The 57671-nt window shown below is 37.7% G+C and carries 45 protein-coding genes, 1 tRNA gene, 3 pseudogenes and 1 riboswitch (2 of these 50 only partly in view); of the genes and pseudogenes, 12 read left to right on the top strand and 37 right to left on the bottom strand.

The genetic code is table 11. From position 1 onward, the window contains the following. The 14 genes from AC27H3_RS05225 to AC27H3_RS05290 all read right to left on the bottom strand — a co-directional run. On the bottom strand, window positions 1-166 hold the beginning of the coding sequence (locus tag AC27H3_RS05225; RefSeq protein ID WP_487104304.1) for a molybdopterin-dependent oxidoreductase. 1961 nt of this gene lie to the left of the window's left edge; only the first 166 of its 2127 coding nucleotides appear in the window; its start codon is at window positions 164-166; its stop codon lies beyond the left edge, outside the window. Window positions 167-382: 216 nt separating this feature from the next. Then, the gene (locus AC27H3_RS05230) at window positions 383-1381 is read right to left on the bottom strand and encodes an NADP-dependent oxidoreductase (protein WP_487104306.1); all 999 of its coding nucleotides are present in this window, start codon (window positions 1379-1381) and stop codon (window positions 383-385) included. A 114-nt stretch (window positions 1382-1495) separates the two neighbouring features. Beyond that, a complete protein-coding gene (locus AC27H3_RS05235; protein ID WP_487104308.1) occupies window positions 1496-3154 on the bottom strand; it encodes an AMP-binding protein in 1659 nt (552 codons plus the stop codon). A gap of 72 nt (window positions 3155-3226) precedes the next feature. After that, window positions 3227-4408 (bottom strand): acetyl-CoA C-acyltransferase, encoded by a 1182-nt coding sequence (locus AC27H3_RS05240; protein ID WP_487104310.1) that lies wholly within the window; start codon window positions 4406-4408, stop codon window positions 3227-3229. Between the two features lie 97 nt (window positions 4409-4505). Beyond that, window positions 4506-5426, bottom strand: a complete 921-nt coding sequence (locus AC27H3_RS05245) for an SDR family NAD(P)-dependent oxidoreductase (RefSeq protein WP_487104312.1) — start codon at window positions 5424-5426, stop codon at window positions 4506-4508. A 77-nt stretch (window positions 5427-5503) separates the two neighbouring features. Continuing rightward, window positions 5504-5965, bottom strand: coding sequence for a MaoC family dehydratase (locus AC27H3_RS05250; RefSeq protein WP_487104314.1), 462 nt, complete (start codon window positions 5963-5965; stop codon window positions 5504-5506). A 139-nt stretch (window positions 5966-6104) separates the two neighbouring features. After that, a complete protein-coding gene (locus tag AC27H3_RS05255; protein WP_487104316.1) occupies window positions 6105-7910 on the bottom strand; it encodes an acyl-CoA dehydrogenase in 1806 nt (601 codons plus the stop codon). A 132-nt stretch (window positions 7911-8042) separates the two neighbouring features. After that, window positions 8043-8804, bottom strand: coding sequence for an SDR family NAD(P)-dependent oxidoreductase (locus tag AC27H3_RS05260; protein WP_487104318.1), 762 nt, complete (start codon window positions 8802-8804; stop codon window positions 8043-8045). Between the two features lie 121 nt (window positions 8805-8925). Continuing rightward, on the bottom strand, window positions 8926-9978 hold the full coding sequence (locus tag AC27H3_RS05265) for a phosphotransferase family protein (protein WP_487104320.1): 1053 nt from the start codon (window positions 9976-9978) through the stop codon (window positions 8926-8928). Window positions 9979-10027: 49 nt separating this feature from the next. Further along, on the bottom strand, window positions 10028-11239 hold the full coding sequence (locus AC27H3_RS05270) for an acyl-CoA dehydrogenase family protein (protein ID WP_487104322.1): 1212 nt from the start codon (window positions 11237-11239) through the stop codon (window positions 10028-10030). Between the two features lie 67 nt (window positions 11240-11306). Next, the gene (locus tag AC27H3_RS05275) at window positions 11307-12422 is read right to left on the bottom strand and encodes an NADH:flavin oxidoreductase (protein ID WP_487104324.1); all 1116 of its coding nucleotides are present in this window, start codon (window positions 12420-12422) and stop codon (window positions 11307-11309) included. A gap of 78 nt (window positions 12423-12500) precedes the next feature. Further along, window positions 12501-13268, bottom strand: coding sequence for an SDR family oxidoreductase (locus AC27H3_RS05280; protein ID WP_487104326.1), 768 nt, complete (start codon window positions 13266-13268; stop codon window positions 12501-12503). Window positions 13269-13331: 63 nt separating this feature from the next. Further along, window positions 13332-14054 carry a histidine phosphatase family protein gene (locus tag AC27H3_RS05285; protein WP_085303447.1) on the bottom strand — a complete coding sequence of 241 codons (723 nt, stop codon included), beginning with the start codon at window positions 14052-14054 and terminating at the stop codon, window positions 13332-13334. Between the two features lie 638 nt (window positions 14055-14692). Next, window positions 14693-17146, bottom strand: a complete 2454-nt coding sequence (locus AC27H3_RS05290) for a TonB-dependent receptor (protein WP_487104327.1) — start codon at window positions 17144-17146, stop codon at window positions 14693-14695. Window positions 17147-17470: 324 nt separating this feature from the next. Between AC27H3_RS05290 and AC27H3_RS05295 the strand changes: the two genes are divergently transcribed. Next, entirely contained in the window at window positions 17471-18370 is a 900-nt protein-coding gene (locus AC27H3_RS05295; RefSeq protein WP_085303443.1) for a LysR family transcriptional regulator, read from the top strand. Between the two features lie 94 nt (window positions 18371-18464). Here the strand turns inward: AC27H3_RS05295 and AC27H3_RS05300 are convergent, their stop codons facing one another. From AC27H3_RS05300 to yejK, 6 genes are all read right to left on the bottom strand, one after another. Then, a complete protein-coding gene (locus AC27H3_RS05300) occupies window positions 18465-18779 on the bottom strand; it encodes a cupin domain-containing protein (RefSeq protein ID WP_085303441.1) in 315 nt (104 codons plus the stop codon). A gap of 82 nt (window positions 18780-18861) precedes the next feature. Next, window positions 18862-19617 (bottom strand): substrate-binding periplasmic protein, encoded by a 756-nt coding sequence (locus AC27H3_RS05305; protein ID WP_487104329.1) that lies wholly within the window; start codon window positions 19615-19617, stop codon window positions 18862-18864. Window positions 19618-19662: 45 nt separating this feature from the next. After that, window positions 19663-20499 (bottom strand): M23 family metallopeptidase, encoded by an 837-nt coding sequence (locus AC27H3_RS05310; protein WP_487104331.1) that lies wholly within the window; start codon window positions 20497-20499, stop codon window positions 19663-19665. Next, window positions 20492-21373, bottom strand: coding sequence for a 6-carboxytetrahydropterin synthase (locus AC27H3_RS05315; protein ID WP_487104333.1), 882 nt, complete (start codon window positions 21371-21373; stop codon window positions 20492-20494). Before AC27H3_RS05315 ends, AC27H3_RS05310 begins: the two co-directional genes overlap by 8 nt. 13 nt (window positions 21374-21386) lie before the next feature. Next, entirely contained in the window at window positions 21387-22415 is a 1029-nt protein-coding gene (gene pyrC, locus AC27H3_RS05320) for a dihydroorotase (protein ID WP_487104335.1), read from the bottom strand. An 84-nt stretch (window positions 22416-22499) separates the two neighbouring features. Further along, window positions 22500-23618, bottom strand: a complete 1119-nt coding sequence (gene yejK, locus AC27H3_RS05325; protein ID WP_487104337.1) for a nucleoid-associated protein YejK — start codon at window positions 23616-23618, stop codon at window positions 22500-22502. 78 nt (window positions 23619-23696) lie between these two features. Here yejK and AC27H3_RS05330 point away from each other — a divergent pair, with 78 nt between their 5' ends. From AC27H3_RS05330 to AC27H3_RS05340, 3 genes are all read left to right on the top strand, one after another. Further along, entirely contained in the window at window positions 23697-23918 is a 222-nt protein-coding gene (locus AC27H3_RS05330) for a YejL family protein (protein ID WP_085303430.1), read from the top strand. A gap of 56 nt (window positions 23919-23974) precedes the next feature. After that, the gene (locus AC27H3_RS05335) at window positions 23975-25684 is read left to right on the top strand and encodes a DUF3413 domain-containing protein (RefSeq protein WP_487104339.1); all 1710 of its coding nucleotides are present in this window, start codon (window positions 23975-23977) and stop codon (window positions 25682-25684) included. 100 nt (window positions 25685-25784) lie between these two features. After that, window positions 25785-25861 (top strand) — tRNA-Pro (locus AC27H3_RS05340). A gap of 175 nt (window positions 25862-26036) precedes the next feature. On the opposite strand, the gene AC27H3_RS05345 is transcribed toward AC27H3_RS05340, so the two are convergent. The 12 genes and pseudogenes from AC27H3_RS05345 to AC27H3_RS05400 all read right to left on the bottom strand — a co-directional run bounded on the left by AC27H3_RS05345 (window position 26037) and on the right by AC27H3_RS05400 (window position 43213). Further along, entirely contained in the window at window positions 26037-27293 is a 1257-nt protein-coding gene (locus AC27H3_RS05345) for a Y-family DNA polymerase (RefSeq protein ID WP_487104340.1), read from the bottom strand. Next, on the bottom strand, window positions 27281-27694 hold the full coding sequence (locus AC27H3_RS05350; RefSeq protein WP_487104341.1) for a LexA family protein: 414 nt from the start codon (window positions 27692-27694) through the stop codon (window positions 27281-27283). Before AC27H3_RS05350 ends, AC27H3_RS05345 begins: the two co-directional genes overlap by 13 nt. Before the next feature lie 416 nt (window positions 27695-28110). Further along, window positions 28111-28449 (bottom strand): hypothetical protein, encoded by a 339-nt coding sequence (locus AC27H3_RS05355; RefSeq protein ID WP_487104343.1) that lies wholly within the window; start codon window positions 28447-28449, stop codon window positions 28111-28113. A 314-nt stretch (window positions 28450-28763) separates the two neighbouring features. Next, on the bottom strand, window positions 28764-29516 hold the full coding sequence (locus AC27H3_RS05360; protein ID WP_487104344.1) for an ankyrin repeat domain-containing protein: 753 nt from the start codon (window positions 29514-29516) through the stop codon (window positions 28764-28766). 14 nt (window positions 29517-29530) lie between these two features. Further along, window positions 29531-29935 carry a Tle-like phospholipase domain-containing protein gene (locus tag AC27H3_RS05365; RefSeq protein WP_487104346.1) on the bottom strand — a complete coding sequence of 135 codons (405 nt, stop codon included), beginning with the start codon at window positions 29933-29935 and terminating at the stop codon, window positions 29531-29533. Between the two features lie 206 nt (window positions 29936-30141). Then, window positions 30142-31116, bottom strand: a complete 975-nt coding sequence (locus tag AC27H3_RS05370) for a transposase (protein WP_487104348.1) — start codon at window positions 31114-31116, stop codon at window positions 30142-30144. Between the two features lie 113 nt (window positions 31117-31229). Further along, window positions 31230-31571, bottom strand: a pseudogene (locus AC27H3_RS05375) (transposase); the annotation flags it as partial. A gap of 92 nt (window positions 31572-31663) precedes the next feature. Next, window positions 31664-31900 (bottom strand): hypothetical protein, encoded by a 237-nt coding sequence (locus AC27H3_RS05380; protein ID WP_487104350.1) that lies wholly within the window; start codon window positions 31898-31900, stop codon window positions 31664-31666. Window positions 31901-31902: 2 nt separating this feature from the next. Next, complete coding sequence (locus tag AC27H3_RS05385) at window positions 31903-33504, bottom strand: RHS repeat domain-containing protein (protein ID WP_487104352.1); 1602 nt, start codon at window positions 33502-33504, stop codon at window positions 31903-31905. Beyond that, window positions 33501-38759: a toxin TcdB middle/N-terminal domain-containing protein gene (locus AC27H3_RS05390; RefSeq protein ID WP_487104353.1), complete on the bottom strand. Its 5259-nt coding sequence runs from the start codon at window positions 38757-38759 to the stop codon at window positions 33501-33503. Before AC27H3_RS05390 ends, AC27H3_RS05385 begins: the two co-directional genes overlap by 4 nt. 563 nt (window positions 38760-39322) lie before the next feature. After that, on the bottom strand, window positions 39323-40507 hold the full coding sequence (locus AC27H3_RS05395) for a cystathionine beta-lyase (protein ID WP_487104354.1): 1185 nt from the start codon (window positions 40505-40507) through the stop codon (window positions 39323-39325). Between the two features lie 204 nt (window positions 40508-40711). Then, a complete protein-coding gene (locus tag AC27H3_RS05400; protein ID WP_487104356.1) occupies window positions 40712-43213 on the bottom strand; it encodes a DNA polymerase II in 2502 nt (833 codons plus the stop codon). 83 nt (window positions 43214-43296) lie between these two features. Between AC27H3_RS05400 and dinG the strand changes: the two genes are divergently transcribed. Further along, the gene (gene dinG, locus AC27H3_RS05405; RefSeq protein WP_487104357.1) at window positions 43297-45411 is read left to right on the top strand and encodes an ATP-dependent DNA helicase DinG; all 2115 of its coding nucleotides are present in this window, start codon (window positions 43297-43299) and stop codon (window positions 45409-45411) included. Between the two features lie 287 nt (window positions 45412-45698). Here dinG and AC27H3_RS05410 read toward each other — a convergent pair whose 3' ends face one another. Then, window positions 45699-46070: a VOC family protein gene (locus AC27H3_RS05410; protein ID WP_487104359.1), complete on the bottom strand. Its 372-nt coding sequence runs from the start codon at window positions 46068-46070 to the stop codon at window positions 45699-45701. A 240-nt stretch (window positions 46071-46310) separates the two neighbouring features. On the opposite strand from AC27H3_RS05410, the gene AC27H3_RS05415 reads away from it, so the two are divergent. Continuing rightward, entirely contained in the window at window positions 46311-46736 is a 426-nt protein-coding gene (locus AC27H3_RS05415) for a MauE/DoxX family redox-associated membrane protein (protein ID WP_487104361.1), read from the top strand. Window positions 46737-46855: 119 nt separating this feature from the next. On the opposite strand, the gene pdsO is transcribed toward AC27H3_RS05415, so the two are convergent. Then, a complete protein-coding gene (pdsO, locus tag AC27H3_RS05420; RefSeq protein WP_487104363.1) occupies window positions 46856-47725 on the bottom strand; it encodes a sortase-associated OmpA-like protein PdsO in 870 nt (289 codons plus the stop codon). 282 nt (window positions 47726-48007) lie between these two features. Between pdsO and pdsR the strand changes: the two genes are divergently transcribed. The 4 genes and pseudogenes from pdsR to AC27H3_RS05440 all read left to right on the top strand — a co-directional run. Beyond that, a complete protein-coding gene (gene pdsR / locus AC27H3_RS05425) occupies window positions 48008-48721 on the top strand; it encodes a proteobacterial dedicated sortase system response regulator (RefSeq protein ID WP_487104365.1) in 714 nt (237 codons plus the stop codon). Window positions 48722-48727: 6 nt separating this feature from the next. Further along, window positions 48728-50977: a proteobacterial dedicated sortase system histidine kinase gene (gene pdsS / locus AC27H3_RS05430; RefSeq protein WP_487104367.1), complete on the top strand. Its 2250-nt coding sequence runs from the start codon at window positions 48728-48730 to the stop codon at window positions 50975-50977. 448 nt (window positions 50978-51425) lie between these two features. Continuing rightward, window positions 51426-52187 (top strand): annotated as a pseudogene (locus AC27H3_RS05435) (PAS domain-containing protein); the annotation flags it as partial. Between the two features lie 192 nt (window positions 52188-52379). Beyond that, window positions 52380-52724, top strand: a pseudogene (locus AC27H3_RS05440) (methyl-accepting chemotaxis protein); the annotation flags it as partial. Between the two features lie 356 nt (window positions 52725-53080). Here AC27H3_RS05440 and queE read toward each other — a convergent pair. Continuing rightward, entirely contained in the window at window positions 53081-53755 is a 675-nt protein-coding gene (gene queE / locus AC27H3_RS05445) for a 7-carboxy-7-deazaguanine synthase QueE (protein WP_487104369.1), read from the bottom strand. A gap of 70 nt (window positions 53756-53825) precedes the next feature. On the opposite strand from queE, the gene queC reads away from it, so the two are divergent. Then, window positions 53826-54482: a 7-cyano-7-deazaguanine synthase QueC gene (gene queC / locus AC27H3_RS05450; RefSeq protein ID WP_085306356.1), complete on the top strand. Its 657-nt coding sequence runs from the start codon at window positions 53826-53828 to the stop codon at window positions 54480-54482. A 111-nt stretch (window positions 54483-54593) separates the two neighbouring features. Here queC and lysC read toward each other — a convergent pair whose 3' ends face one another. Then, window positions 54594-55979, bottom strand: a complete 1386-nt coding sequence (lysC, locus tag AC27H3_RS05455; protein ID WP_487104372.1) for a lysine-sensitive aspartokinase 3 — start codon at window positions 55977-55979, stop codon at window positions 54594-54596. A gap of 246 nt (window positions 55980-56225) precedes the next feature. Further along, window positions 56226-56412, bottom strand: a riboswitch (Lysine riboswitch). A 228-nt stretch (window positions 56413-56640) separates the two neighbouring features. Here lysC and AC27H3_RS05460 point away from each other — a divergent pair. Then, the gene (locus tag AC27H3_RS05460; protein ID WP_487104374.1) at window positions 56641-57396 is read left to right on the top strand and encodes an ElyC/SanA/YdcF family protein; all 756 of its coding nucleotides are present in this window, start codon (window positions 56641-56643) and stop codon (window positions 57394-57396) included. Between the two features lie 124 nt (window positions 57397-57520). On the opposite strand, the gene AC27H3_RS05465 is transcribed toward AC27H3_RS05460, so the two are convergent. Then, on the bottom strand, window positions 57521-57671 hold the end of the coding sequence (locus tag AC27H3_RS05465; RefSeq protein ID WP_487104376.1) for a Nif3-like dinuclear metal center hexameric protein. Its footprint extends 608 nt past the window's final position; the window shows 151 of its 759 coding nt (coding positions 609-759); its start codon lies off the right edge, out of view; the stop codon is at window positions 57521-57523.

Here is a 57671-nt window from a genome sequence, read left to right on the forward strand (position 1 = left end):
AAAAATCTTGTAGTGCTATGGCTTTAGGGCAATTGTAACCTTTACTAAAAGGGTCTTCTTTATCACCTTTAATGGAAAGTATTTGTTTATCTTGGTATTTAATTTCTAAGCCACACATGGCTTCACAAATATTACAATTTCGATAATGCGTTTTTACTTCGCTCATAAATATTACCTAACTAAATAAATGAAAACCCGATGACTGTATTTTATAAAAAAGCAATTCAATTACGATAAAGTCGCTAATAACTAAACACTGAAATAAAGGCTATCGTTGAACCTAAAATCTGCAAAACGTGTTGCAAAATTTACCAAGATACAAAGATACTTTATGCGTAATTTACCGCCGGAAAGTTTAATCACCGACGGCATTCATAACAGGTTAAAGTTTTACAATTAACTTGCCTTTATTTTGTCCCGTAAAGAACAAGTTCAAGCCTGTCATAGCTGAATCTAAGCCGTTAAGTACATGAGCTCGATGCTTTATTTTACCTTGCATTACATAAGGCGTAAGTTTTTCCAGTAACGCTGGAATGTCACCAAAGTGATCAGGCATAGTAAAACCTTGAATGGTTAAACGCTTTTTGATGATTGGGATCCAGTTAGGCGCCAAATCAGGTGTTTGTTTAGCATAGTCAGAGATTAAACCACAAACGGCGACACGACCATGAGCATTCATACGATCAAATACATGATGCTGAATAGGTCCGCCAGTATTTTCAAAATATACGTCAATACCTTTTGGTGTTAACGCGGCTAATTGTTCTGCTAAGTTGTCAGATTTATAATTAACTGCACCGTCAAAACCAAGCTCATCAACTATCCATTGTGCTTTTTCTTCGCTACCCACAACACCAATAACGGTTAAACCATCTGCTTTGGCTAATTGACCAACAATTGAACCTACTGAGCCCGCAGCACCTGAAACAACAAGCGTTTCGCCCTTTTGTGGTTTACCTATACTGTACAGCCCTTGCGTTGCAGTTAGTCCAGGTAGTGCAAACACAGATAAAATAGCTTCGTCAGGCAAAGGTGCAGCAACTTTATTTAGTCCTGTACCGTCACTAAGATGATATTGAGTCCAGCCCATCATACCCATAACGCGATCACCAACTTGAAAGCCTGGGTGATTACTTTCTACAACTTCACCAATGCCAGAGCTGCGCATAACATCGCCTAAGGCTACAGGTGGAATATAACTTTCAGTGTCAGGGCTCATCCAGCCAAACATTGCAGGGTCGAGTGACATGTGATTTTGTTTAACCAAAAATTGTCCTTCGCCAACATGCGGTAATTCTTTTTCTACTACTTCAAATAGATCAGGACCAATAGGACCGCCGCTAGGACGGGCGATTAAGTTAATTGCGGTATAAGTTGTCATTATATTTCTCTTTGATATTCCAGTTTCTTCTTAGCCTAAGTAAGCGCTAAGAAGATGGCTTTAAGGTTGTAAGTTATCGTTAACTTAACATTATCTTAACGATAATCTATTGCGCTACTTTCTAAGCTCTTTGCGCAATACTTTACCCACATTGGTTTTAGGTAACTCAACCATAAACTCAACAAACTTAGGTCGTTTATAGTTTGTTAGCATTTCGTTGCAGTGATCAAATACATCTTGTTCAGTTAAGTTAGGATCCTTTTTCACGATAAATACTTTAACAGCTTCGCCAGTTGCATCGTTTTTAACGCCAATAGCCGCGGCCTCAAGTATACCGGCATGCATAACAAGCACTTCTTCGATTTCATTTGGGAAAACGTTAAATCCCGAAACGATTATCATGTCTTTTTTACGATCGACAATTCTAAAGAACCCTTCCTCGTCAACCGTAGCAATATCACCTGTAGCTAACCAACCGTCTTTTAACACTTCATCAGTGGCATCTTGGCGATTGTAGTAGCCTTTCATGACTTGTGGCCCTTTTACCCACATTTCGCCTGGTTGCCCTATAGCGACTTCTTCACCGTCATCACCAATTAAACGAACATCAGTAGATGGAGCAGGCACACCAATTGACCCATTGTAACTTTCTTGGGTATACGGGCTCATGGTAACTAATGGAGAACATTCCGTTAAGCCGTAACCTTCGAGTAAACGTGTACCGGTAACTTTCTCCCAAAGTTCAGCAACAGGACGTTGCACGGCCATGCCACCACCAAAACCAAGTTTTAAGGTACTAAAATCGAGTTTATCAAAGCCAGGTGTATGTAATAAACCATTGAATAAGGTATTTACACCGGTAATAGCGGTAAAAGGATATTTACCTAATTCTTTAACAAAACCAGGCATATCTCTTGGATTGGTGATCAATAAATTAGCGCCACCAAAAGGAATAAAACAAAGGCAGTTCGAGGTAAGTGCAAAAATATGATAAAGCGGCAATGCGGTAACCATCATTTCATTACCCACTTCGTAAACATTTTTTGTTGAGGCGTTTGATTGCTCAACATTAGCAATTAAATTTCGGTGCGTTAACATTGCCCCTTTAGAAGGTCCTGTAGTACCACCGGTATACTGTAAAAAAGCTAAATCTTCGCCAACAACATTAACAGGTGTAAAGTTTAATGCTGCGCCTTTAGCCATAGCTTGATTAAATTTAATCGCGCCAGGTAAATGGTAAGAAGGGACTTGTTTTTTTACATATTTAATGACGCTATTAACGATAGCACCTTTAACGGTACTTAAGCGGTCGCCAACACGTGTAATAATAACTTGCTGTACATCTGTTTTAGCTATAACGGTTTCAAGTACATTCGCGAAATTTTCTAAGATCAAAATAGATTTTGCACCTGAATCTTTTAATTGATGCTGCAATTCTCGCGGAGTGTACAAAGGGTTAACATTAACAACGGTTAACCCTGAAATTAATGCACCAAATAATGCAATTGGATATTGCAAAAGATTTGGGATCATAATGGCAAACTTATCGCCTTTTACTAAGCCCAAGTCTTTTTGTAAATAGGCAGCAAAAGCCGTAGCTTGCTCTAATAACTCTTGGTAAGTAATACTTGAACCCATGTTGATGAATGCAGTGTTACTACTATATTGTTTCGTATATTTAAAAAACAAATCTGCTATTGAACTATATTTATCTGGGTTTATTTCAAACTCAACACCCGACGGGTAACTCTTTTCAAGCCAAATTTTATCCATTTATTTATCCCCCAACTACTTGTTATTACGACAATGTTATTATTTTTCTGCCGCTCTATATTGCGCTAATCATTACAGTACTTCAAATAATCCTGCAGCACCTTGTCCACCACCAATACACATACTGATGACAACATATTTAACACCACGGCGTTTTCCTTCAATTAAGGCATGCATAACCATTCGCGTACCGCTCATACCATAAGGATGACCAATAGATATTGCCCCGCCATTAACGTTAAGGCGATCTTCAGGAATACCAAGTTTTTCTGCACAGTATAAAACTTGTACTGCAAAGGCTTCGTTTATTTCCCATAAACCAATATCGTCCATGGTGAGGTTATTACGCTCAAGCAACTTTGGAATGGCGAAGATTGGCCCGATGCCCATTTCATCAGGTTCACAACCTGCAACAACCATACCTCGGTATGCACCTAAAGGTTTAAGGCCACGTTCTTTGGCAAGTTCACCTTCCATCATGACCACTGCTGCTGCGCCATCAGACAACTGCGAAGCGTTACCGCCAGTAATTGAACCGTTATCTTTTACGGCTTTAAGTGCAGATAAGCCCTCGAGGTTTGTTGAAGGACGGTTACCTTCGTCTTTCGTTAAAGTAACGTCTTCTTTACTTATATCACCAGTAGCTTTATCCATAACCAGTTTCGTTGCGGTTACTGGTACAATTTCGTCATCAAACTTATTTGCTGCTTGCGCTGCTGCTGTGCGTTGTTGAGATTTTAGTGCATAGGCGTCTTGTTCTGCTCTTGAAATGTTATAGCGGTTTGCGACAACTTCAGCGGTATCAAGCATTGGCATGTAAATCGCTGGACGATATGCTTTTACACTTGGGTCAACAGCACGGTACATGTTCATTTTATCGTTTTGCACTAAACTGATTGAATCACAACCACCGGCTACCATTACTTGTGCGCCATCACAAACAATGTGGTTTGCTGCTGTAGCGATTGACATTAAACCAGAAGAACATTGTCGGTCGATTGTCATACCAGCAACTGATACGGGTAACTGTGCTGCCATGGCAACTTGACGTCCAAAGTTCATCCCTTGATTGCCTTGTGTTAAGGCAGCGCCGAAAATACAATCTTCAATTTCATTGGCGTCTATCCCTGCGCGTTCAACAGCGGCTTTTACTGCAACTGCCGCCAAAGTTGGTGCCGATAAATCATTAAATGCCCCACGATATGCTTTACCAATTGGTGTTCGAGCGACGGATACAATTACTGCTTCTCTCATGATGATTTCCTATTGATTTTTTATTGATTTTTTATTGATTTTTTATAATCTATTGATAAATATTCAGTTTAACAAAAAACAATTCAGTAACGCGTAACTACTTTTGTTGTGATTTCATAAACGCCATTGCCTTTAAAACAAACTTTTCACCTTGTTTTGCACCTGAAGGTAATTCTGCGTGCTGTGAGATATCTGTTAGCGCTTCCCAGTGCTCTCGAACAGCTTCAGGGCTTTGCTGATGTTGTGGAATAAAGCACCCTTCTGTTTCAAAAATACTCGCGCTAGAATAACCACCGGCACCGGCACATAAAATAAAACGATTGGGGGCATCGTCATCACATAGTGTTAACATACCAGCAGTAACAGCCTCTGGTGCAAATGCGCGAACAATCTCTGGTGGCATTAAATCTTCGGTCATTCGTGTACCGGCAGTGGGTGCGAGAGCGTTAATACGAATGTTATTTTTTGCGCCTTCGAGTACTAACGTATTCATCAAACCTAATACGGCCATTTTGGCTGCACCGTAATTCGATTGACCAAAGTTTCCGTACATACCACTCGACGAGGTAGTCATGACAATACGACCATAATTTTGCTCACGCATAATTTCCCATACAGCTTTCGTACAGTTTACAGAGCCCATAACATGCACATCCATGACTAATTTAAAGTCATCGAGGGTCATTTTTGAGAACGATTTATCGCGCAAAATACCAGCATTATTGATAAGGATATCAACACGACCCCACTTTTCCATGGCTTGGTTTACCATGTCTTGTACTTCATCAAAGTTGGCGACATTAGCACCATGGCTGATTGCTTCACCACCGTTTTCTTCAATTAAACGTACCACTTCTTGAGAAGCTTCTGACGAAGCGCCACTACCATCACGAGCACCGCCTAAATCATTAACAACAACTTTTGCACCACGTGCAGCAAGCGCTAATGCGTGAGAGCGCCCTAATCCATTTCCAGCGCCAGTAACAATGGCAACTTTACCTTCAAAACTGATTGACATAATACTTCCTTAAAATGTTCTTTTTCTAATCGAAACTATCAAATGAAATCTAATTAATGAAAACTAGCTAACTAAAATTATTTAACCATTTGTACTGATACCCACTCGGCAACAAGCGCTGGTGTATCACAACCTTCTATTTCCACGGTAACTTCAGTACATAAACGATACTGACCCGGCTTTTTCTCTTCGATAACCAGTGTTTTTGCGTGTGCTCTAACGCGGCTATTAACTTTAACCGGTTGTAAAAATCTAACTTTATCGAAGCCAGCATTTAAGCCCATATAAAAGCCTTCGATAATAACGCTGAAGTCTTCAGCAAAATGCGACAACATAGACAACGACAAAAATCCGTGTGCGATGGTCGAACCAAACGGTGTAGCTTTAGCCTTTTCTTCATCAACATGAATAAATTGATGATCGAGCGTACAATCTGCAAATTGATTAATTTGTGATTGAGTGATCTCGTGCCAAGGGGTTGGCTCGGCTTGAAAGCCTATGTAATCGGCTATTTGGTCTTTTTTTATTATTGTTGGCATAGTAAATCCCTATTTAGCTAAAATTGTTTTTAAATCAGTTAATAAAATCTAATTATGTTAATTAATACTCTTAAATCCTTAAAGCTTGATACTTTCAAGAGCTAAAGCCTTAAAGAACATTAGAGTGCGTCATGATCCTTTAGAACCAAGCGACTTTCATGTCATAGGTTGTGCTATCACTTTTTCTTAGAATACTCGACCACAGCGCTATTTCTGGTAGTTCAAAACGATAGAAATATTGTAATGCTTGTAGTTTCCCGTGATAAAAGTCTTCGTCAGCTTGGTGTGGCTGCTGGCTTAACGCTTTACTGGCAACTATGCCCTGCTTTAACCATAACCAACCCACAATAACGTGACCAAACAGCTCTAAATATTTAACTGAATTTGCCAGTGCTAAATCGATATGGCTGGTTTGCATAGCGGTTAATACAACTTCTGTGGTTTTCTTCAGGGTTTCAACTGCATCAGCAAGCTGCGCTGAAAATTCCGTTAAATTGCTGTGTTTTTTGGCTTGCTCGATGGTTTTGTAAATTTCATTTAAGGTCGCAGCGTAACCCGCCATTTTATTCATCGGCACTTTTCGGGTCAGTAAATCCAGTGATTGAATACCTGTTGTTCCTTCATGAATAGCGTTTAAGCGATTGTCACGATAAAACAGTTCGACAGGATGTTCATTAATATAGCCGTGTCCACCAAGTACTTGAATGGCGAAATCATTAGCTTTTGTGCCGTACTCTGATGGCCATGTTTTGATGATAGGCGTTAAAAAGTCTAATAACGTATGCGCATACTCGCGTGCTTCTTGGCTTGGAGCCGTTTTTTCGTCATCACTTAATTGTGTGCCATACAAGACAAGTGCGAGTGCACCTTCTGCATATGCTTTTTGTGCCAGTAACATGCGGCGCACATCAGCATGTTCAATAATATTAACCATAGGAGATAATGGATCTTTACATGAAGGTAAACGCCCTTGTGGTCGGTTTTTTGCGTAGTCAACAGCATATTGATAGCCCGCAACCGCCAAGGTCGCCCCACTTGTACCTACCATAATGCGTGCTTCATTCATCATATGAAACATGTACTTAAGGCCTTGGTTTTCTTCACCCACTAAGTAACCTATGGCACCGTCTTTTTCACCAAAACTTAACGCCGTTGATGTTTGTGCACGGCCACCCATTTTATGAAATAACCCCGCGAGTGCTACTTCATTATCAGCGCCTAACGTACCGTCATCGTTGACTAAAATTTTAGGTACCACAAACAGTGATATACCTTTGACACCTTTAGGTGCACCTTGAACGCGCGCCAAAACTAAATGAACGATATTTTCACTTAAATTATGATCGCCACCCGATATATAAATTTTATTGCCGCTTATACGGTAAGTTCCATCTTCAGCTTTCACGGCTTTTGTAATTAAATCACCCAAGCCTGAGCCACTACCTGGCTCTGTCATCGCCATAGTTCCCATGAAGCGACCTGAGCGCATTGGCTTTACCCATTTTTCAATCAGGGCTTCACTGCCATGGGCTTCTAGTAAATTAGCATTGGCATTCGTAAGCATGTTATAGCCTAAACCAACACCACCAGCTGCTGTTAAATACGTACTTGCAACACTGGCAACAATAGGAGGCAATTGCATACCATTTAATTCGTAGTCTGCGGTTGCTGAAGAAATGCCTGAGGCTATAACGGCTTCAATAGCGGGTTTAAGCTCAGGAATAAGCGTAACTTTTTTACCATCAAAGGTCGGCTGATGGGTATCGAGTTTTTGACGAATAGGTAAGAAGTGTTTTTCAGCTATCGCCTTAGCAGTATTAATGACTTCATTAAAAGTCTGACGATCATGGTCTTGATAACGGGATCTTTCGATCAATGACTCACTATCAAAAAGCTCATAGAGCATAAATTCAAGATCTCGTTCATTCATTAATGTAGCTGTCATACTTTTCTCTTCTTATCTTTTAACTTATCAGTCATATTAATCAAAGTTGATAACACACCATGATTGATATACTTATTTAAAATCAATATCTTATATAGAAAATTAAAAATATTGATTACTCACTATTCAGTGCTATTGAGCAGAAACGCCGCCATCTATCGCGATACATTGTCCAGTCATATAGGTATTCGCTGGTGATAACATCATGAGCATCATGGCAACAATTTCTTTTGGCTCGCCTAAGCGGTGCATAGGGGCACCACGGCTCATTTTTTGTTGTTGCACTTCGTCAGCAAAGTTAGTCACCATAGGGGTTAAGGTAAAAAACGGGCAAATAGCATTGATACGAATATTGTTACGACCATACTCAACCGCACCGGTTTTAGTTAAACCAATTACAGCGTGCTTTGCCATGGCATAAGCACTGCCTCTAGCTGCTCCATTTAGTCCAGCCATTGAACTCACGTTAAGAATTGCGCCTTCCCCTTGTGTTAACATTTGTTGTATTTGATGGCGCATGCCAAATTGCACACCTTTAACATTAATGGCAAATTGGCTGTCCATAATAGATTCATCAATATCGTGCAGTGGCATAAACTCATGTGCGACACCGGCATTATTAACACCAATATCAACACGACCAAAATTTTTGACTGCGGTGTCAACCATAGCTTTACAGTCATCATTTTTAGATACGTCACTTGCTATGGCAATAACTTCTGCGCCTGTTGCAGAAATAGCTTTTGCAACTGCTTGTACTGCGTCATCTTTAATATCACTAATGACTAACTTAGCACCGCGTTTAGCTAGCTCTTCTGCCAGTAATTTACCAAAACCTTGTGCAGCGCCCGTGATTACCGCTACTTTTCCTGTAAAATCTAATAATGGATCCATTTTATTTCCTTACAGCACATGATGTCTGAACAGTTATTGTTGTTATAGTAACTACCTTTATTTCTCGATAGTTTGGTTACTTATTTCATTAATTAGCTGAAATATTGCTTAAATTTTCATGTTAATCGGCTTCTTCAATAATACTTAAAGCCATTTGTGCTAGTGGCTCTACAAAAGCACCCACTTTATTCGCTTGTTCATTAGAAGCATTGCCTTGTGATGCGCGTTTTGCCACGCCTTGTACAATGGCTGCTAACCTAAAAAAACTAAACGCGAGATAAAAGCTCCAGTTTTCTATTCGATCAATACCCATGCGTTGACAATACGCCGCAACATATTCTTCTTCACTCGGAATACCTATGCTTGCACGGTCAACACCTTTTAGGCCGTCTATGGTGCCCATGCCTTGGGGCATACGTAGTTGCATACATTGATAAGCGAGATCAGAAAACGGATGACCAAGAGTAGATAACTCCCAATCTAAAACCGCGATCACTTTGCTACTGTTATGTTCGAACATAATATTGTCCAAACGAAAGTCGCCATGAACAAGGCAAACACGTCCGTCGTCTTCAGGTAAATGGCTTTCAAGCCATGACATTAATGATTCCATTGCAGGAATTTCTGTTAATTGTGTCGCTCGGTATTGTGAGTGCCATCGTGTAAACTGGCGTTGAAAATAATTACCGGCTTTGCCGTAATCAGCCAAGCCTGTGGTGTTAATATCAACACTATGCAGCGCAACTAGGGCTTTATTCATTTGATCGTATATTTGTGTTCTTTCATTATTTGATGAAACTTCAGCTAACGAGGCACTCCAATAAACAGTGCCATCACAAAACTCCATCAGATAAAACATTGTGCCGATAATACTGGTGTCGCGGCACAGATGATAAACTTGTGCCACAGGTACATCCGTATTTTTCAAAGCATCAAGTACTTGATACTCCCGGTCAACGGCATGCGCAGACTTTAATAATTTACCTGCTGGTTGACTGCGCAATACATAAACACCTGATGCAGCAATTAACTTATACGTTGGGTTTGATTGGCCACCGGGGAATTTTTCCACGGTTATTGGCCCAATAAATCCCTTAACATGTAATGTTAGGTATTGTGCTAATGTTTCCAGATCAAAAGGAACATTAGCTGCTGTTTTAGTTGTTTTATCCATTTCTTCCATTTGTAACTACGCTCTCACTTAATTGTTAAACTAGACAAAGCTAGCCGACCGTTTTTTTAACTAAGTCACGGCCTAATTGCATCATGTGAACTTGATCTGGACCATCAGCTAAACGTAACGTACGTTGGCCAGCATAAGCATGTGCTAAGAAAGTATCTTGGCTAACACCAACGGCGCCATGACATTGAATGGCGCGATCGAGCACATCGAGTGACATATTAGGAGCAACAATTTTTATCATCGCAATGATATCTTTTGCGGCTTTATTGCCTTCAGTGTCCATCTTGTGAGCGGCTTTTAAAGTCATCAGTCGTGCTTGTTCAATTTGACAAGCAGAAATAGCAATATCTTCACGAATAGATTGTTGCTTGATCATAGGACGACCAAATACCACACGCTCGTTTACGCGCTTACACATAAGATCAAGTGCACGTTGAGCAACGCCAATTGAACGCATGCAATGATGAATACGGCCCGGCCCTAAACGGCCTTGGGCAATTTCAAAACCTTTACCTTCACCAACAATAATATTTTCAATGGGTACACGTACATTTTCAAAGGTGATTTCTGCATGCCCTTCTGGTGCATCGTTATAACCAAACACTTGCATCGGGCGCACTTTTGTTACACCTGGTGTGTTCATCGGAACAAGAACTTGAGATTGCTGAATGTAGCGATTGCTATTGTCGGGATCTGTTTTCCCCATGACGATCATAATTTCGCATTGCTGGCGACAAGCACCACTAATATAGAATTTACGACCGTTGATAACATACTCATCGCCATCGCGTTCAATACGCAATTCAATGTTGGTTGCATCGCTTGAAGCGACTTCTGGCTCAGTCATCGCAAAAGCCGAACGAATTTTCCCCTCAAGTAACGGCTCTAACCATTGTTTCTTTTGTGCTTCGTTACCGTATTTAGCTAATACTTCCATGTTTCCGGTATCTGGCGCCGCACAGTTAAACACTTCAGGTGCCCACATAACTTTACCCATGATTTCAGCCAGTGGTGCATATTCTAGGTTGGTTAAGCCTGCACTGTATTTACCGTAGCTTACGGGCAAAAATAAATTCCATAAGCCTTGGGCTTTTGCCTTGGCTTTTAACTCTTCCATTAATGGCGGTGTAGTCCATTGGTTTTCGGCAACTTGCTCATGCATTTTTTGTTCAACAGGATATACATGCTCGTCCATAAATGTTGTTACACGTTGAATTAAATCTTTAACCTTGTCACTGTATTCAAAATCCATGAGAAGTCCTTATTGTTGTTATTTTCAATGAAGAGCCAATAACATTATTGGCTTCTTTGATGTTTGGTTAGCTTAATTTCATTAATGCTGCTTTATTAAATGGCGCTATTTCATCTTCTTTATTTTGCTCAATTTTATTAACCCATTGAGGATCAACTAATAACGCCCGACCAATAGCCACAAGATCAAATTCATCATTATTTAATCGAGTAAGTAAACCTTCAATACCTGTTGGGTTTGATGTACCACCAAGGTCAACACTGCCTTCACCTGTAAAGTCACTATCAAGCCCTACACTGCCAACAGTAATAACAGGCTTATTGGTGATTTTTTTAGTCCAACCCGCAAGATTAAGATCTGAACCTTCAAATTCAGGTAACCAAAAACGACGAGTACTGGCATGAAATACGTCAACGCCTGCATCGCTAAGTAATGTTAATAAACGCTCTAATTCAGCCGGTGTTTGGCAAAGTTTGGCGTTATAATCTTGTTGTTTCCATTGTGAGAACCTGAAAATAATGGGGAAGTCTTCACCAACGGCAGCGCGAATAGCGGCAATAATTTCCACAGCGAATCGAGCGCGATTTTCTAAAGTACCACCATATTCATCAGTACGTTGGTTGGTGCCTTCCCATAAAAATTGATCAACGAGGTAACCGTGCGCGCCATGAATTTCAATGGCGTCAAAGCCAATGGCTTTAGAGTCAGCAGCGGCTTGGGCAAATGAAGCAACAACTTCATCAATGTCACTTTGGCTCATAGCAACACCGTTTGGTGCACCTGGCTTATATAAACCAGACGGGCTATAACCCGGCACTGATTTATCTGGCCCTACGCCTTCTTTACGAACCGAACCTACATGCCAAAGCTGTGGTGCAATTTTGCCACCTGCTGCATGTACTTCGTCGACTACATGTTTCCATCCTGCTAATGCTTCTTCACCAAAAATAGCCGGAACATTTTCATAACCATTCGCCGCTTTATGTGAGATAAAAGTACCTTCGGTAATAATTAACCCCACATTACCTTCTGCTCTACGACGGTAGTATTGAGCTACATCATTTGAGGGAATATTATTAGGTGAAAATGTACGTGTCATCGGTGCCATTACGGTACGATTTTTTAATGTTAAACCACCGGTTGAAAATGACTGAAAAAGTTTTGCTGAATTACTGTTACTCATATAACTTCCTAAATATTCTGAATTTTTGTTTAAAACTTGATAAAGATAATAAAATAGCCATTATCTTTTTTAGGTTGCTTAGCCAATTAAATAGCCGCCATCAACATTAATAGCTGTACCTGTTGTGTAACTTGAGGCGTTTGACACTAAATACAACACAGTGCCAGCCATTTCCTCTGGTTGAGCAACACGTTTCATTGGTACGTGATGCATCATTTGTTCTAAAATTTTCGGATTATTAACTAACGTTGAGGCAAATTTGGTGTCGGTACCACCCGGTAAAAGTGCATTCACTCGAATATTAAACTGTGCACATTCTTTGGCGAATGTTTTGGTCATCGAAATAACAGCAGCTTTGGTAATTGAATAAATACCTTGGTAGTCGCCAGGAATAACACCGTTTATTGAAGCAACGTTTACAATGGCACCGCCCTGATTAGCTTTCATAAGTTTTGCACCCATGGTTGACATAAAGAAGTAGCCTCTGATGTTTACATCAACGGTTTTTTGAAAAGCAGCTAAGTCAGTATCAAGCACATGGCCGAAATATGGATTTGCAGCAGCATTGTTAACTAAAATATCTAACTTACCGTGCTCCGATGATATTTGTGCAAAGATGGCTTCAATTTGGTCCATTTCTCCAATATGACAAGCAATAGCTTGTGCACTACCGCCTGCAGCAATAATTTGTTCTACTACCGCTTGGCAACCGTCAATTTTTCTACTTGATACAATAACGTGCGCACCATTTTCGGCCAGTAATTTTGCTATATGCTCACCTATACCACGACTTGCACCGGTTACTAATGCAACTTTTCCAGTTAAATCAAACAAATTATTGCTCATTATAATCTTCCTATTTAATGTCGTTTTACAATCTAAAAATTTTCTAATAAATTCTTTAGCAAGTTATCTAAAAGTTACCCAATCTGCCGGCTTATCGGCTAAATGCGCATAGTTATTTAAATAATCTATGCTTATCTTACCTTCCGAAAACAACAACTTAGTAACGCTAGTGTTACGCAGTTGTTGATTAACGGCTAAAGTGTTTTGATCCGTTAAATCAAGAACATGTTGAATAAGAACTGAAATAGTACCGCCTGAAGTAAAAATACAAATATCTTTTGAAGGCTCTGCCTTACTTGATAATTTTTTAGCAGCAAGTTCGTGATTAATTACATCGTAAAGTGCGGCTATACAGCGTTTTTTAAACATTGGCCAACTCTCTAAATAATCGCCATCGTGTTTACCTTCAACCCACCGATTAAGCGCTTGAGCAAACTCTTTTTGAAAAGCTTTATTTCCATCAGGTGACTTACTAATTAGTGATGCCATATGCGCAAAGCTTTTCCAGCGTGCATCTGAACGCGTTAACAAATCAACATGGTTAAATTCGTTAAAACCAGAATGTAATACCGTGGAAGGTTTATTGCCTTGGTAACCAATAAGGAAGTTTTCGAGGGTTTGTTCATGACGTAATAAATCGCCAGTAAATACTTTATTTGGGCTCGCTAATGTACGCCAAAATTTGCCCAAGTGCTGCGATTGCTGAGCACCTTTATCAGACAGTTGATCATAGTCAGCTTTACCAAAGGATGCTTGCCCATGGCGAATCAAATAAATAGCTGCCATTGTTTTACACCTCTACCATAACATATTGTTTATATATCATATTTAAGTATTCACTCAGTTTTTCCATAGAGGAATTAATGACTCTTCATGGTGTTAAAATACACTAATATCCTTATCCTAATCGCCCGCAAACAATTAAACAAATGAATAGTTCTAATAACCTTACATTCTTATTACGAATACTATGTATAGTGCTTAATTGTGACTAATCAATAAAGGTAATTTGTTGTTAGGCGGTAGTATTATGTGAAGAATGATCGTGGATTAACTGCTATTTATACCAATTGACTTAATGAATCGATCAATTTTAAACGAGGATAAATTTTCAGTAGCAAGGCGCTTGATTGATTAGGACATAGATGCCCGTAAGTAGAACAATGCAGGAGCAATTGTCGAGCAATAGCAGGCTATTGGCATTGAAAGCAACGTAGATACTGGATATTTAAACCGCTTTAGAATGATCGATTGTTTATATCAATTGGTATTACTATTTAATAAAGTCTTTTATAATTTACTTTTAAATCGATCAAATTAGATAAAAAAATGCCTTGTATAAATTACAAAGCATTTTATTTATTGCGTTGCTAATCGCTTGTAGTACCGATTAGCAAAATATCAATCGAACAGTATTATAAACTTTAAAATTCATAAGAAACCGTTGCACCGAATGTACGTGGTTGATTAGGGTATGAATTAAAGCTACCTGCTTGAATTGGTGGCGGGAATGATGACAGATGATATTCGTCATTATTAAGGTTGCGTACCCAAAGTTGTACATGAATGCCATTTTCGAAATTCAATCCAGCGCTCGCATTCAAGGTGCCAACCTCACGTGTTTCTGACTCCGGCACGTTTTCAACGAGGTGAACTTCACTTTCATAAAGGTAATCAGCACGAACATAACCATAAGCACCATTGTCCAGTTCATAACTGTAAGTAACACCTGCGGTTATACTACGTTCATGAATGCCCGCGGGCTTTTCTCCTGATAAATCCACCGGACCATCAAGCCCTGTAGCACCCTGGAATGAGTCATAAATCGGGTCAAGAAAAGTACCCGCTAAAGTAAAAGACCAGTTTTCAGTTGGATTATAAACAGAGTCAAATTCAATTCCTTTCGTACTTTGTTTACCCGCATTAGCTAAGATATAACCAGTACCAATAAATATTGATGATTGAAAGCCTTTAATTGTTTGGTCAAACAAAGTGACATTGAAGGCACCTTGTTTAAATCTTGCTTTTAGACCAAGTTCATATACTTTTGCCTCTTCTGGAGAAGCAAATCGGCCACCATAGGTTTGGTTAGCTAAAGCTAAATTGGCATTTTCTAATGCCGCTTGGTCGCTGGAAAATGGGTTACTATTACGTGATAAATTCCATGAAGATGCCTTAAAACCGGTAGCTGCTGAGGCAAATACATTAATATTATCATTAACTTCATATGCTAAACGTGTTGACCAAGTTGTTTTACTATCATCCGTTTTATTCTTTTCAACCGCGTTAGGTAAGCCCGGCATAGGGGGTAAAAACTGTAAACTTTTTAAGGTTGGAATTGCCGGAGCTAATGTTGGAATAAATGGCAAAGGCGCGCCAAAAACGGTTAAGTCGTTATCTAAATCAATACCCGACAATACATCAGTATTTATTTGGTTAGCGGTGATTTTTTTCTCATCTTTCGTGAAGCTTAAACCAAAAATAGCGGTTAACTTATCAGAAATATGATAATCAAAATTGGCAAACAAAGAATAGGCATCATTATCTTGTGTAAACTCTGAATTTACGGCTGATTGATTAGAAAAGAACGATCCTGGCGCAAGACCATAAACACCTTCAACTCCGCCTAGTAAACCTGCTGCACCACCAGCAGCCATTAAGACATCAAAATAATTCCTAATGTCGTCGCCGTAAAACAACGTATCACCCGTTTTTACCTCTTCTTGAAATATGTAAGCTCCGACCATCCACTCTAATTGTCTTGTCCCTGTCGATGTTAAACGAAACTCTTGAGTAAATGTGTCGATTTCAGTGTGACCACCCTCACGTAAAATATCGAGTGAAGTATAATCTACATCATTTAAAAATTCTGAGTCATTATGACGCACTGATGAAATTGAAGTAAATGTGAACTCTTCATAGTCTACATCTACTTGCAGCGATATACCGCCATCTTCAACAGTATTTTCAGGGTCAATATTCAATGACGATTTATAAGAAAATGGGTCAACATCGAGTACAACACCGCCTAGTGCTCTGACCGCACCAGTAGTAGGGCCGTTTATAACATCGTCTACGGTACAACACGCCTCATCAATTTCGCTGTAATCGGCTATTAATCTAAAGGTAACATCTTCTGTTGGTTCATATAATGCTTGCGCTCTAACATTCCATCGATCGCGATTATTAATTTCATTTAAACCAACAACGCTATCAGTGTAACCATCTCGTTTGTTATAACCACCTGATAAGCTTAATGCGAGTTCGTCAGTCACCCCGTTAGTGATGTAGCCTTTAACAAGTTTTTGGTTGAAATTACCGGCCCCTAACTCAATTTTCCCTTCTAATTCATGCGATGGTGCCATTGTTCTTACACTAATAACCCCTGCTGAAGCATTTTTGCCAAAGAGTGTACTTTGCGGACCACTTAGTACCTCAATTTGTTGTACGCGTGGTAAGTCACCAATTTGAGCAGCTGCACGTGAACGATAAACACCATCTATAAATACACCAACTGATGGCTCAATTCCGGTATTGTTTGTACCATTCCCGAAACCTCGTATAGCAAAATTGGTATTAACAGATCGTTGTAGTGGTGTAACACGCAAGGTAGGTACGAGTGTTTGTAAGTCGTTTATATCTAGTATTTTTGCTTGTTCAATCGCTTGACCGCTAACAACAGTAACAGCTACCGGTGATTCCTGCAGACCTTTTAGCCGCTTAGAGGCGGTGATCATAATACGTTCTACATCTTTATCATCATTTTGTGCCGAAGTAGTTGCTTCCTCTGCGCTTACGGCTGTTGAATTGATTGCTGTTAATACTGCTGAAACGAGTACTGCTCGTTTAAAAAACTTTGTTGCTAACTTTTGCTTCATCTTGAATCCCCGAGTTGCTATACATACCAAATCACACGTATTCATTAAAGTTATTCTGTTCAAATACATTGTTCGAACATGAATTATTATTTAAGCCTTTTTAATCTTGTTTTTAACTTATTGCTAAATAAGACTTAATTATAGTATTTGTTGTCACACTAATTTGTTGTCACACTAAATAGTGTAGAACAATTTTCGTACTACTTGACTAAGATAGGTTGAGATATTAAATTAAACAAATGAATAGTTTTAATAACCCACTATCTATATTGTGCATAGTTTGGGTTGGATTTTTGATTAATAAACAACAATGAGTGAAAATATATGAAGGTTGATTTAAATTTATTTGTCGTATTCGAAGCCATTTATTGTGAAGGGAATATTACGAAAGCAGCATCTGCATTAAACTTATCACAACCTGCGGTTAGTCATTCATTAAGTAAACTTCGTCATAATTTCGAAGACCCTTTGTTTATCCGACAAGGCAACGAAATGAGACCTACGCCTGTTGCCAATAATGTTATTGCCGATGTTCGGGAAGCACTACAACAATTAAAGGTTTGTTTAGCACAAGCTCGCCAATTTGAGCCTTTAGTGTCTAGAAATAACTTTAATATATCGCTGCATGGTGGGTTTGAAGCTTCTTTTTTACCGCCACTTATGCAACGAATAAAAAAAGAAGCACCATTAATAAATTTGCAAAGTAGCCGACGGGTTAACCGCAGTGAATTAGAAAACAAACTCGCTAGTGGTGATGTAGATTTAGCAATAGATACTTTAGTACCTGTTAGCGACAACATTTTACACACTCAATTAGATCAAAATAAACTCGTTGTTCTCGTTAGAAAAGATCACCCTATTGTAAAATCATCACTTGATTTAGATACTTACCTTTCTCAAGATCATGTATTGGTTTCATCGCGTACAATAGGACCAAGTATAGAAGACTTTGAATTAGGCAGGTTGGGCATGCAACGCAAGATTGGACTTAGGTGCCAGCATGCTTTTTCTGCTTGTAAAGTAATTGCTCAGAACGACATGCTATTAACGTTAATTGAAACAACGGCAAAATTGTACAGTGAGGTGCTTGATTTAGTGGTATTCCCATTACCTGTAACTTTGCATGATATTGACGTACATTTATATTGGCATACCAATGTTGACTTTGACCCTGCAAATAAATGGCTTAGGAATCAAATTATTCAGGCTGCTTCAAATATTTAATTTATATTAGCTATGAGTATGCAGAAGTACTAGCAGCGAGTTTAATACTTCAAGTAGTAAGTAGTAAGTAGTAAGTAGTAAGTCGAACTTATTGCTATTTTTCAGGATGAAACCAAATTTCAATTTCATCTGTAACTTCTAAAAATTTAGCACTATGTTCGACATTAGCGGGTACATGATACCATTGGCCAATTTTGATATGTTGAGTTTTACCCTGCATTGTTAAAATTAATTCCCCACGGGTGATAACACCGTAGTTATCGGTATCATGTTTATGTAAAGGAATATTAGTACCTGCGGGGTAAGAAGCAAACAACACATCACTGCCATTCGCAGCTAGTTTATATGCGTCAAATCTACCATCGAATAACGGTAGCGATTTAATTTTACTCGGATAGTTCCCTGCCATTATTTTTCCCGTTGCTTTATTTGCAGTGAAGTTAAAAAACCAAAAGTAATAAATTTTTTATTGTTTAGTTAAGAGGGTAAAGCTACTGCATGGTTTGCCACTTTTGAATAATAGTGTCTAATTCTCCTGAGGCTTTTAAATCAGTAATTATGTTATCTATTGTCTGAACAGTTTCCGGTGATACAGACGCTTTGCTAAACATGAAGTGTATTGCCGATTGGTAAATGATTAATGTGTGTTGTTCAAACTCATCATTCATTTGATATTTCTTAGAGAATGCTTTAATCGTAGCAGGATCAACAAGAAAGCCATCAATATGGCCTTGCATAAGTAGCGTCACATTTTCTTCGATATCAACAACTTCACTAATATGTTCTCGAAACTCTGATTTTTTCATTAAAGCTTGATATTCTTCACCATAATAATATCCACTTTCTATACCTATCATATATTCGCTGTTTATAAGATCTGATAAAGAATTTAATTTAATCGCTTTAACGGTTCCTTTTTTAACAAAAAGATTTACAGTTTCTTGTCTATAGGCTTGGGTGAACATAGCATAACGTAACCTTTCTTCATTATACGATGCGCCCATTGCAACATCTAATTGACCTATTTTTATGTAGTGTAAATGTCGCTTCCAAGGTAACTCGGTGTAAGCGACTTTATAATCAGTTTTGGCAAGTATGGTATTGAGAATTTCAAAGTCTAAGCCAACAAGGTGTTGTTGGCTATTTCGGTATTGATAAGGAAACCAAAGTTCCCATCCAATCTGTAATGCTTTAGCGCTGACATTAAAACTTATAATTAGTACAAAAATGATAAATAAATTTTTCATGTTATACCTCATATTTAATTAAGTCAGCTTAGCTAATAATAGCCTTTAAAGTAATGAAGGTTTTAGTTTTAGTACCAGTGCAGGATCTAACCTCATACTAAACCAATTAATTCGCCAATCTAAATGTGGTCCTGTTGCCCTTCCACTTGCACCTACGGCTGCAACTACTTGACCTTGGTTAACTTTATCGCCTTCTTTAACGTACGAACCGCTCAAATGTAAAAACGTTGATGTGACTCCATGTCCATGATCAATTATCATGGTACCACCAGAGTAAAACATATCACTTACATACATTAATACTATGCCATCAGCTGGTGCTTTAACAGGATCACCTTTATCACCCGCATAATCTAAACCATAATGTGGCGTTTTTGGTACGCCGTTATAATAACGCTGACTACCATATACGCCAGTAATTATGCCATCTATAGGTGCGATAAAGCCTTTTGCAAACGCGGTTAAGTCGCTATCAGTTTTTCGAGCTGCTCTTATTTTTTTATTATCTTCCCCAACACGACTAATCGCCTTCTTGTTTGGGTTCATAATTTTTTTTGCAATACCATTAACACGTTGAATGTTATATTTTCGTTTTAATGGTTTTAATATGCGTTTTTCGGTTTCACCATTTGGGTTCGTAATTATAAGCTCGCTGTTGTTTTTCTCATCTCGACTAAAACCCAGTGCATAGTCACCACTTTTAGAGACTTTAATCACTTCGCCATTTAGGGTAACTTTATTCTCTGGTTTAGTTTTACCAACAATAAGTGAGCCTTGAAAAAATTGCTCACTGGTTACTGTTTCAGCTTGCACAAAGCACACTTGCATAAGTAACAAAGCCGATAAAAACAGTTTGCTTGATAACAATATTTGTTTACCCATGAGCAATAGCACCTTTTGCTACACCTTCAAAAGCGACAACTTTAAACTCATCTAACGGTGATTGTTTTTTAAGTTGGCGTACAATAAAGTCTGCCAGTAACTCAACCGTTGAATCGCAATCAACCACATCTAAAATGTTACTGGGTACAGCAATATCAAATCTTCCTTGCGGTGCATAGTAAGAAAATAATTGGTGATCGGGAGTCAAATTAGTCATAGCCGTGTCAGATAACTCGATATCATTTAACGCGATTCGGTCAGCTTCAGTGGCTAAGTAAATATCTTGCCAACGTAAACTCCACACTTCTTCTAACGCTGTTGAGCGTTTACCATTTTTATAGATATGAATTTTTGAACGATGGCCATGGGCAATACGCTGGCAATTACCATCATGTAGTTTCAAACCGTGGGTATAGTGATAATAAGCACCGTTAATAACTTCAGGACGTAGTTTTAACGTTAAACCTTGCACATTTTTAGGTAAATGCGAAAGAATTATAGTCGTTAAATAGTCTGTTACCGACGCGATATCAATTTCTTGTGTTTCAATTTTAGCAAATGCGCAGCTCGGTGACTGTAAATAATATGCACCTTGTTTTGATTCAAAGTTTACAAACTCGTGACCTGCTCTTTGCGTGGAGAGTTCTGCACTAATAGCACTATCTTGCATGGGTAACAATAATTTATGATCTACGGCATCATCGATAATGGCTTTAATTTGTTTTTTAACCACGGCAAAATCTAATACCATGCTCATTTCATTTAAGCTGCCATCAAGTAACACATCTACAATCCAGCTTTCACCAACAATGCCACGTGTACTACAACAATAAGAAAAGTCGATAACGGTTAAGTCATTTACAAATAACTGCATTTTCTATTTATCCTTACTTTACTTGCCAAGCGATGGTTTCATCTGCGCGAATTGGCACTACTTTTTCAAGGCCAAAAGCCATAGTAGCTGGTACATTCCACGCTTGTTTTACTAATGTTATTTTGTCGCTATTTACCGGTAAATTATAAAATTTTGGACCGTTTAAGCTGGCAAAACCTTCAAGCTTGTCTAATGCGCCTGCTTGTTCGAACGCCTCAGCATATAGCTCAATTGCAGCATGGGCAGTATAAGCCCCTGCACAACCACAAGCGGCTTCTTTAGCATGTTGTGGATGCGGCGCTGAATCGGTACCTAGAAAGAATTTGTCGCTACCACTTGTTGCCGCTTCAATTAACGCGTGCTGATGAATATTACGTTTTAGTATAGGTAAACAATAAAAATGAGGACGAATACCGCCAACTAACATGTGATTACGGTTAAATAATAAGTGGTGTACTGTAATAGTTGCGGCAACATTTTCGCTAGCTTCTTTAACAAAATCAACGGCATTTTTCGTGGTAATGTGCTCTAACACTATTTTTAATGTTGGGTACTTGGCAACTAATGGACGTAAAATAGTGTCGATAAAAACTGCTTCACGGTCGAAAATATCAATGTCATGATCGGTAACTTCGCCATGCACTAATAATGGCATGTTCACTGCTTCCATCGCCGCTAATACAGAGGCAATATTATCAACATTAGTAACACCTGATGAAGAGTTAGTGGTAGCACCAGCGGGATAAAGTTTAGCCGCGTAAACAATACCTGATGCTTTTGCTGCTTTAATATCTTCAGCGGTAGTTTGATCGGTTAAATACAACACCATTAACGGTTGAAATTGTTTACTTGGCTTAGCCGCCATAATACGTTGATGATATTGCGTTGCTAATTCAGCATTAGTTACCGGTGGCACTAAGTTTGGCATAATAATAGCGCGTCCGAAGTATCGGCTAATATCAGCAACGGTATTATTCAATGCTTCGCCATCGCGTAAATGTACATGCCAGTCGTCTGGTCGAGTAATTGTTAATGTGGTCATTTTCTTTCCTAATTTTGTTATCTTCTATCACTTAAAATCAGCAATAGCTGCTATATACTTTACTTATCTAACCGAATATCACTGCTATTCGTGTTCTGAATCTTCTACTTGAATTTGACCAGTATCTGCATTGCTGCTCATCGCTGGCTGAGAAGAGTTAGCAGTTTGTTGAGCATTACTTTCCATTAACGCTAAGAGTTGATCTTTTAAATTCGGCGGTACTTTATAAATAGTAATACTTTCGTTAGCCGGACTATAAACAACATCTTGACCAAAATGGCTACGCTCAAAACTTAAGCTAATACCATTACCATAACCCGAGTATTTAGTAACTTTATTAACCACAGCTTGGTCATGCGGAAACGATTCTTCTATTGGGTAAGATTGCTCTTGGCAAAATTTATAAAAGTCTTGCCCGCTTTCTTCTGTTTTAATAACGTTACCAATTTCTTGTAATGAAACGTCTTGGGCTGACTCTTTTTGCTCTTTACAATAACTGAGTAGTTCTTTGCGTGTTTGTTGCTTTTCATTAGCGTCAAACTGGTTAACCGACACATAATCTTCAACAGCTTGTACTAAGGTTTGTGTTTGTTCTTTTGAATTTAAACCTTCTTCACAACTTAAAAAGTCTAAGAAAAAGTCTGACACTTTTCTACCTGCTCGACCTTTAATAAAAGAGATATAACGATTACCTTCGGCATTATTTTGGTAGTCAAATAAATCAATACGAGCGGCTAACTGTAATTTATTAGTATCAAGATGTTGATCTGCTGAAATATTTAATTCGCCGTCAACAGTGTAATGCTCAGAAATAGGAATTATTGCGACCAATAAATAACGACCGCCCATATATTCGTAGTGGCAAACAATTAAATAGCCTGTTTCTGCTAGGTCATATTTTTCTAATTCATTTTTAAGTAAATTACCGGCTTGGCTACTAAATTGATGAAAACTTTGAGCATCGCCCAAATAGCTTTCCATTATATCAACAAATCGGGCCGAATCGCCTTCAGCTGGCATCGATGAAAAGTGCCCGTAAGCCTTACTGCCTTTGCTGTTATAAATTTTATGTAGTGCATCAACAAAACTTTCTATTTTGCTGCTAGCTGTAACATTTTCAGGCCCTAACCTGAGTACAACTTCACCAGTTTCTTCTTTTTTAGTTAAAAAATGCAGTGCAATATTCGAAATTATTAAGCTCATAGTTAAAGGTCAGTATTATATTGTTCAGGCATTTGATAAACTTAAGTCTGTTTATTAAATTACCATTAAGTGTTTAAGATGCCTATTGTATCCAAGTATTCCAACGAACGTGTAGAAAAAATTATTAAAGATTTGCTTGATGTTCTCGTCAATGAGTCTGCAACCCCTGATCTAGCGCTAATGTGCCTAGGAAATACCTTAACAGAAATTATTGTAAATAATGTCCCGAAAGAAGAACAAGGGCCATTAATAGACAATTTTACCAAGGCTTTAAAACAATCTATACAAAATTCTAAATAAAAAGTATAAATACAAAGCGACATTCATTAACAATAATAAGAGTATTAAACGACGCAATGGCTTCATTTGAATCTAAACCCTATAGTAAGCGCCTATTACAGTTAGTTAGTTGGAGCCACTGGTTCACTTTTTTTAATATTATTGCGGCGATTTTATTATCGTCAATTTATGTTTTTAGTGAATCAATGCCCGAAACGTTACTTGGCCAAACGTATTTAGTAACGACTTGGCTAAGTCATATGGCTTTCTTAACGTTTATGAGTTTTGTACTCATTTTGTTTCCGATAATGCTGTTATTCCCTCGTACTCGGTTTATACGTGTTGCCGCGTCAATTATTTTTACCATTGAATTATTACTGCTTTTATTAGATGCCTTTATTTATAATCGTTTAGGTTATCATTTAAATATTTCTTCAAGTGCACCAATACTCGAACTTATTACCAATGAAATTCAGCAAAATAGCCGAGTTTTTTGGTTTGTTAGTTTAGTATTAACACTGGTTATATTGTCGTTTGAACTTATAACCTCTAACTATGCTTGGAAACATTTAAAATCACTTCAAAAAACAATATTTGCACGCTTTCTCGTTATCCCTTTGGTGTGTTTTTTCTTTTTTAGTCACATTATACATATTTGGGCAGATGCTAATCTTGAGTACGACGTATTGCGCCAAGACACCACTTTGCCACTGACCTACCCGTCTACCGCCAAAACCTTATTAACTAAATATGGTATGTTCGACCGAGTTGATTATATTGCTCGTCGTACAAGCCCATTGGCCTTTACCGATACCGTGCCAGCATACCCTCAATATCAAGGTCAATGCCCAAATGAGTTAGCCTTAAAACAATCAGTTTTCATGGTAGTTACAGACAAAACATTACAAACTCAACAATTAGATAAAATTAAGCAAAGAGTCAAGCGTGGCAAGCTCTCGCTTGAAAATCACATTGATAACGCGTTACCAAAAGATGCTTGGTTTAACCTTTTTTATAGCCTGCCAAGTATTTATAAAAAGTCATTAATTGAACAGCATGCTCAACCTTTATTATTCCAAATTATTGAGCAAAAAAATCTTGCGAAATCCTTTACTATTATTGGTGAAGATACCAGTGAATCATCTGTTACGAATTCAAATGGTTTATTAAGTATTACTAATGAACTATTCGCAACTACAACTAAACTCAACGATATTTCTAGTTTAATTTTTGCTGATAAACTTAATAGTTATTCAGCTGGATTACATGTATTTTATTTTAAAGGTGACAATAGTTATCAATTTGAACTATTTTTAGATGCCTTAATGTCTGCACAAAATAAGCAACAAAACGATAACAAGCGCAACGATATTCTTTGGGTTAGCTCAATAGGAAATAACACTGTTGATACCAGTTTATCGATTAAACCAGCGTTACTTATTTTGCCTGAAAGTAAGAATAAGCTTATTAACAATTTAACAAGCCATATGGATGTACAACCGACATTAATTAAGCGTTGGTTAAACTGCGATATTAATGAGAAAAGTTACAGTAATGGTACAGATATTAAAGCGTTAGATCATGACCGAATCATTGCCAATACTATGGATAACGGCATAGTCGTTTTTAATAAAGATAAGTCTATGTTTGTTGATCAAAATGGTAACTTCCAAAGTTATTCTATTCAACTTGCAGCACCTATTACGGCAAAACCTGATTTCCCATTAATGATTGATGGAGTTAACTTTATTAAACAATTCAGCAAGCAAGCACAAAGCGTACAATAATTAGTCGCTTAGCTTGTATAATGATGTTTTTTAATTGCATTCGACCGATAAATCTTTAATATAGCTCGCATAAGCTTTTATCCCCATCAAGCTTATCATTCGGGGTATAGCGCAGCTTGGTAGCGCGTGCGTCTGGGGGACGTGAGGTCGCAAGTTCGAATCTTGCTACTCCGACCAAATTAAGTAATATAAATAGCCACTTAGCAATAGTTCGATGAACGGTTCAAGTGGCTTTTTTGTCTCTGTCTAACGTATGTCTAACACTGGCCTAAAATTTTATTTTATATCGAAACGCTTTTCTTAAATATTTACACTTCAGCTAAGCGGTTGTTGATGCCCTATTCTGCTCACATTAACAACTAATTTTAGGTATATCGCGCCATTTACTGGTAAAGCTAGGTGAAAGAAACTCGCGTCGCATATGCCACTTTTCAATGCGGCCCTGTGCTGCTAGTTGTAATGTTTCATTGCCGTAGCGATTATTTATGCCGTCGTAGCAGTACATTAATGCCGGGTCATCATTATTTGGCCAAAATAAATCCTGTTGCTGAAACTGACTATTCTCCAGTTCAATAGCGCCAACACCACAACGGTAAAAGTTAACGCCACTTGCATACACGCGATTAAAAACCGCTGATATTGCATTGGCAATATGAAGAGTATTGTCTGTTGCAATAGCAAACTCATAAATTATTGATTTGTTATAGTAATTATCATCATGAGGGGAGCTAGCGGCAAATACAGCTAGTCGCTTTACCCGTGAATGCTGCTTTCTTAATTTTCGACCGACAATTGCACCATGGCTTACTAGCGCTGTTTTTAATTGATGAGTTTCGTTAATACGTTGCCCAAAGCTTCTGGTTGAAAATATTTCTTGTTTAGGCTGTTTAACTTCATCCCAATTTATACAAACAATACCGTTGAGTTCGTTAACTGTTCGTTCAACCAATACACTAAACTGACTACGCATCGCTTTAGGTGATTGATTTGCGAGATCCCAGGCGCTAGTTATACCTAACACGTTTAAACGCTTTCCTAATCGGCTGCCAATACCCCATACGTCAGTCACGGTCATTTTTGACAATACTTCTTTGCGTGATGCGGCATTATTAACAACGGCTACACCATTATATCCCGGTAATTTTTTAGCGGCATGATTAGCGGCTTTAGCTAATGTTGCTGTTGTGCCAAAACCAACACCAACCGGTAAACGTGTTTCTTGCCAAACAGCACGGCGTATATCATGGCCGTATTGCTGCCAATCGTTAATAATGTGATTATATTTTTTGAATTGTAAAAATGATTCATCAATCGAATATACATATTGGTTATCGCAAAAACGGCCAATAACATTCATCATTTTCTCGCTCAAATCCGCATATAACTCATAATTAGACGATCGAATCACCACATTATGCTTTGCCAAGAACGGTTTGATTTGAAAATAAGGCTTAAATTTAGGAATACCTAAGTGTCGGCCCATTGGGCAAACTGCGCATATGCAACCGTCGTTATTGGTGAGCACTACGACAGGTCTATTTCTAATTGATGGATCAAAAACCTTCTCACAAGATGCGTAGAAAGACACCGCATCAACTAACGCATACATGTACTAAGTTCCTTAACCTGTCGATGTAAACGAATTGAGCGTGTAACCACCCCTTCTATTTGAAACTCATCTTCTGGGGTAATATTTACTGGCTGGTGTTTAAACGATGCAGATAACAATCTAGCATTCTTTTTATCAATAAACTTGCAAGTAAAACAACCGTTGTAATTTGCAACGATAACATCGCCATCTTTTACTGGCTCACTGCGATCAACTAACAATAAATCACCATCAAAAATACCAACCTCCTGCATTGAAGGCCCTTGCGCTAAACCAATAAATGTTGCATCAGGGTTTGATACTAGGAGCTGATCAAGTGATAGACCAAGCTCTTTGTATTCAGCCGCAGGAGATTCAAAACCAGAGATACCAGCTTCAATAAAAATAGGAATAACTTTCATAAAACGCGCCCACACTGTGCATTTAAACAGTATAGGCGAAGATATAAAATTGAGGAAGCTTTTTTGTTATATTCATGTGGTGATTAATCACATAACAACAGCTAAACGAGCCAACTAGAACAAAGCCTGTGAGAGGACAAGTGTATCTATCACGTTTGGGTGAACAATGTTTTTAAGGTATTTCTAGTTCGCAACTTATCTGGAGCATGGATAACAAACCATAGCTCGAATATATGTCAGTACAGTTTGCTTTAAGCAAGCGAAAGCGCCTGTCATCATGAACAAAAGTATGAAAAGAGTAATGCTCTGTAATCAAAAACATAAGCCCGTTTTGTTATGTTTTCGTATTCACTTGGGTTGACATCAAGGAAGCGTCCACATATGTCCTGTTAAATTTCTGTTAAATTTGTTAAATTTCATTTCGCCCCTAAGAAGTATTTTTGTAACTTTTTCAATTGAACAAGCGAATAGAAACCAAGCGCCAATATTATGAAAGCTTTCCAGTAATGAGGCTTAGAAAAAAAATCAATTGCTGCAAATAAAGCAATAACAACAACATAGGATATAAAAACATGTTTATCTAGCGAGCTAATCTTGCTACGAATTTTTTTCGTAAAAGGTAAGAAGGTATACCCTCCGATAAACAGTAAACACAACAAACCTCCTAATTGCCAGCCATGTTTAGCTAAAAGTACTATAGGTGCTCCGTAAAGGATAAAACATGCTATAGCTTTATTGTTTGAAATATTTTCCATTACATTCTCTTATATTAATTACAGCTTAATGGTATGTCACAGGCTACTGTGACAGCATCATTCAAATGCCCTATATTGCTAATTGTTTGGGCTAATGGACGATATATAAAACTAGTTCCCGCACTTAATGGTCCCGTAACTAAGGATATTAAGTTTTGTGGTGATTGATCTAAAGAATAAGCAATTTAGGGTGAGTGTCATGTTAATTGGTAATCAATTTAGGATGAGTGTCTTGTTAAATATTTTTTCGTATTCACTTGGGTTGACATCAAGGAAGCGTCCATATATGTCCTGTTAAGTTGTTTTTAAAGGTTTCATTTATTAGAGTTGTCTTTTAACCAATCTAACACTTTTTGCTTATAAATTTCAGATTTACTTCCTTTTTTGAATGAGTGTTCATGCTTCTTAATTATTTTAAAGATATCATTTCCGTAATTATCTTTTTTATTATAATTTGCACCCGCTTTGAGTAATTCTAAAACCATATCGTAGCGAGCAAAACTAGCAGCAGTTAAAATAACTGAAATACCATAAGAATCTGTAAAATTAATATCACAGCCATTTTTTATTAATACCTTGAAGCAGTTAGGTATTCCTGACTCAATATCCATATTAATCGTTTTAAATATGGGGGATGCTTTTGCATAACCTGCTTTTAAATCTGGATTCCCTCCTCCTTGTATTGCTATATCAAGAAAATCACAATCTTTCATTTGAGCTGCCCAATGCAACACTGTACCTCCATCATCAAATAATATGTTAGGATCTGCGCCATGTTTAATTAATGCGCTAAACCCTTGTTTACTTTGTAATGCAAAAAACAAAGGTGTGCCATTTATTTTTCCACGCGTATTAACATCAACACCTTTTGCAATTAACTTTTCAATTTCCTTAACACTACCCTTCGAGGCTGACTTTGCCAAGGCCAGTGCATTAGGCTCTTCAAAAACCTCTTCAATATCCATATAAGCAAGCAATTTGCCCCCTGCTTGGCTATTAGAACTTGCGTTAACTGAAGAGCAGCTAACCAACAGCATAGACATCAACGATAAAATTAATATTTTCATAAACTACCACCGTCTTAACATGATGTTCCCATAGCCGCACATACATTTGGCATAGTATGAGGCCCAGCATGCCCTAAATTAATTTGTGTTCCTGGTACACTAGCTCCTGAAAAAGCATTTATAGCTCTAATACCATCATACCCACTATAGTAATGAGTAATGGAGCCATTATTTCTAGAAAAGCTTCCAATTGTGCTATTCCTAATTCCTGCCGCATTGAATACAGTTGCACTTCCTCCAGTCACAATTGCTGCTGCCGATGCCAAACCTCCACCTAAAGAATGTCCTGTAAAGTGCACATTACCACCAAATCTAGTATTCATTCTACCTGCAAGACCAATAGCAGAGCTGTATTGAGCAGAGTCTAAACCTAGTCCTTGTAATAAATTTGCTTTCATATCAAAAATTAATAATGACACTCATTCTAAATAAAGCTTAATCACATAACGACGATATTATAATATCTTTCTCTTTGTCATGACCAAATGACTGCTTTTGTCTAAAAATAGATACGAAACTACCACTTTAGGCCCAAGCTATACTAATACATCAATTTTCTGGCAAGTATCAACCTCAAGTACTGACTTGTTGACTTTATGGCGTTTAAAATCGGTAAATCGTGAACTTAGGCAAAGAGTTTTTTGCAGTGACTTAAGTTTTGTCGTCGTTTGAGCTGTTGGTGTTCGCAATAATCACTGAGTACATCTTCGCGCCCTATTGCGCCATGAAACTGTGTTTTAAATTCAGTGGTGATGATTAGCCAGTTTTCAGCTGATATGTTTAATCGGCTCAGTATGCTGGGTAGGTTTTCGTCGATGTAGCCAGGTTTATCTTCTCTGATACAACGACCGGTGAGTTCGATTAACTGTAAATAATCAGTCAGCTCAAACGGTAGGCCTTTCGGCATGTTTTCTCTGGGGTTGCCAACAAAGGGCATGAGGGTTTTGGGTTGTTGGCTTTGTGTTGCATGCTCGCAGCGTAGTTTTACACTGGTGTGCGTTGAATCTTCTGGGGTATTGGCGATATTGGCGCGAATGGGGTTTAAGTCCACATAAGCCATACAAGCAGCAAGTGCGGCTTCATCAAGTAAAGCTTGAGATTTAAAACGACCTTCCCAGAACCTGCCTGTGCAGTTATCTTCTTGGTTGGCGGCTCGTGCAATGTGTTCGTTGATATAGCCCATAAACCAGCTGATTTTCATCAGGCGTTTGCGATACACTTCAGCGGTAGCTTCAACGATAGCCATTAAGTGTTTTGGAAGTACATCACCACGACAGTATTGTTGTGTGAGTAATGTGCCTTTGTATAAGCGGTGCCAACGCTCAAGCACCTCTTTCATGCTCCATTGTGTGGCTTTTTCTTCATCAATAAATAACACCACATGATAATGGTTACTCATTACCGCATAAGCACAAACGTCAATGGCAAACACTTGGCTGAGAAAGTGTAACTTCTCTTCTATCCATTCTCGCCTGTGTTCAAAGCTTTGTCCTGATAAGGTGTCTTCACCGCATAAAAAAGCACGTCGAACACAACGCGCCACACAATGATAATACGGGGTGTCGATTAAACTGATTTGCTGCTTCCTTGGCGTAGCCATAACTCACCTGAGATAATGTTGTGGGGTTTTCTTAGTTTAGTTCAGTGTTCTGTAATTTCAATTTAGAATGGGTGTCCAGTTAATTTCGTAACGATAGCCATTAAGTGTTTTGGCAGTACATCACCACGACAGTATTGTTGTGTGAGTAATGTGCCCTTGTATAAGCGATGCCAGCGCTCAAGCACCTCTTTCATACTCCATTGTTGGGCTTTTTCTTCATCAATAAATAACACCACATGATAATGGTTACTCATTACCGCATAAGCACAAACGTAAATGGCGAATACTTGGCTGAGAAAGTGTAACTTCTCTTCTATCCATTCTCGGCGGTGTTCAAAGCTTTGTCCGGATAAGGTATCTTCACCGCATAAAAAAGCGCGTCGAACACAACGCGCCACACAATGATAATACGGGGTGTCGATTAAACTGATTTGCTGCTTCCTTGGCGTAGCCATAACTCACCTGAGATAATGTTGTGGGGTTTTCTTAGTTTAGTTCAGTGTTCTGTAATTTCAATTTAGGATGGGTGTCCTGTTAATTTCTATTCCTACATAGACATTATTATCCCACCAATACAAACAGCTAATAAGCTAGAAATTGCTATTATTGAGCTTATAACTCCTAAGTTTTTGTTACTATTTTTAAAAAAGGAATATACCGAAAAGCCAATAAACAATACTCCGACATAAAAAACAGTCCATTCCACAAACAAATAAGTAAATACAACAATACAAGTTAAAAGCGTAAAAATGCGTTGTGCTTTATTTTCTTTTAATAGTTCCACAATTACTGTCCCAAAATACCGCTAATAGATAAACCTTGTGCTGTCACTTCTTGGCCCACTTGATGGGTATAATGCATACTATCTCCTGCTATAGCAACAAACCCTAAGCCGGAAAGTGTACCAGTAACAAATCTTCCGACAGCATATCCCATATTATGAGTGCTAGAGGTTACATGGCTCACTAAGGCTTGGTTCGCATAGCCCCTTGCATTCCCATTAGTAGCATAAAGATTCACTGCTGAGTACATTGCTCTAGATTCCATATTCGTCATACTTTGTACATATATATTTGAATCGTATTCCCTAGCCGCTTGATATCCAAACCTATATGAACCTCTAAATACTGATGATGCACCATCATACATTCCACCAAAATAAGAGAATATATCATCTCGGACCTGTCCACTTAGCAAACGATTCCAAATAAACTTCCCAAACCCTTCTTGTTCTTGCTGATTATGAGCTTCATCATTGAATCCTCTAGAAAATGCCCCTGTTACAGCACCATTTGCAAACTTACCACCTGTTATTGAGGATGCAGTACCGCCAACTACTGCGCTCGCGACAACACGTTTGATTCGATTAGCAGTATTGTACCAATCACTATGTCTAACTCCATTTATCTCTGGACCAATCTGATCAATAGTTACGGCCATAGCTTGTGTTAAACCAGCAGCAGCGAAACCATGACCAAACTTACCGCCATTTAACACACTCATTACTCCACCAGCAATAGCATGCGCAGCTACTTTAGCGACTCTTGCTCCTGTTGTAAGTGCATTTGTTAATCCTCCACTAGCGCTAGTTGTATAACAACTACTACAGTTAGCTTGGCTAAACGCATTTCCTATTCCGTAAAATACCCCCGCACTAAACGCTCCAACTAAGGCTCCTTTGAGGCTGCCCGTGGCTATACCCCCAGCAACAAAACCTTTGAGTAAGGTTGCTCCGAAACCTTGTGCTCCGGGTATGAACATCATGGCAATTCCAACAAATGGAGCAAATTTCCCAAGAGCTTTATTCAGTTTTTTAAACAACTTATTAAAGAAATACCCACTTGGATCGGTATAACTCATCGGGTTATTCAGCACGTAACTATAACGGTTATAGTTTTGACTATTCATCGGTGCCTGAACAAACGGATCAGCCTGCAAAAACCTCCCCAAAGTTGGATCATAAGTCCGCCCGTTCATATGAATAATATCCATATCATTAATCATTTTATGACCCGTATACCCCCTACTAATACCTGGGCTTGAATAGGCACTAAAAATACTATTACTGTGTACGTTGTATTGCTTGCCCCAAGGGTCATATATAAATTGTTGTACTAGGCTACCACTGGCATTCGTTATCGATGTGGTTGAACCTTGATGATCTTTATGCAAATAGAATTCATCGTTAGCATTATTGCTACGCTCGGTTATTACTACATTACCTACGTAAAACTTATGCTCTGTAATACCGCTGGGTAATTTAACTTGTTCATATCCGCCTAAATACAGGGTTTTAGTCTGTTTACCGCTTCGCGTATCAACGCGTTTATATACTTCTCTATTTGGACCGTAGGTAAATGCTGTTTTGCTAGTACCTTGGCTAATCAAATAAGGCTTATCAAATAAGGCTTATCAAAATTAGTATAGCTTGAAATTCGCTTACCATCATTTACTACATTACCATTGTTGTCATAAGTCAAACTGTTTCGTTGTTGGCCACTGTAATTACTGCGTTGGTAAACACCTAATAAACGATTCGTTTTATTGTTGTCATATTTATAATAGCCTATAGAAGTTTTATATTTAATATTCCCCCAATCGTCATAGCGATAGATTTCATTCATTCGATATCGACTCGGTAATTGATAATATTGATTATTAGTGTTATCAGAAACTGAGGCGCTTGCCATTGTTACCCCAGCTCCATCTAAGCAGGCAGGAGGTAATGGAGCGGGCCCTGGCATTGGCTTAGTAAAACTCATTCCTGAGGTAACTTTCATCATAGATTGGCTTAATAATAAATTACCACCACCCCCACCACCATTACATGGGTCTATTGGATCAACTGGATCTATACCAACACCATCGCCATCATCTGAAATAGCTATACTGCGATTTGTAATGCGACTTAGGTCGTCATAAGTATAATGTTCAGAAAAATTACTACGATTTCCTAAGCCAAAAAATACGTTGCGCTCGCTTAGATTACCTATTTTGTCGTATTGATAATCAAAGCCGTGTAAAGTCAATATACCTTTATTTGCATCTACACTCTTTAACCAACCAGTATCCGCGTAATAATCGAGAGACTCAGATGTACCATTAGCAAATTTAATTCTTGTGGCTTGACCTCGACCATTAACGTTTTCGACATGACGATAAACACGACCAGTTCGATGATTTAATTGCTTATTCATGTAGCCATTTTGATAGGTATTTCTGACTATAAAATTATTAGCTGGGTAACTTTTGGTATAAAGTCTATTAAAATTATCGTGTGTGGTTGTTGATGTGTAGTTTATACCTTCAACTTTAAGGGTTTGCTGATAAGGTAAACCGTAACTATGATATGTTTGAGTTTGCATGTAACTTGAAGGCGTTGCTGTGCTACAAGCTTGGTTTTGTCCCTCAAAGTAACGTAACTTTTTAAGTTTACCCACACTGTAACTAGACTTGTCATTATTATTACCAAAGTCCCAACAAACCGTACTACTAGCATCATAACGCCTTGTTTTTCTTCCTAAAATATCATAAGTAAAACTTACTGATTGTGACTTAGCATCAGTTTGATTTAATAACTCTCCAAACCCACTATAACTATATCGCCATAAACCTTTATCTTGGTCATTTGTTGTCAGTTTATTGCCATAAAGATCATAGGTATTTGAAGTGCGTAAACTACTTACATTACTCGTGTTAATTGCACGAACGTTTAGTAATTGACCATAAGCATTGTATTGATACCTAAGTTCATTCCCAATAGCATCGAATATTTGAAAGTTTTGGCCTAAATAATTTTTTATTATTTCTGTGCGATGGCCTTTGTCATTAATTTGAACGCTTTGCAGACCATAACGCTCAACTTCAGCATAGCCCCCATTTGCATTGCGGGTTTGTATTACTCGACCTAAATCATCGTAAGTGGGCTGAGTATAATAATTACTCGCGCTATTTTTACCTAGTTCATAACTACGTTTAACTCTTCCTTGTTGGTCATAGGTAGCTTTAGAAACACTCCAGTTACCATCTTGTAATTTAACTCTCGACTCTATTTCGCGGCCCCAGGCATCAAGAAATTTTTGTTTTTCAGGGCGGCCATCGCTTAACGTTCGAATACGAACAAAAGCTTGGCTATTTGCACAGTTAGTGTTTGCGCAATAGTCTTGATAATTGTAACTATATATTTGGCTTTTACCTGTGAGTCGACTTTTAGTTGGTTGGCCAAGCAGATTTTGATATTTACGACCTTGCAATCCATTAGCGTCAGTGGTGTCAGCATAATCAATCAAACCTCTTACGGAGCTTGCCGAAACGCCATTATATTTAAATGTTGTTGTCTCATTTAAGTGATTTTTAACTGAGGCAACATAACGATAACGACTATCATATGTGGTATAACTTTTTCTGGTTTCAAAGTTACTTCCGGTATTAGTTTTAGCAGCACTAGACCATGATTCAACTTTATTTCCTGCCGCATCATAAATAAGTGTGCTGGTGATTTTCGTTTTATTATTTTCAGGTGAAATCGTTGATGATTTAAGTAATAAGCTACCTGAGTAGTAGGTAAATGAACTTTGTCGGCTGATATTACTTTTTAAACTATTATTTTCATAAAGTCTTTTTGATACAGTACTATGGGTTAGCCTTCCTTTTTGTTTATACAAAACACTACTGCCATAGGTGTTTGTTGTATCAGTAACAAGTTTATTTGTACTGTTTTGTGCGTCTGACATGGTAATGGTAGAAGAGTTAACATTACCGTAGCTGTCATACGAAAAAACACTTCTTGTGGTACTAATATTGTATTGGCTGTTATCACTGCCTAAACTGTTATTTTGCTCTGTGCTAGTAGAGATAAAAGGCATAATGCCACCACTATTAGTGGTTCTAGAATTTAAAATATTATTTGAAGCATTTAAAATAATATTGTTTTTCATTTGTAAGGTACTTAACGGCATACCTACGAATGGCCAATGTTGATGGTAAGCAGTTTCAGTAATTATGCCTGATTGATTATCCGTTGTGCGTAATACTTCAAAACCCGCTAATCCACGACCTTTTTTATGGAGCAGTAAACCACCATATTGATAATCTACATTAACACTATCAGTTACAGAGGTTTGAGTACTTACGTTATCAACTACATAAAAAGCGGCTTTGGGCGAAAAATAATCACTATTGCTATTAAAACTAGAGTTTTGTCTAAAATATACGTTTGTGTCGGTAATGTTTTTATATGATATGGCGGTATTAACACCCCAACCATTTGTGATGCTGTTTATCGCATGGTCTTTTTTATTAGGGTATGAAGCTAAATAAGTTTTCCAGCCAGAATCATTAGTCGTTGTTAATAAATCAATTTTGCCATCAGCGTTCATGTCACCAAATCGAACAGCAGAATTTTTAGTGAATGATTTAGTTCCTCGTTTTTCAAATATTATTTTATTGGCTGACGGGCTTGGTCGAGAAAGAATTATATGCCAGTTTGTTGATGAGGCTGGGTAAAGAATATCTGCCCTACCATCACTGTTTAAATCAATGAAGTACATTAGATGATCTAAAGTATCACTAGTCGATAACCCCATAGATTGCGGACCAAGAAACTCAATACCATTAGATAATCTATAATACCAATTCGAGCCAATTTGATAGACTAAATCTGTATAGCCATCGCCATTTAAGTCTGCCACTCTAACGGTATTGAGATCACCTAAGTTTTGCTGTTGTACGTAATTATCACCGTTAGAAACTAATAATTGATACATTGAAGAATTGTCTATATACCATGTGCCACCGGCATCTTGGCACTCTCCTTTGTAAATAATATAACGAGGGGCAACACTACAGCTATGCGTTCTAGTTGACACTTTAATAACGAGATCGCTGCGACCATCGCCATTTACATCAACACCAGATGCATTTTTAATATTCGCAGATTTTCTAACTAGCTCTTTTGCGAAGAATTCGCTGGATGTACTATGCGATGAATCACCAACATTACTGTCATGAATGAAATTACCACTGCCCGCGTTATTAATATAAGCCTGTAATCTTCCACTTTTACTAAAAATGATATCTTCTAAACCATCGCCATTTAAATCTGCTACTTGTGCATTGCCTTCTAAGCCGGTGGCGCGCACACCAGTATTTACAATAGTTAAATTAGACGCCTGCTGAAAATTTTCACATTGATGCTCATAACTAGGTTCAGTTTCACATTTGTTTACAGTAGCGACACTAGGTACATAAGAAATAATCGTCCAGTTGCTTGTTTCACTATTCGCTACCAGTAAATCACGTTGACCATCTCCATTATAATCAATGGTTTGAGCAAACTGCTTTTTAGCTACACCAATACTTGAAAGTCGTGTATTGCTATTATAATAAGGCCCTAACCTTACATACCAATAGCTCCCTGATGGGTAAACAATATCGGAATAGCCATCACCATTTAAATCAATAATGTGATTGTAATTTCGATTATCAGACTCACCTTTTGTTGTTGAATATGCACTAAAAGGTGTGAAGTTTTCGGTAATTGCCTTTTGGTATCTATACCCTGTTTCAGGCTCAGTTCTCCAGACATAACTCGTAGATTTTTCTGCAGGTTTCTGCCAGCCAAATGTGGTACCAGGAAGGCAATTATATTTGTTTATATCTGTACATTCTTGAATAGTTTCTAGGTAGTTTTTTTCTTCTAATACAGATGAAGTAAAGTAATTTAACGCGTAATGACGATATACTTCATGATCTTGAAAAACTGTAACACTTGCTAGTAATTTACTCATTGTTACCGGAGATCCCGCTGCCCAGCCAACAAATAATTTAGGATTATCGGTATAATTCAATACCACGCGAGCAAAGGGTGACTTGCCATCGGTACGACCGGTATAGTGAACTTCTTTTAAATAATGCTCACCTTTAGCCGAATCTTCATGATAACGAAAAACAATATAATTACCTTTTACATCTTTAATCGCTTTTAATGCCCATGTTTTGGCTAAGTTACTACTACCAACATTAATAAATGCATCGCCACTGCTTTCACTAGCGCCACCATAAACCTTAAGCCCGATAGACATAGATTGGCCCATACTGTCATTCGTATTCACGCTTGAAGCCAAACCGTAGTAGTGTATTTCGCCTGACTTTGTTTCAACAGTAAAAGCAGAGGGTCCTTGGCTAGTATTGCCATGCGCGGTTACAATACTAAAGTTGTCAATTTCACTGTGATATTTACCAGCAGACCAATAATTACTGTTCGATAAGGTTTTATCTGCTTGATTGCCCCAAGTAATTAAACGTTGGCCATTTAAACACAAGCGATCGTTTGCAGAATAACTAACATTCCCTTGTTCGTTATCTTGAGTCATATTTTTCGGGCATCTGGAAATTGACGATGCACCGTAAAAGTTCCACCCGCGCCCCATCAAACCATCACCACCATTACTATTATACGAAAAGCCAAGTTCAGGCTGCACGCCAGCGATGCCGGAAGGGATATTTAGTGGAACGTTATATGCGGCACTGCCTGTTTCATCGACACGAAACGATCCATTCGTTTGGCCAACATAGGTACTTGCAATTGAATGTAAAGAAAATAAAAGAAAGGTAATTATAAAAATTGGGCTGCAATATTTCATAGTAAAGTCCGTTTTACTGATTGAGTTTTATTGTTTAATTTTTATACATACTAGTAGAGAATATGGAATTGTAAACTTGAGAAAAGTAAATAAATTGAAACAGAACTTTCAATTAGGTAGTTAATTGCGTTAATCGCCTATTGGTGTTTATCGAGAGAAAACATAATGGATGTAAGGTCACATGCTTGATATTAATCAAGTTATTTAGAGCAAGGTTTGACATTAAAATATCTTAAATAGTCAGAAGAATATTAAATAATTTAAGATTTAAAAATTTTCAAAAAAGATCACTTACTTTGCAGAAGTTATACCAAATTGATTAATTTAACCTTCAACTTTGTCATAAGTAGCTATTTAATCGACTTGGTATTACACCTACTTTTAAAAATTTATAACTGAAATTTATACTTTCCAATTCCAATAATAACGCAAATTAACAGCCTCATATAATTTTACAGATATTCATGGAATAGATAAAAAAAAGCGTCTGCTTTATGCTTTGACGCTTGCTAATTTTTGTTCCTGTTGATTAGGTTAACTACTTATATAACCTATAGGTAATATCAAGTATTTTGCGCTAAAACTTCATTAAACCGTGCAAAGCCTTGTTCTAAGTCTTCAATTAAATCATCTACATTTTCTAAGCCCACATGTAAACGGATCAGCGGATATTCATAGGGCCAATCGGTTACTGTTCGCATTTTTTTTACGTTTGAAATACCTAAAATAAGGCTTTCAAAACCGCCCCATGAATACCCCATTTTAAAATGTTCCATACCATCTAAAAATGCTGTTAACGCAGCTTGATTACCTTTAGTTAATACAAAAGAAAACAAACCATTTGAGCCAGTAAAGTCACGTTCAAAAAACTCATGGCCAGGGCAAGAAGGCAGCGCTGGATGTAATATGGTTTCAACCTCAGCACGTGAAGATAACCAATTTGCTATTTTCAATGCACTGGCTTGATGTTGCTGTAATCGCACGCTTAAAGTTCTAATACCACGCATAGCAAGGTATAAATCGTCAGGTGATGTACATTGCCCCATGATATAACTACTTTCGCGTAATTGAGGCCAATGCTCTTCAGTGGCTGTTGCGGTACCTAACATTACATCTGAATGACCAACAATGTATTTAGTTGCGGCTTGTATTGAAACATCAACACCATGATCAAAAGGTTGGAAATTAACCCCAGCCGACCAAGTATTATCTAACATTACAATACAGTTATGGCGATGCGCTACTTCCGCTATTGCAGACACATCTTGAACTTCCATGGTAATAGAACCAGGAGATTCTAGAAAAATAACGCGAGTATTGGGTTTAATTAATGACTCAATGTCTTTGCCAATTAAAGGGTCATAATACGTGGTTTCAATATTAAGTTTGGCTAGTATTTTATCGCAATAATCACGCGTAGGTTCATAAGCGTTATCAACCATTAAAATATGATCGCCAGTTTTAACGAAGGCTAATATGGCATTGGTAATAGCAGCAGTGCCTGAAGGGTATAATGCGCAGCCAGCCCCACCTTCTAAATCTGTCATCGCATCACTAAACGCAAAAGATGTCGATGTACCGCGTCTGCCATAGAATAATACCTGATTGGTTTTATTCGCCGTGGCATGTTTCATTTCTTTTACAGAATTAAAAACTACCGTTGAAGCGCGTTCAACAGGCGGATTAACAACCCCACGAGTCCATTGTTTTTTACGGCCAGCGTTAATAATTTTAGTTTCTTTTTTCATGATAAATACATTCCACAGTTAATATTTTGCAATATTTATTTAGCTATCTAGCCATCTATAATTATTTATAACGTGAATTAACCTAAGAAGCACGCTTTATTTTGCTATAACTTAGTTATTGTATTTATTTGCAAAGTAAAATGGTTTCATCAGCTTGGGGGAATACTTACCGTATGAATAATCTCTTTGTAATAGTTCAATTCACTAGTGCTCAAATAAATTCATTTGGCTGTTGGTAATTTCATCAAAGCTGGTGTTAATAAAAGGTAAAATGGCATCTGCTACTGCTAATAATTGTCGATCAATATAAAACTGATAATCTAAAGCTGCATTTCTACAGCCCTTTGCTTGCGGACCATTAACGGTCATAACATATTCAATCCAGCCTTTATTTTGATATCTCAGCGGCTTACCCTGTTGCAGATATATTTCATCTGCTAATCTTGCTGCTCGCACATGGGGTGGTACATTTTTTACATACAGTTCAAGTTTTCGGCGTAAACGTTTTCTATAGTAAAGTAAGTCGTCATGTTTGCCCGCTAACGTATCAGCAACCATTTGTTTTATATAATCTATCACAGGTTCATTGTTGAAAATTTTCCAATACAAGCTGCGTTGAAATTGTTTTGCTAATTCGGTCCAGTCGGTTCTAACACTTTCTAAGCCTTTAAAAACTAGCTGTTGCTCTTCACCTTTTTTCACTAAGCCAGCATAGCGCTTTTTAGTACCCACATCTTGTCCGCGTATAGTCGGCATTAAAAATTTTATAAAGTGAGTTTCAAATTCAATTTCGAGCTCACTGACAATATTAAATTGTTCTAACAGTAGTGCTTGCCATTGTTCATTAATAAAACTTTGTAATGTTTTACCTAGTGCCCTGCTTTCTTCTGCCGTTTTTTCATCCCCCACATGCACAAATATCGAGTCGGTATCGCCGTAAATAACTTGGTAACCTTTAGCTTCTATCCATAATTTGGTGGTTTTTAAAATACTGTGGCTTCGTTTGGTTATAGAGCCCGATAAGCGTGGATCAAAAAATCGACAACCTGTTGAACCTAAAATACCGTAAAACGAATTCATAATAATTTTTATTGCTTGGGACAAGGCGGCATTTTTATCTTTTTTCGCAATATCACGCTCTTTCCAAAGCTCGGTGATAATATCAGGCAGAAAATGCTTATCTCTTGAAAAGTAAGCACCATCAAAGCCTTCTATTGCTGACTCTGGTGATTTTAATCCTTCAATTAAACCCATAGGGTCAATGTTAAAGCTTCGAATAATACTTGGGTATAGGCTTTTAAAATCTAATACCAACACATTTTGATAAAGCCCAGGCGTTGAGTCCATAACAAAGCCACCCGGCGATTCAAATCCTTGATCGCCATCACCCATATTAGGAGCAACATAACCACTGCGATGTAACTTCGGTAAATATAAATTGGTAAAAGCGGCTACCGAGCCACCCATTCTGTCGATCGACAAACCAGTTAATTGCGCCCTAAGCATGGCAAACTCTAATAATTGAGTATGCTTAAATATCAATATAACTAAACGGCAATCTTCTAGGTTATAAGCGGCTAGCGCTGTTTTATTATGATGAAAATTATCGGTTATTTCTTGTAAGCGATTATCAACATCGTCAACCTTTTTACCGATACCGAGCAAAGTATTGGCTACATTATCAAGAGAAAAACTGGGAAAGTTATAAGTCGCGGTTTTTAATAAATCAATACCATCTAAGATCACACGACCACTAATTTCGATAAATTGCTGCTCGCTCGCTTTATTTATACGCCAATAAGGTGTTCTACCATCTCGCCCTATGGCGAATTTAATGCCATGTAGATCATAACGTTTTTGTAATAAATTAAAATCAAAGTTAATAACATTCCAACCAATAATAATATCGGGGTCGTGCTCAGTAAACCAAGCGAGTAAACTCAGTAATAGCTGTCGTTCATCGGTTTGCCATATAATAACAACATCACTATTTATGGTTTGAGTTTGTGAGTTAGTTTGCTCGCGAGCAATCTCTTGCTCATTTGCAATCATCATGACTTGCTGACAATCTTCGCTATACAAACCAATAGAGTACAACTCGCCCGATAGAGAGCATTCTATATCAAGTGAAACGGTTGAAAGTGTAATGTCGGTTTGCTTAGTTTTATCAATAGGTTTGCACTTAACCTGCTCAAAACGTCGATAGTTTTGGTTATTACTTAAGTTAGTTGCTTGGCTAAGGAAAGAATGCCTAGTTAATTGTGTCTGTTGCCCCACAAAAGTAATATCGGCCGTAATAAAGCGCTCCATTAAAAAGCGATCATCGGGTCGAATATCATCTTCGTAACACTTAATACCTTTTTGCTTCAGCGCTTCTCGAGCTTGATAAAATGCTTTTAAGGTTAAAAAGTAAACCGCAGCTACCTGTACTTGATTAAATGTTTTTAAGGTTAGCGGTTTTATTTCAGCTACTTTAATACCTTGCTTAAGCAAAATATCGCTCGCATGATTTACATCATCTACTTCAACAAAAAACACCGCACGTTCGTTATCAATAATTAACTGCACTGGGCCCTGTGGTGTTTTTAGCCATAAGGTTATTTCGATATTATTATTGCGATCGTTAGCGCTACGCGTAAGTAAAAAACCACGTTGATTATCTAGCGACTCGGTTTGTGCAATAAATTGTTGTTCAGAAATTTGCATTAATGGTTCTAATTATTCATAACAAACTGTTAATATATACAGCAGTGTAAATCATCTATTGTCGATAGGAAACTACAGCCGCGATGTTAAGCGATAAAATTAAGCAAGTTATTCGAACTTCCTACAAAGCCATAGGTGAAAACCTAACCAACTTTAATCCGCGTAAGCAACAAACCTTTTTAATTGCTGAAATAGCTAAAACATTAGCTGGCGATTACGACAAAGCCCGTAAAATAATTACTATTGAAGCAGGTACAGGCACAGGTAAGTCATTAGCTTATGCTTTAGGCTCTATTCCTCTGGCATTAAGTCGTAACAAAAAAGTATGTATTGCCACGGCAACCGTTGCCTTACAAGAGCAATTAGTCGATAAAGATTTACCGTTTTTAAAAAAACACAGCGGTTTAGATTTTAACTTTACCCTTGCCAAAGGACGACAACGTTATGTTTGTCGACAAAAGCTAACGCAAGCGGTTGCAAACGACGATAGTCCTCAAGCAGGTTTTACCTTTGCTGAAAAACCACAAGCCAGCGATATTCGCACGTTAAATAAAATGCATAAAGCACTTACCGATAATACTTGGCCTGGCGATATTGACGCTTGGCCTGAGCCGGTAAATCATCATATTTGGCAACAAATTCAGGCAGACAAACACAGTTGCTTAAAACACTTATCTGAGCATAGTCATTGTCCATTTCATAAAGCCAGAGAGAGTATGGAAGCGGCAGATGTTGTGGTGGTAAATCACAGTTTATTACTTGCCGATTTAGAGCTCGGTGGTGGCCGAATTTTATCGGCACCTGAAGACACTTTTTATATAATTGATGAAGCTCACCACCTACCAAAGGTAACGCGTGACCATTCTAGTGCAAGCATTACCCTCAAGGGAGCCATTGACTGGCTTAACAAGTTGCAAGAAACCGGTGATAAAATAGCCAAGCTCGTAAAATCGAACAGCGCAATCTCTCCTTCGATAAAATTAGCTGATGATTGCCAGGATATTTTGGGTGATATGCAAAAAGTACTGAGTTTTATTGATAATAATCGCAGTCTTTATTTTCATCAATCTTCGTCTAATAGCACAATAAAACAAAGTCAAAATCAAGCGCTACAATATCGTTTTGAGAACGGTATTATTCCTAAATCTTTAAAAGATTGGGCAGAAGATTTAAGCGAAAGTTCTAAAAAATGTTTAGCACATTTAAACAAGCTATATAACATGTTGATGGAGTCGGTTAAAGATGGCGACACCCAAATGTATTTAGCTGAGCCTTTGTTAGCCGAGTCGGGTTTTATGATCCAACGCTTAGAAAGCTTTAATGCACTTTGGCAAATGTATGCGAAAACCGACAGTGAAAAAGGCGCGCCAATGGCCCGTTGGCTAGAGCAAATTGAAGGTAAACGTAGCGACTATCTTATAAGTGGTTCGCCTATCGAAGTAGGCTTTACTTTAGAAGATATGCTTTGGTCGAAGTGTGAAGGCGCGGTATTGTGCTCTGCTACAATTTTGGCTTTAAATTCTTTCGACCATTTCCGAAGACAAGCAGGCTTAAGAAACGACGACGGCAGTCAATATCAAAAAGTTGATTCGCCTTTTGACTATCAAAACAATGCTCAGCTTATAATGCCTAAAATGCAACACGAACCCAGTGCAGATGCATTTACTGATGAACTTATTGCTAAACTACCCGCTCAAATTGAACGTGGTAAAGCAACATTAGTGTTGTTTTCTTCGTACTGGCAAATGGATAAAGTGGTGACAGCCCTGCGTGAAAAAAACAAACTTAGCATTTTAGTGCAAGGTGAGCAGTCTCGACAAAAAATTATTGAAACCCATAAAGCACTTTGTGATAAACAACAAAACAGTATAATTTTTGGCACACAAAGCTTTTCAGAAGGGTTAGATTTACCGGGCGAATACCTTACTAATGTAATTATTACCAAATTGCCTTTTTCTGTACCTTCGTCTCCCGTAGAAGAAGCACAAGCTGAATACATTATTGCTAAAGGTGGTAATCCGTTTATGTCTATCTCGGTTCCCGAAACATCTAAAAAACTTATTCAAGCCACTGGGCGACTGCTTAGAAATGAAAAAGATTACGGTGTTATCGTTTTAATGGATAGACGTGTGGTTAATAAACGCTACGGTAAAGACCTACTGAACTCTTTACCGCCATTTAAGCGCATTATTGAGTAAACAACTTATACACAATAGCGTGTTAAATAGTTAAATATAGACTGCGCTTTAGGTGCTGTTAAGTTTAATAGCGCGTGCATAACTTACAGAAAACATGGCTGCATAAACGGCTGTATAATCGGCTGCATAAACGGCCTTACATTAGCGATTTTTAAGACTATTTAGTATAGAAGTAGCACTAAGAATTTTGTTTCAATAGCATTTTTTGCCGAATATAAATTTATAATATAAATGAATTATGCCCAAGCCTTTAACGTAAAGGGCTTGAAAAGCTTATGCCTTAACATTTAGCGATGCTGATCAATTAAAATGGTGTTTCCATCAGGGTCTACAATTGAAAAACTCGCGGGGCCTTTCTCACCGTCAATATTTTCATGTGTCACGGTTATATTTTTTGCTTTTACTTTACTGAGTAACTCTCTAACATCAGTAAAGCTCCCTAGTGCTTGTGCATTTTGATCCCAGCCAGGATTAAAGGTCAACAAGTTGCCCTCAAACATACCTTGGAAAAGACCTATATTCGTTGAACCGTTTTTCATAATTAAATAGTGATGTGACATTTCACCAGCGAAAACACTAAAGCCTAACTTTTCATAAAAGTCTCGTGAGACTTGCAAATCTTTCACTGCCAAACTAATTGAGAAGCAATCTAATTTCATTTTAATCTCCAATAATTAAAAACCTAGTTAAAAGATATTCAGATGAATAAACTTCAGCGTTTATATTACGATTACATTTCGACTATATTGCATAAATAATAGCGCATTACGTGTATAAATCGACCAAACGTATACATTAAAAGAAGCTTTTCAGAAATAACTGTAAATTAATGAAATTTAACCACAAGTACTCGGTCTTCTAGCTTTGTTACTAACATTTTTTTAATTTGAGGAATTTACATGTCGACAGATACTGCCCTAGCCAACAACAATATTCAGCACAAGCTTGAATGGTCACTTCTACTTTTACGCTTAGGTGTTTTTATCGTGATGTTTGTATGGACGCTAGATAAATTTGTTAACCCAGGTCATAGCATTAAAATATTTGAGCATTTTTATAACATCGATGGATTAAATGAGGTAATTGCTTATGTACTAGGGGCATTGCAGTTAGTACTAGTAATGGCCTTTTTATTCGGTATTAAAAAACGTTTCACTTATGGCTTAATTCTTCTAATGCATGCGGGCTCTACATTCTCAGCTTATGCGCAATATTATGACGTTTTTAATAATTTATTATTTTTTGCCGCATGGCCAATGTTAGCGGCTTGTGCAGCTTTATATTTATTACGTGACGCTGACACTAAGTTTACTCTAGGTAAATAATGTTTAAGCTTTAAAACGACTAAATTAAAAAGCCAAGGCAGAATCCTTGGCTTTTCTATAGCTAATGTTGAATGTAAAACAAAGCACTCAGCTTCATCTTATAACGATGAGCTAATAACTTAGAAGTTCTTTGCAGTTTGTCCACTATCTAGCTTAGTTTCATCACTTACTAAAGCCGTATTTTTTAACTTAATTACCACTCTTCTATCATAAAAGCTGACTTCTTTATCTGTTGATGCAACAACCGTTTTCTGTTCACCAAAGGCAAATAAATTAATACGTTCAGCGGTTACACCTTGGTCAATAAGTGCATTTTTAACAGCATTAATGCGCGCTAAAGAAAGCGCTTGGTTCAGCTCGTCACTGCCTTGTTTGTCGGTATAACCTGAAAGATCTAACGTTAAGTTTGGTGACTGTTGAACGATGCGCGCTAAACTTGCAATTTGCTCTTGATAATGAGGCTTTATTTCACTTGAGCCGGTTGAAAACTGTAAACTCATTAATAAATTTTGTGCTTGTAATAAACTAGCTGCTTGGTAGTTTTTCTCTAATGCTAACAATTCAGTTTGATAACGTTGTTCGGTTTGCTCAATTTTTTCTTGATAACGGGCTAATGATGTTTCATTGTTTTGTTTTTCAGCTTGATAGGCGATTGACAAGTTATCAATCTCGTCAGTAGCATTAATGTTTTTAGCAATAAAATTACCCGCTATACCGGTAATAAATGCGCCAACAGGGCCACCTAAAATAGCGCCAATAACCATTCCTGTACCAAAACCAATTTCTTCTTTAATTTGAGCTGAGCGTTCTTGTTCAGCCTTCACTTGTTTAGTTTTATCATAGTCATTTGCAAATACTGGGCTCACGGTTAAGGCAGAGATTAATGCTACGTTAATTAATGTTTTGCCAAATACCGATGTTGTGCCTTGGTTATTGGTGTTTGCTGATGCTGGTGTATTTACTTCTATATTAGTTAATTGATTTTTCATCGTAATTCTCTCATCGGTTGTTTACAAAATTTAAATCGTTAAATTTAAGTTTAAAAATATAAAGAGCCTAACGGGTTACTTAGTTGGCTCCGTTGTTTGATGATGTTATTAAACGCGAGAAAAACGACGGATAAAGGACGCAAAAATGGCAATTCACTGAGCAAATGTGGCAACATTATGGCAATTACAACATTTAGCAGCATCAGCGGTGTTTATTCGATATTATCTAGCTATATAAGCTATAGAGTTGTTAATCAAAAGAATAAAGGATGAATAATAAAGATGTCTAAACGAATCGCTATTGTCGAAGATGATGCCGCCATCAGAGAAAATTATGCTGATGTGCTTCGTATGCAAGGCTATCAGGTGCAAACTTACGCCAATAAAAATAGTGCGATGGAAGCATTCAGCCTACGTTTACCACATTTAGCTATTTTAGATATAGGCCTAGAGCATGAATATGACGCGGGCTTTGAGCTTTGCCAATGGTTACGCTCTAAGTCGACCACTTTACCTATTATATTTTTAACCGCGCGCGACAGTGATGTAGACACGGTTTCAGGTTTACGTATTGGCGCTGACGACTACCTGACAAAAGATATCAGCTTACCGCATTTATCAGCACGCATTGCGGCATTGTTTCGTCGCCAAGACGCCTTAGGTAAGCCACAACAATCTGATCACCTATTAACGATTGGGCCCTTAACATTAGATAGCCAACGCATGACCATACAATGGCAAAATCAACATGTTGAATTAACCATCACTGAATTTTGGATGTTGTTTGCCTTAGCAAAACACCCGGGTCATGTAAAAAACCGTAGCCAATTAATGCAAGATTCAAATATATATGTTGATGACTCCACCATTACTTCTCATATCAAACGTATTCGTAAAAAGTTCAACCAGCTTGATGTTACATTTAATTGTATCGAAACCGTTTATGGCATGGGCTATCGCTGGAATCAAAGCGCAGTGGAAACAACAGGTAGTTAAGCAAATATGGCGATGAAGTGGCGTTTTGGCTTAAGAAGTAAGCTTTTATTATTATCGAGTTTTTTATTTACCATTCCTTGGTTTGGCTATCAGTATGTTTGGGAAATGGAAAAATACCTTAGATATGGTCAAGAACAAACCATTATCGGCACAGCAAGAGCATTGGCAACCGCCATGCATGAACGGGCAAACTTATTTAATAACCAAGCAAGCTTTTTACCCAGTGTTGAAAAAGGTAAAGACTTATACAGCTATGGTTTATCTGCGCCCATTCAACTTGATGGTTTAAACCAAGATTGGCCCGATTTTGCTAACAAGGCGCATTTTTATCAACAAAACAATCAGCTTTACAGCCAACTTACACCTGAGCAATTATCCATAAACTTTACTGCTGCCGTAGGCACTTACGGCAAATATTTATATTTATACTTTGCGGTAATCGACGACAAGGTTATTTACCGCAACAGCAATGCGCGCAGCATTATCAATAATGATCATTTAGAACTCGCATTTATTAATCCAAAGGGAATATTTAGCCGCTTTATTATCAGCAATAAAACAACCGGCTGGATAGACGCTTACCGTATAACAGATGTTGAAAATAATATTCCTGTGCCCGCTAAACAAATTCAAGGCCACTGGCGTGATACTCCTCAAGGTTATAATGTTGAAGTACGGGTGCCATTAACTGAATTTAACGATAACATAGCCTTTGCCGTGCACGATGTAGATAGTCCGTTAGGTATTGTTGAAGCCTCGTTAGGATCTGCCGATCCAAGCTCTGCTGATACACTAGGCACTATCCTAGTGCCCTCGCCTGAAATTGAGCGCATTGTAAAAGGTATGAGTTACACTAATTCAAGTATTTGGGTTGTTGACCAACACCATCGCGTATTAGCCACAACGGGCAATATTAAGCAGGCTAATGGCGTATGGAATAAACGCGTAAATCTTGATAATAAGCGTGATAAAAACGCAGATGTTAATGTTATATACTCGGCGTGGTTAAGCTTTGAACACAACATTCTAAAACCGCTATATGAAAAAATACTAACCCAACCCCCCAGTAATTTTATTGATCAACTCTACGACTCAGAAAACCTTACCGGTAAACATATAGAAAGTGCTTTATCAGGTGAACCTATGTCGCAATGGCGTTTAACTACCGACCAGCAAGCAGTAGTATTATCAGCCGCCTACCCTATTTTTATTGACGAAATCGTAAAAGGCGCGGTAATTGTTGAAGAAACCACCAATGGTATTCGTACTTTAAGAAACCAAGCATTAGAAAAACTGTTTAGCTCAATACTGGCTATTATGTTATTGGGCGCGTTAGCTTTTTTCTTATTTGCTTCACGTATTTCAAATCGTATAAGAACGTTGAGTAATCAAGCAGAAATGGCCATAGATGAGCATGGCCGTATCAGTGGTAATGTTGATACGTCAACCACCAACGACGAAATTGGTGACCTTGCTCGAAGTTTTTCTACCGCCGTTAATCGCCTTGGGCAATATAATCATTATTTAGAAAATATGTCGTCGCGATTATCGCATGAACTTCGCACACCCATTGCGGTAGTGCGTACATCGTTAGAAACGTTAGCCATTCAACAACAAACAAAAAACACACAAAAACTAACTAATGAAAGCGTTGATGAAATCGTAAACAATAGCGAGGACAAAGCCGAACATAAAAACCCTTACCTAGTGCGCGCACAGCATGGGATTGAACGACTCAGCTTAATTTTAACCAATATGAATGAAGCAACACGTATAGAACAAATGTTGCAAAATACCGAAAAAAACGTCTTCGATTTAGCACAAGTGTATAACGGCTGTATGCATGGCTATCGTTTGATCTATCCAAAAGTTAATTTCTTATCAAATGAAATGACAATAGAGAGACTAAAAGTATCAGGCTCACCAGAACATATTGCCCAGCTGTTAGATAAAGTTATCGCCAATGCCGTAGAGTTTTCAAGTGATGAGAATGTTGAGGTCAGTGTCAAAGAATCAAATCAACAAGTAGTATTAACCATAAGCAATAATGGTGAATTATTACCCGAGCAAATGAGTGAACAGTTGTTCGACTCTATGGTATCTATTAGAACAAAACACAATAATGACCAACCACACTTGGGTTTAGGGTTATACATAGCGCGCTTAATTTGCCAATTTCATAACGGCAGTATAACTGCGGTGAATAAGCCCAACTTACAAGGCGTTGATGTAATAATAAAGCTGCCAATACTTTAATAAACCATAACAAATCAAAAGCAACAGCAAGCGTGTTTAATGTTTACCTTCACCCAATCCAAATAACTATTGATAGTCAAAGTTATAAATATTCTTCTCTTGGTGCCTTCAATATCACCGTAAGCTTGAAGCAAAAGGTTTACAGATAAAAAACTACAAACCGGATTGATATGCAGGTTATGAGAACTGAGATTAACTTTGACGGGCTACCATTATTGCCAACACACAATCCCAATATCGGGCTCTCTCGAATATTTTAACCCAAAAGTCTCTTAAATAAATATCCCGACATAATTCAAAATCACATTATTTTTTTATTTTCTTAGTAAAAGACCTGCTATACTTGTCCTAAGTAGGGAAGTAATTTTCTTATGTTTTATCGAACAGATTTAACGTAGATGTATATTATGGATAATTAATTTTATACGTTAATTTTATTAGGTAAATCATGTTCAATAAGAAAATTAAAAGCCAATTACTACAAAATCAAAAACTATTACAACAATCAAATGCTATTGTTGATTCGATTAAGAATAACGTCGCTACCATAGAGTTTACACCTGAAGGTATTATCATTGATGCTAATGAGTTATTTTTATCCATTGCCGGATATCAAAAATCTGAAGTAGCCGGTAAACATCATTCAGTTATGTGCCTACCCCATTATGCAAGTTCAGTTGAGTACAAAAGTTTTTGGCAAAAACTGAGAAACGGGTCAGCTAATAAAGGCACATTTCAACGTAAAAACAAACAAAATGACATTATTTGGCTCGAAGCAACTTACTTTCCTATCATAGATAATGGACAAGTAATAAAAGTCATGAAAATTGCTACTGATGTCACCAAAGAAAAAGTCGCAGCAATGGAGCAACAGTCAATTATTGGTGCCCTGCATCGCTCTCAGGCTATTATCGAATTCACACCAGATGGCCATATTATTACCGCCAACAGTAACTTTATCGATGCTGTTAAATATGATCTAGCCTCTATTAAAGGTAAGCATCACAAAATTTTTTGCGATGATGACTTTTATAAAAACAATTCATTGTTTTGGGAAGACTTACAACAAGGCCAATTTAAAAGTGGTCAATTTCTTCGTAAAGATAAACACAATAAAGATTTGTGGCTAGAAGCTACCTATAACCCAATATTTGATGAAAATAATAAAGTTGTAAAAGTCATTAAGTTTGCCAGTGATATTACTCAGAACATTGAACGTGAAGCACTCGTCAACAACGCTTCAATAATCGCCTACAACACCTCATTAGAAACGGTAAAAATTACCGAACAAGCATCTGAGTTATTAAATTCATCAGTAAAAATTTCAGACGAAATATCAGATAAAGCTAAAGTAACCAGTGAGCAAATCAATAAGTTAAATCAACAGTCAGATAATATTCAATCTATAGTTTCTACTATTAAAGCTATTGCTGATCAAACCAACTTACTCGCATTAAATGCAGCTATAGAAGCTGCAAGAGCGGGGGAACAAGGGCGGGGTTTTGCTGTTGTAGCAGACGAAGTCCGACAACTTGCTTCTAGGACAAGTCAATCAACCAATGAAATTGCCACAGTGGTATCCGACAATCAGGAAATTACTGCAAATGTACAAGACGGTATGAACTCGGTAACCACTTATCTTGATAAAGGCCAAGCACAATTATCAGCAGTTGCTAAAGTCATGGAGCAAATAAAAGCTGGAGCTACAAATGTATCGAATACTGTTGCTAGTTTATCAAACTCATGAAACTCATGATAAAATGCAAAGTACTTTCCATGAGTCGAAAGCCAGTGAGGATCACAATAGGAAAAATTGATTGAATAATCATTAACGCTAGTTTCTATTTTACAATACTTTGTTTCACTCGTAATCCTTAGATAGATTGAACATAGTGAAACTAAGTAACCAGCGCTATTGACACCAAAATTGGAAAAAATTACCAGTAGTAGCTTCAGGAAAAGATCTTCTTAATCCTTAATAATCAGCTATAGGCTACTTTAAGTACAGGAAAGTATTTATATACATTAGAAAAACTTAAAAGGCAGAAGATTTAACTGCCTGTATATCATCAAAGTCAAGATGAGACTATTAAGAAGAGTATCCTACTCAATACCAATATATTTATGTACTTGCACCGATAAGCGCCAGTTGTTTTCAATACATGTGGCAATAGCAAGTTCAGTTGCCCGTTGCTTTTGGCTAATAGGCTGTAAGTATATTTGTTTGTCTTCAACTTTATGTTCAGCTAATAACGCTTTTAAGTCGTCTATGTGTTGTTCGGTGCCAACCGGGTGTTTAATTTCGTTAGCGCGTTGCATAGCACTGGCTAAAATTTTGTAACCTCCACGCATATTTACTTTCGGTGAAACGGTTACCCAGCACTGCTCTGATACGTTTATTTCAAAAGTACCTGACGTTTCAACTTGGCAGCTATAACCTTGGGCTTCAAAATACAGGCACAACTCGATTAAATCTATCATGCAGGGTTCGCCACCCGTGATCACTATATGTTTAGCTTTATAGCCCTGTTGATTGAATATTTCGGCTATATTATCAAGTGATAAATTTGACCATTGTTCGGTCTCTTCTGACTTATTTAAAAGTGTTTCACTTGAAATTTCTAACTCAGGATGAATCTCCCAAGTATGCTTGGTATCGCACCAAGAACAGCCTACAGGACAGCCCTGTAAACGAAGGAAAATTGACGGTTGACCGGTAAAAGAGCCCTCGCCTTGTAGAGTTTCAAACAATTCATTTATTTTATAACGTGTGGTCATTACTTTAATGCTTAGATAATTTCGAGTAGAATGCGCAAGTTTTATATTATACCTCAAGAGAACTACAAATATGAGTAATAAAGTCGTAGTAATTTTTTCCGGCGGCATGGATTCATTCACGGTACTTAACCGCGCTTTAAAAGATGGCAAAGAAGTGTATGCTTTAACCTTTGATTATGGTCAAAAGCACGTAAAAGAAATTGCTTGTGCTAGCAAGGTTTGCCAACAATTAGGTGTTGCTCATAAAGTTATCGATATTTCTGCGATAAACCAGTTATTAGCTGGTTCATCGTTAACTGATGATATTGAAATACCTGAAGGCCATTACGAAGCAGAAAGCATGAAATCTACCGTGGTGCCGAATCGTAATATGATTTTATTGTCATTAGCAGTAGGTTATGCAGTTTCAGTAAAAGCTTCACAAGTATATTACGGCGCACATTCTGGCGACCATGCAATTTATCCGGATTGTCGCCCAGAATTTGTCATGAAAATGAATGACGTTTGTAAAATAGCAAACTACGAAGCTGTAGAAATTTTTAGTCCATACTTAACTAATAATAAGTCTGATATTTTAACTGATGGCTTAAAAATGGGCTTAAGTTATGAAAATACATGGACTTGTTATAATGGCCGCGAGAAAGCTTGTGGCAAATGTGGTGCTTGCCAAGAGCGCTTAGAAGCATTTGCTGATAATAATGTTACTGATCCTTTGGCTTATGAATAGCCTTAAAAGCAGCTAATTTTGCACAATAAAGAAAATAAGAAAGGGACAGTGTAATGTCCCTTTCTTATTTTTAATAAATGACGTTTATTCTACTAACGCTAATGACAATATTTAGCTTGTAAATAACGTATTATGTAAACGTTCTACAACTTGATTAGCATCAGCTTCGGGCACCAAGAAACAAAGGTTATGATTACTTGCACCATGACAAATCATACGTATGTTAAAGTCATTTACTTTATCAAAAATGCTACTTCCAACACCTTTAGTGCCATGAATTTTATTACCGATCACTGCAATTAAACTCAAACCATGCTCAACGCTGACTTCACAAAGCTGTTCTAGCTCTTCAACTACCGCTTTAGTTAATAAAGCCTGTGTTGAACCATGTGGGTTATCAAAGGTAAGCGCTACACTTATTTCACTGGTTGTGATCAAATCGACACTTAATTGATGCTTTGCTAATACGGTAAACACTTTTGCTAAAAAACCACTCGCATGTAGCATTTGTGGGCTCTTTACCGTTACAAGTGTTTGTTCTCGGCGCAATGCGATTGAACGATAAGTAGGATTAGAGTTTACTTCACGCTGTATTCTTGTGCCGCCAGAGTCAGGCTCTTTACTTGAACCAACAAATACTGGGATATCTTGGCGCATGGCAGGAATAAGCGTTGCAGGATGAAGTATTTTAGCGCCAAAGGTTGCCATTTCTGCGGCTTCACCAAAACTTATTTCATTAATTGAGCGCGCTTGATCAGTAATGCGAGGATCAGTAGTGAAAATTCCTACAACATCAGTCCATATACTTAAATTGTTGGCTTGTAGTGCTTCCGCTAATAGGGCTGCACTGTAGTCTGAGCCTCCACGGCCAAGTGTGGTGGTATTGTTGTCTTGGTCGCTGCCAATAAAGCCTTGTGTAACAATAACTTTATCATTCAGCAATGGTAATAATAACTGTTGGGCATTACTGGCTAACTGGTTTAAATCAACTTGAGCTTTACCAAACAAGCTGTCGGTTTTCATCACTTGGCGAACATCAAAATAGTGACCATTGACACCGACAGATTGTAAAACTTGCGCAAAAATACGTGAACTGAATTGCTCACCAAAAGCTAGAATTTCATCACTGTTTTTCATCGTGTGATTCGCAGCTTGTTGATCTGTAAAAACACGTAACGACTCTAGTAAGGTAACTATTTCGCTATTAATCGCTTCAAAATTGGTAAAATGTAGTGTAATGGCATATTGAATATCAGCAATATTACTTAAAATTTGCTCACGCTCATTGCTTGGCACATCTGCTTGGCTCAAACGCACTAAGTGATTTGTCACTCCTGCACTTGCTGAAACCACGACCACACGATTAGCCGTATTATTTTTAATAATGTCAGCACAACGTAACATGGCTTCAAAGTCAGCAACACTCGTACCGCCAAACTTTGCCACGGTAATATTAGTTGGTGTAATGATATTGGTTTGGTTTTTATTAGCAGACATGTAAGTTCTCCTGATAAGTGGTTTCAAGAACTTCAAAACTAATATTGTATGATAAATTTTCGATTGAGCTTACATCCGTTATTAACGGCAAAGAATAACAGTTTAACATAAAATATCTTCCTAAGAGCCTATTTACTGTAAGGTATTTTGTAAAGTGCAGTAAATATTCAAGGCTAATAACTAACAGGAAGAGCATGACTGAGCGTAGAGCGAATAACAATTAAAAGCTTAATTGAACGGTACTTTTCAGCCAGAAGCTCTCCACCCTTTACTAAAATATTAATTTTAGCGGTGACAGCCCTAAGGATTCAGCCCTAGCGACCGAATGCGATATCTCCCAGTATCAACATTCTCGGCAATTGTCCCCCTTGGTAACAGTCAAAGGATGGGATCCTCTTGTTACTTACCTGGCAATTGCGCCTCTTCTGGTGTGAAAATTATAATAAAAGCTATTGGCAATAAAATTAAACTACTCATTAAGCTGATGTAAAATATATTTTAATTTTCAACGCGGGTATTTAACCTTATCTAAAATTAAATATCAACAGACTTTTAGACGTCTAAACAAAATAATTTCCTATAAAAATAGCTACTGCTAATCAGTGACAGACTTGTTATGCTTCAATAGCTTGAAATAATTAAACTATTTGGACTTTTAGATATGGATTTATTCTTACTTAAAAAAATTATTAGCCTGATGATAATGCCATTGAGTATTACAATAATTTTGCTACTTTTCGCCGTTATATTTTATCGCATCAAGCCAAAGCTTAGTTTTGTCGCCCTGCTTAGCGGTAGCTCATTATTGCTGTTATCTACTCTTCCATCTATTTCAGATACGTTAATGGCGCCGTTAGAAAATAACTACCCTGCATTTACTCGTAGTGTTAAGCCGGTTGACTATATTGTTATTCTAGGTGGCGCGCATACTACAGTTGCTGGCTTACCAGCGACTAGCCAATTAAATTCCAGTTCACTTGCAAGATTAGTTGAAGCTTTACGTATTTATAAAATGCACCCTGAAGCACAAATTATTACCTCTGGATTCTCAGGTGGTGATGTTAGTTCAAATGCTGAAAAAGTTAAACAAGCTGCAGTGTCATTAGGTGTGCCTGCTCATCGAATTATTACTGAAAACTTTCCACAAGATACCCAAGAAGAAGCACAACTAATATCGCCGCGGGTAATTAATAGCAATGTAGTTTTAGTAACCAGTGCCAACCATATGCCACGGGCAATGGCCTATTTCGAAAAATATGGCGTATATGCAATTCCAGCACCCGCTAGCCCTTGGGTTAAGCATAACGAGCATAGGCCATGGCAGTATTATTTTCCGAGTGGGAAAAAGTTACAACAAACAAGTATGGCTTGGTATGAGGTCTTAGGACGAGTAGTACAGTGGTTTAAAAGTTTATAAAAAAATACAGAGATAAATAAGGCATTTCATGCATACTGAAATGCCAAATTAAAATATTTAAACTTCAAATTTCATAAAGTAATATTAAACAAAATCACCTAATTCTTTTATGAATGCTGTTAGTTTAAGCAGGATTATCAATATCAATAAATTTGGCAATTATTGGTAGTTGCTGATTAAAATGCTCAGCTAATGCTTTTGCACCATAACGCTCGGTTGCATGATGGCCAGCACAATAAAAATGTATATCCATTTCACGTGCAACGTGTGTAGTT

This window comes from Colwellia sp. NW0002-52-1, from assembly GCF_057550865.1.

What these genes read in the sequence shown, in the direction of transcription:
- AC27H3_RS05230 (WP_487104306.1), bottom strand. Translation starts at nt 1,381, where the DNA reads ATGACAACTTATACCGCAATTAACTTAATCGCCCGTCCTAGCGGCGGT.
- AC27H3_RS05235 (WP_487104308.1), bottom strand. Translation starts at nt 3,154, where the DNA reads ATGGATAAAATTTGGCTTGAAAAGAGTTACCCGTCGGGTGTTGAGTTT.
- AC27H3_RS05240 (WP_487104310.1), bottom strand. Translation starts at nt 4,408, where the DNA reads ATGAGAGAAGCAGTAATTGTATCCGTCGCTCGAACACCAATTGGTAAA.
- AC27H3_RS05245 (WP_487104312.1), bottom strand. Translation starts at nt 5,426, where the DNA reads ATGTCAATCAGTTTTGAAGGTAAAGTTGCCATTGTTACTGGCGCTGGA.
- AC27H3_RS05250 (WP_487104314.1), bottom strand. Translation starts at nt 5,965, where the DNA reads ATGCCAACAATAATAAAAAAAGACCAAATAGCCGATTACATAGGCTTT.
- AC27H3_RS05255 (WP_487104316.1), bottom strand. Translation starts at nt 7,910, where the DNA reads ATGACAGCTACATTAATGAATGAACGAGATCTTGAATTTATGCTCTAT.
- AC27H3_RS05260 (WP_487104318.1), bottom strand. Translation starts at nt 8,804, where the DNA reads ATGGATCCATTATTAGATTTTACAGGAAAAGTAGCGGTAATCACGGGC.
- AC27H3_RS05265 (WP_487104320.1), bottom strand. Translation starts at nt 9,978, where the DNA reads ATGGATAAAACAACTAAAACAGCAGCTAATGTTCCTTTTGATCTGGAA.
- AC27H3_RS05270 (WP_487104322.1), bottom strand. Translation starts at nt 11,239, where the DNA reads ATGGATTTTGAATACAGTGACAAGGTTAAAGATTTAATTCAACGTGTA.
- AC27H3_RS05275 (WP_487104324.1), bottom strand. Translation starts at nt 12,422, where the DNA reads ATGAGTAACAGTAATTCAGCAAAACTTTTTCAGTCATTTTCAACCGGT.
- AC27H3_RS05280 (WP_487104326.1), bottom strand. Translation starts at nt 13,268, where the DNA reads ATGAGCAATAATTTGTTTGATTTAACTGGAAAAGTTGCATTAGTAACC.
- AC27H3_RS05285 (WP_085303447.1), bottom strand. Translation starts at nt 14,054, where the DNA reads ATGGCAGCTATTTATTTGATTCGCCATGGGCAAGCATCCTTTGGTAAA.
- AC27H3_RS05290 (WP_487104327.1), bottom strand. Translation starts at nt 17,146, where the DNA reads ATGAAGCAAAAGTTAGCAACAAAGTTTTTTAAACGAGCAGTACTCGTT.
- AC27H3_RS05295 (WP_085303443.1), top strand. Translation starts at nt 17,471, where the DNA reads ATGAAGGTTGATTTAAATTTATTTGTCGTATTCGAAGCCATTTATTGT.
- AC27H3_RS05300 (WP_085303441.1), bottom strand. Translation starts at nt 18,779, where the DNA reads ATGGCAGGGAACTATCCGAGTAAAATTAAATCGCTACCGTTATTCGAT.
- AC27H3_RS05305 (WP_487104329.1), bottom strand. Translation starts at nt 19,617, where the DNA reads ATGAAAAATTTATTTATCATTTTTGTACTAATTATAAGTTTTAATGTC.
- AC27H3_RS05310 (WP_487104331.1), bottom strand. Translation starts at nt 20,499, where the DNA reads ATGGGTAAACAAATATTGTTATCAAGCAAACTGTTTTTATCGGCTTTG.
- AC27H3_RS05315 (WP_487104333.1), bottom strand. Translation starts at nt 21,373, where the DNA reads ATGCAGTTATTTGTAAATGACTTAACCGTTATCGACTTTTCTTATTGT.
- pyrC (WP_487104335.1), bottom strand. Translation starts at nt 22,415, where the DNA reads ATGACCACATTAACAATTACTCGACCAGACGACTGGCATGTACATTTA.
- yejK (WP_487104337.1), bottom strand. Translation starts at nt 23,618, where the DNA reads ATGAGCTTAATAATTTCGAATATTGCACTGCATTTTTTAACTAAAAAA.
- AC27H3_RS05330 (WP_085303430.1), top strand. Translation starts at nt 23,697, where the DNA reads ATGCCTATTGTATCCAAGTATTCCAACGAACGTGTAGAAAAAATTATT.
- AC27H3_RS05335 (WP_487104339.1), top strand. Translation starts at nt 23,975, where the DNA reads ATGGCTTCATTTGAATCTAAACCCTATAGTAAGCGCCTATTACAGTTA.
- AC27H3_RS05345 (WP_487104340.1), bottom strand. Translation starts at nt 27,293, where the DNA reads ATGTATGCGTTAGTTGATGCGGTGTCTTTCTACGCATCTTGTGAGAAG.
- AC27H3_RS05350 (WP_487104341.1), bottom strand. Translation starts at nt 27,694, where the DNA reads ATGAAAGTTATTCCTATTTTTATTGAAGCTGGTATCTCTGGTTTTGAA.
- AC27H3_RS05355 (WP_487104343.1), bottom strand. Translation starts at nt 28,449, where the DNA reads ATGGAAAATATTTCAAACAATAAAGCTATAGCATGTTTTATCCTTTAC.
- AC27H3_RS05360 (WP_487104344.1), bottom strand. Translation starts at nt 29,516, where the DNA reads ATGAAAATATTAATTTTATCGTTGATGTCTATGCTGTTGGTTAGCTGC.
- AC27H3_RS05370 (WP_487104348.1), bottom strand. Translation starts at nt 31,116, where the DNA reads ATGGCTACGCCAAGGAAGCAGCAAATCAGTTTAATCGACACCCCGTAT.
- AC27H3_RS05390 (WP_487104353.1), bottom strand. Translation starts at nt 38,759, where the DNA reads ATGAAATATTGCAGCCCAATTTTTATAATTACCTTTCTTTTATTTTCT.
- AC27H3_RS05395 (WP_487104354.1), bottom strand. Translation starts at nt 40,507, where the DNA reads ATGAAAAAAGAAACTAAAATTATTAACGCTGGCCGTAAAAAACAATGG.
- AC27H3_RS05400 (WP_487104356.1), bottom strand. Translation starts at nt 43,213, where the DNA reads ATGCAAATTTCTGAACAACAATTTATTGCACAAACCGAGTCGCTAGAT.
- dinG (WP_487104357.1), top strand. Translation starts at nt 43,297, where the DNA reads ATGTTAAGCGATAAAATTAAGCAAGTTATTCGAACTTCCTACAAAGCC.
- AC27H3_RS05410 (WP_487104359.1), bottom strand. Translation starts at nt 46,070, where the DNA reads ATGAAATTAGATTGCTTCTCAATTAGTTTGGCAGTGAAAGATTTGCAA.
- AC27H3_RS05415 (WP_487104361.1), top strand. Translation starts at nt 46,311, where the DNA reads ATGTCGACAGATACTGCCCTAGCCAACAACAATATTCAGCACAAGCTT.
- pdsO (WP_487104363.1), bottom strand. Translation starts at nt 47,725, where the DNA reads ATGAAAAATCAATTAACTAATATAGAAGTAAATACACCAGCATCAGCA.
- pdsR (WP_487104365.1), top strand. Translation starts at nt 48,008, where the DNA reads ATGTCTAAACGAATCGCTATTGTCGAAGATGATGCCGCCATCAGAGAA.
- pdsS (WP_487104367.1), top strand. Translation starts at nt 48,728, where the DNA reads ATGGCGATGAAGTGGCGTTTTGGCTTAAGAAGTAAGCTTTTATTATTA.
- queE (WP_487104369.1), bottom strand. Translation starts at nt 53,755, where the DNA reads ATGACCACACGTTATAAAATAAATGAATTGTTTGAAACTCTACAAGGC.
- queC (WP_085306356.1), top strand. Translation starts at nt 53,826, where the DNA reads ATGAGTAATAAAGTCGTAGTAATTTTTTCCGGCGGCATGGATTCATTC.
- lysC (WP_487104372.1), bottom strand. Translation starts at nt 55,979, where the DNA reads ATGTCTGCTAATAAAAACCAAACCAATATCATTACACCAACTAATATT.
- AC27H3_RS05460 (WP_487104374.1), top strand. Translation starts at nt 56,641, where the DNA reads ATGGATTTATTCTTACTTAAAAAAATTATTAGCCTGATGATAATGCCA.